The organism is Pseudomonas sp. PDM10 (genome assembly GCF_014852295.1).
In the GTDB taxonomy this organism is placed as follows: Bacteria; Pseudomonadota; Gammaproteobacteria; order Pseudomonadales; family Pseudomonadaceae; genus Aquipseudomonas.
On sequence record NZ_JACVBJ010000009.1, the window covers coordinates 1 to 55,334 of the forward strand.

General features: G+C 58.9%; 60 protein-coding genes (1 of these 60 running past the window's edge). 38 read left to right on the plus strand and 22 right to left on the minus strand.

What is annotated here, in order from left to right; genetic code table 11:
• Nucleotides 1-250: 250 nt before the first annotated feature.
• Both rhtA and IB252_RS27670 read left to right on the plus strand, forming a co-directional pair.
• Entirely contained in the window at nt 251-1,138 is an 888-nt protein-coding gene (rhtA, locus tag IB252_RS27665) for a threonine/homoserine exporter RhtA (protein ID WP_111452315.1), read from the plus strand.
• Nucleotides 1,139-1,306: 168 nt separating this feature from the next.
• The gene (locus IB252_RS27670) at nt 1,307-1,588 is read left to right on the plus strand and encodes a hypothetical protein (protein WP_192410910.1); all 282 of its coding nucleotides are present in this window, start codon (nt 1,307-1,309) and stop codon (nt 1,586-1,588) included.
• Between the two features lie 15 nt (nt 1,589-1,603).
• Here IB252_RS27670 and IB252_RS27675 read toward each other — a convergent pair whose 3' ends face one another.
• Nucleotides 1,604-2,164, minus strand: coding sequence for a TetR/AcrR family transcriptional regulator (locus tag IB252_RS27675; protein ID WP_192410911.1), 561 nt, complete (start codon nt 2,162-2,164; stop codon nt 1,604-1,606).
• 92 nt (nt 2,165-2,256) lie between these two features.
• Between IB252_RS27675 and IB252_RS27680 the strand changes: the two genes are divergently transcribed.
• Together IB252_RS27680 and IB252_RS27685 are read left to right on the plus strand one after the other, a co-directional pair.
• On the plus strand, nt 2,257-2,985 hold the full coding sequence (locus tag IB252_RS27680) for an SDR family oxidoreductase (protein WP_192410912.1): 729 nt from the start codon (nt 2,257-2,259) through the stop codon (nt 2,983-2,985).
• Nucleotides 2,986-3,020: 35 nt separating this feature from the next.
• Complete coding sequence (locus tag IB252_RS27685) at nt 3,021-3,611, plus strand: 2-hydroxychromene-2-carboxylate isomerase (protein WP_192410913.1); 591 nt, start codon at nt 3,021-3,023, stop codon at nt 3,609-3,611.
• Here IB252_RS27685 and IB252_RS27690 read toward each other — a convergent pair.
• A complete protein-coding gene (locus IB252_RS27690) occupies nt 3,608-4,606 on the minus strand; it encodes a zinc-dependent alcohol dehydrogenase family protein (RefSeq protein WP_192410914.1) in 999 nt (332 codons plus the stop codon). The genes IB252_RS27685 and IB252_RS27690 overlap by 4 nt on opposite strands.
• 104 nt (nt 4,607-4,710) lie before the next feature.
• On the opposite strand from IB252_RS27690, the gene IB252_RS27695 reads away from it, so the two are divergent.
• Complete coding sequence (locus IB252_RS27695) at nt 4,711-5,631, plus strand: LysR family transcriptional regulator (protein ID WP_192410915.1); 921 nt, start codon at nt 4,711-4,713, stop codon at nt 5,629-5,631.
• On the opposite strand, the gene IB252_RS27700 is transcribed toward IB252_RS27695, so the two are convergent.
• The 4 genes from IB252_RS27700 to IB252_RS27715 all read right to left on the minus strand — a co-directional run bounded on the left by IB252_RS27700 (nt 5,624) and on the right by IB252_RS27715 (nt 9,845).
• A complete protein-coding gene (locus IB252_RS27700; protein WP_192410916.1) occupies nt 5,624-7,432 on the minus strand; it encodes an aminopeptidase P family protein in 1,809 nt (602 codons plus the stop codon). The two genes, IB252_RS27695 and IB252_RS27700, sit on opposite strands and share 8 nt — an antisense overlap.
• A 65-nt stretch (nt 7,433-7,497) precedes the next feature.
• Nucleotides 7,498-8,655: an aminotransferase class V-fold PLP-dependent enzyme gene (locus IB252_RS27705; protein ID WP_192410917.1), complete on the minus strand. Its 1,158-nt coding sequence runs from the start codon at nt 8,653-8,655 to the stop codon at nt 7,498-7,500.
• 204 nt (nt 8,656-8,859) lie between these two features.
• Nucleotides 8,860-9,474 carry a LysE family translocator gene (locus IB252_RS27710; RefSeq protein WP_192410918.1) on the minus strand — a complete coding sequence of 205 codons (615 nt, stop codon included), beginning with the start codon at nt 9,472-9,474 and terminating at the stop codon, nt 8,860-8,862.
• A gap of 101 nt (nt 9,475-9,575) precedes the next feature.
• Entirely contained in the window at nt 9,576-9,845 is a 270-nt protein-coding gene (locus tag IB252_RS27715; protein WP_111452323.1) for a hypothetical protein, read from the minus strand.
• A 400-nt stretch (nt 9,846-10,245) separates the two neighbouring features.
• Between IB252_RS27715 and msuE the strand changes: the two genes are divergently transcribed.
• From msuE to IB252_RS27735, 4 genes are all read left to right on the plus strand, one after another.
• Complete coding sequence (gene msuE / locus IB252_RS27720; RefSeq protein ID WP_111452324.1) at nt 10,246-10,809, plus strand: FMN reductase; 564 nt, start codon at nt 10,246-10,248, stop codon at nt 10,807-10,809.
• 10 nt (nt 10,810-10,819) lie between these two features.
• Complete coding sequence (ssuD, locus tag IB252_RS27725; protein WP_192410919.1) at nt 10,820-11,965, plus strand: FMNH2-dependent alkanesulfonate monooxygenase; 1,146 nt, start codon at nt 10,820-10,822, stop codon at nt 11,963-11,965.
• 135 nt (nt 11,966-12,100) lie between these two features.
• Nucleotides 12,101-13,288: an acyl-CoA dehydrogenase family protein gene (locus IB252_RS27730; RefSeq protein ID WP_192410920.1), complete on the plus strand. Its 1,188-nt coding sequence runs from the start codon at nt 12,101-12,103 to the stop codon at nt 13,286-13,288.
• Nucleotides 13,289-13,311: 23 nt separating this feature from the next.
• Nucleotides 13,312-14,415 carry a sigma-54 interaction domain-containing protein gene (locus IB252_RS27735; protein ID WP_111452327.1) on the plus strand — a complete coding sequence of 368 codons (1,104 nt, stop codon included), beginning with the start codon at nt 13,312-13,314 and terminating at the stop codon, nt 14,413-14,415.
• Here IB252_RS27735 and IB252_RS27740 read toward each other — a convergent pair.
• Nucleotides 14,412-14,777: an antibiotic biosynthesis monooxygenase gene (locus tag IB252_RS27740; RefSeq protein ID WP_192410921.1), complete on the minus strand. Its 366-nt coding sequence runs from the start codon at nt 14,775-14,777 to the stop codon at nt 14,412-14,414. The two genes, IB252_RS27735 and IB252_RS27740, sit on opposite strands and share 4 nt — an antisense overlap.
• Nucleotides 14,778-14,872: 95 nt before the next feature.
• Between IB252_RS27740 and soxR the strand changes: the two genes are divergently transcribed.
• Both soxR and IB252_RS27750 read left to right on the plus strand, forming a co-directional pair.
• Nucleotides 14,873-15,319: a redox-sensitive transcriptional activator SoxR gene (gene soxR, locus IB252_RS27745; RefSeq protein WP_192410922.1), complete on the plus strand. Its 447-nt coding sequence runs from the start codon at nt 14,873-14,875 to the stop codon at nt 15,317-15,319.
• A gap of 182 nt (nt 15,320-15,501) precedes the next feature.
• Nucleotides 15,502-15,960, plus strand: coding sequence for a VOC family protein (locus tag IB252_RS27750; protein WP_192410923.1), 459 nt, complete (start codon nt 15,502-15,504; stop codon nt 15,958-15,960).
• Nucleotides 15,961-16,176: 216 nt separating this feature from the next.
• Here the strand turns inward: IB252_RS27750 and IB252_RS27755 are convergent, their stop codons facing one another.
• From IB252_RS27755 to IB252_RS27765, 3 genes are all read right to left on the minus strand, one after another.
• Nucleotides 16,177-16,662 (minus strand): GNAT family N-acetyltransferase, encoded by a 486-nt coding sequence (locus IB252_RS27755; protein WP_192410924.1) that lies wholly within the window; start codon nt 16,660-16,662, stop codon nt 16,177-16,179.
• A gap of 269 nt (nt 16,663-16,931) precedes the next feature.
• Nucleotides 16,932-18,257 carry an ATP-binding protein gene (locus IB252_RS27760; protein WP_192410925.1) on the minus strand — a complete coding sequence of 442 codons (1,326 nt, stop codon included), beginning with the start codon at nt 18,255-18,257 and terminating at the stop codon, nt 16,932-16,934.
• Entirely contained in the window at nt 18,254-18,937 is a 684-nt protein-coding gene (locus IB252_RS27765) for a response regulator (RefSeq protein ID WP_074878741.1), read from the minus strand. The genes IB252_RS27760 and IB252_RS27765 overlap by 4 nt, the downstream gene beginning before the upstream one ends.
• A 154-nt stretch (nt 18,938-19,091) precedes the next feature.
• Here IB252_RS27765 and dsbD point away from each other — a divergent pair, with 154 nt between their 5' ends.
• The 3 genes from dsbD to dsbG are packed head-to-tail and all read left to right on the plus strand — an operon-like array spanning nt 19,092 to nt 22,440.
• The gene (gene dsbD, locus IB252_RS27770; protein ID WP_192410926.1) at nt 19,092-20,828 is read left to right on the plus strand and encodes a protein-disulfide reductase DsbD; all 1,737 of its coding nucleotides are present in this window, start codon (nt 19,092-19,094) and stop codon (nt 20,826-20,828) included.
• Entirely contained in the window at nt 20,828-21,694 is an 867-nt protein-coding gene (locus tag IB252_RS27775) for a TlpA disulfide reductase family protein (protein WP_192410927.1), read from the plus strand. The genes dsbD and IB252_RS27775 overlap by 1 nt, the downstream gene beginning before the upstream one ends.
• Nucleotides 21,670-22,440, plus strand: a complete 771-nt coding sequence (gene dsbG, locus IB252_RS27780) for a thiol:disulfide interchange protein DsbG (RefSeq protein ID WP_192410928.1) — start codon at nt 21,670-21,672, stop codon at nt 22,438-22,440. Before IB252_RS27775 ends, dsbG begins: the two co-directional genes overlap by 25 nt.
• A 118-nt stretch (nt 22,441-22,558) precedes the next feature.
• Here dsbG and IB252_RS27785 read toward each other — a convergent pair whose 3' ends face one another.
• Complete coding sequence (locus IB252_RS27785) at nt 22,559-23,371, minus strand: alpha/beta fold hydrolase (RefSeq protein ID WP_192410929.1); 813 nt, start codon at nt 23,369-23,371, stop codon at nt 22,559-22,561.
• Nucleotides 23,372-23,640: 269 nt separating this feature from the next.
• Here IB252_RS27785 and IB252_RS27790 point away from each other — a divergent pair, with 269 nt between their 5' ends.
• Nucleotides 23,641-24,189 (plus strand): RNA polymerase factor sigma-70, encoded by a 549-nt coding sequence (locus IB252_RS27790; RefSeq protein ID WP_192410930.1) that lies wholly within the window; start codon nt 23,641-23,643, stop codon nt 24,187-24,189.
• A 155-nt stretch (nt 24,190-24,344) separates the two neighbouring features.
• On the opposite strand, the gene IB252_RS27795 is transcribed toward IB252_RS27790, so the two are convergent.
• Together IB252_RS27795 and IB252_RS27800 are read right to left on the minus strand one after the other, a co-directional pair.
• Nucleotides 24,345-25,139, minus strand: a complete 795-nt coding sequence (locus tag IB252_RS27795; RefSeq protein ID WP_111452343.1) for a substrate-binding periplasmic protein — start codon at nt 25,137-25,139, stop codon at nt 24,345-24,347.
• A gap of 91 nt (nt 25,140-25,230) precedes the next feature.
• Nucleotides 25,231-25,857, minus strand: a complete 627-nt coding sequence (locus IB252_RS27800; protein ID WP_008145910.1) for a TetR/AcrR family transcriptional regulator — start codon at nt 25,855-25,857, stop codon at nt 25,231-25,233.
• A gap of 190 nt (nt 25,858-26,047) precedes the next feature.
• Here IB252_RS27800 and IB252_RS27805 point away from each other — a divergent pair, with 190 nt between their 5' ends.
• From IB252_RS27805 to IB252_RS27840, 8 genes are all read left to right on the plus strand, one after another.
• Nucleotides 26,048-27,838 carry an acyclic terpene utilization AtuA family protein gene (locus tag IB252_RS27805; protein ID WP_192410931.1) on the plus strand — a complete coding sequence of 597 codons (1,791 nt, stop codon included), beginning with the start codon at nt 26,048-26,050 and terminating at the stop codon, nt 27,836-27,838.
• Between the two features lie 12 nt (nt 27,839-27,850).
• The gene (locus IB252_RS27810; protein ID WP_192410932.1) at nt 27,851-28,720 is read left to right on the plus strand and encodes an SDR family oxidoreductase; all 870 of its coding nucleotides are present in this window, start codon (nt 27,851-27,853) and stop codon (nt 28,718-28,720) included.
• A gap of 3 nt (nt 28,721-28,723) precedes the next feature.
• Nucleotides 28,724-30,340, plus strand: a complete 1,617-nt coding sequence (gene atuC, locus IB252_RS27815; protein ID WP_192410933.1) for a geranyl-CoA carboxylase subunit beta — start codon at nt 28,724-28,726, stop codon at nt 30,338-30,340.
• A gap of 126 nt (nt 30,341-30,466) precedes the next feature.
• Nucleotides 30,467-31,624: a citronellyl-CoA dehydrogenase gene (gene atuD, locus IB252_RS27820; protein WP_192410934.1), complete on the plus strand. Its 1,158-nt coding sequence runs from the start codon at nt 30,467-30,469 to the stop codon at nt 31,622-31,624.
• Nucleotides 31,621-32,418 carry an enoyl-CoA hydratase/isomerase family protein gene (locus IB252_RS27825; RefSeq protein WP_111452348.1) on the plus strand — a complete coding sequence of 266 codons (798 nt, stop codon included), beginning with the start codon at nt 31,621-31,623 and terminating at the stop codon, nt 32,416-32,418. Before atuD ends, IB252_RS27825 begins: the two co-directional genes overlap by 4 nt.
• Nucleotides 32,419-32,553: 135 nt before the next feature.
• Nucleotides 32,554-34,515, plus strand: a complete 1,962-nt coding sequence (locus IB252_RS27830) for an acetyl/propionyl/methylcrotonyl-CoA carboxylase subunit alpha (RefSeq protein WP_192410935.1) — start codon at nt 32,554-32,556, stop codon at nt 34,513-34,515.
• 71 nt (nt 34,516-34,586) lie between these two features.
• Nucleotides 34,587-35,129 carry an exonuclease domain-containing protein gene (locus IB252_RS27835; RefSeq protein ID WP_192410936.1) on the plus strand — a complete coding sequence of 181 codons (543 nt, stop codon included), beginning with the start codon at nt 34,587-34,589 and terminating at the stop codon, nt 35,127-35,129.
• Nucleotides 35,130-35,198: 69 nt separating this feature from the next.
• Entirely contained in the window at nt 35,199-35,483 is a 285-nt protein-coding gene (locus IB252_RS27840; RefSeq protein ID WP_007940055.1) for a pyrimidine/purine nucleoside phosphorylase, read from the plus strand.
• A 72-nt stretch (nt 35,484-35,555) separates the two neighbouring features.
• On the opposite strand, the gene IB252_RS27845 is transcribed toward IB252_RS27840, so the two are convergent.
• Both IB252_RS27845 and IB252_RS27850 read right to left on the minus strand, forming a co-directional pair.
• Nucleotides 35,556-36,362 (minus strand): MOSC domain-containing protein, encoded by an 807-nt coding sequence (locus IB252_RS27845; protein WP_192410937.1) that lies wholly within the window; start codon nt 36,360-36,362, stop codon nt 35,556-35,558.
• 173 nt (nt 36,363-36,535) lie between these two features.
• Entirely contained in the window at nt 36,536-37,471 is a 936-nt protein-coding gene (locus tag IB252_RS27850) for a chemotaxis protein CheV (RefSeq protein WP_008145901.1), read from the minus strand.
• Between the two features lie 462 nt (nt 37,472-37,933).
• Here IB252_RS27850 and IB252_RS27855 point away from each other — a divergent pair, with 462 nt between their 5' ends.
• From IB252_RS27855 to IB252_RS27865, 3 genes are all read left to right on the plus strand, one after another.
• Nucleotides 37,934-38,404, plus strand: a complete 471-nt coding sequence (locus IB252_RS27855; protein WP_111452352.1) for a hypothetical protein — start codon at nt 37,934-37,936, stop codon at nt 38,402-38,404.
• A gap of 341 nt (nt 38,405-38,745) precedes the next feature.
• Nucleotides 38,746-39,639: a sensor histidine kinase gene (locus tag IB252_RS27860; protein WP_192411071.1), complete on the plus strand. Its 894-nt coding sequence runs from the start codon at nt 38,746-38,748 to the stop codon at nt 39,637-39,639.
• A complete protein-coding gene (locus tag IB252_RS27865) occupies nt 39,636-40,295 on the plus strand; it encodes a response regulator transcription factor (protein ID WP_150656971.1) in 660 nt (219 codons plus the stop codon). The genes IB252_RS27860 and IB252_RS27865 overlap by 4 nt, the downstream gene beginning before the upstream one ends.
• On the opposite strand, the gene yegS is transcribed toward IB252_RS27865, so the two are convergent.
• Nucleotides 40,279-41,196: a lipid kinase YegS gene (gene yegS, locus IB252_RS27870; RefSeq protein WP_192410938.1), complete on the minus strand. Its 918-nt coding sequence runs from the start codon at nt 41,194-41,196 to the stop codon at nt 40,279-40,281. The genes IB252_RS27865 and yegS overlap by 17 nt on opposite strands.
• Before the next feature lie 229 nt (nt 41,197-41,425).
• Here yegS and IB252_RS27875 point away from each other — a divergent pair, with 229 nt between their 5' ends.
• Entirely contained in the window at nt 41,426-41,740 is a 315-nt protein-coding gene (locus IB252_RS27875; protein ID WP_192410939.1) for a hypothetical protein, read from the plus strand.
• A gap of 60 nt (nt 41,741-41,800) precedes the next feature.
• Here IB252_RS27875 and glp read toward each other — a convergent pair whose 3' ends face one another.
• Complete coding sequence (gene glp / locus IB252_RS27880) at nt 41,801-43,027, minus strand: gephyrin-like molybdotransferase Glp (protein WP_192410940.1); 1,227 nt, start codon at nt 43,025-43,027, stop codon at nt 41,801-41,803.
• Nucleotides 43,011-43,550, minus strand: a complete 540-nt coding sequence (moaB, locus tag IB252_RS27885) for a molybdenum cofactor biosynthesis protein B (RefSeq protein ID WP_008145887.1) — start codon at nt 43,548-43,550, stop codon at nt 43,011-43,013. The genes glp and moaB overlap by 17 nt, the downstream gene beginning before the upstream one ends.
• Before the next feature lie 81 nt (nt 43,551-43,631).
• Between moaB and mobA the strand changes: the two genes are divergently transcribed.
• Together mobA and IB252_RS27895 are read left to right on the plus strand one after the other, a co-directional pair.
• Nucleotides 43,632-44,234 (plus strand): molybdenum cofactor guanylyltransferase MobA, encoded by a 603-nt coding sequence (mobA, locus tag IB252_RS27890; protein WP_192410941.1) that lies wholly within the window; start codon nt 43,632-43,634, stop codon nt 44,232-44,234.
• 76 nt (nt 44,235-44,310) lie between these two features.
• Entirely contained in the window at nt 44,311-44,532 is a 222-nt protein-coding gene (locus IB252_RS27895; protein ID WP_033059146.1) for a YgdI/YgdR family lipoprotein, read from the plus strand.
• An 87-nt stretch (nt 44,533-44,619) separates the two neighbouring features.
• On the opposite strand, the gene IB252_RS27900 is transcribed toward IB252_RS27895, so the two are convergent.
• From IB252_RS27900 to IB252_RS27910, 3 genes are all read right to left on the minus strand, one after another.
• A complete protein-coding gene (locus IB252_RS27900) occupies nt 44,620-45,510 on the minus strand; it encodes a pseudouridine synthase (protein ID WP_192410942.1) in 891 nt (296 codons plus the stop codon).
• A 71-nt stretch (nt 45,511-45,581) separates the two neighbouring features.
• Nucleotides 45,582-45,899: a hypothetical protein gene (locus IB252_RS27905; protein ID WP_008145883.1), complete on the minus strand. Its 318-nt coding sequence runs from the start codon at nt 45,897-45,899 to the stop codon at nt 45,582-45,584.
• Nucleotides 45,900-46,068: 169 nt separating this feature from the next.
• On the minus strand, nt 46,069-46,305 hold the full coding sequence (locus IB252_RS27910) for a glutaredoxin family protein (protein ID WP_111452360.1): 237 nt from the start codon (nt 46,303-46,305) through the stop codon (nt 46,069-46,071).
• Between the two features lie 210 nt (nt 46,306-46,515).
• Between IB252_RS27910 and IB252_RS27915 the strand changes: the two genes are divergently transcribed.
• A complete protein-coding gene (locus IB252_RS27915; RefSeq protein ID WP_192410943.1) occupies nt 46,516-48,228 on the plus strand; it encodes a cation:proton antiporter in 1,713 nt (570 codons plus the stop codon).
• On the opposite strand, the gene IB252_RS27920 is transcribed toward IB252_RS27915, so the two are convergent.
• On the minus strand, nt 48,225-49,433 hold the full coding sequence (locus IB252_RS27920; protein WP_192410944.1) for an ammonium transporter: 1,209 nt from the start codon (nt 49,431-49,433) through the stop codon (nt 48,225-48,227). The two genes, IB252_RS27915 and IB252_RS27920, sit on opposite strands and share 4 nt — an antisense overlap.
• 308 nt (nt 49,434-49,741) lie before the next feature.
• Here IB252_RS27920 and IB252_RS27925 point away from each other — a divergent pair, with 308 nt between their 5' ends.
• From IB252_RS27925 to IB252_RS27960, 8 genes are all read left to right on the plus strand, one after another.
• Nucleotides 49,742-50,056 (plus strand): DUF883 family protein, encoded by a 315-nt coding sequence (locus IB252_RS27925; RefSeq protein ID WP_111452363.1) that lies wholly within the window; start codon nt 49,742-49,744, stop codon nt 50,054-50,056.
• 1 nt (nt 50,057) lies between these two features.
• Complete coding sequence (locus IB252_RS27930; protein ID WP_008145878.1) at nt 50,058-50,447, plus strand: phage holin family protein; 390 nt, start codon at nt 50,058-50,060, stop codon at nt 50,445-50,447.
• On the plus strand, nt 50,444-50,785 hold the full coding sequence (locus tag IB252_RS27935) for a hypothetical protein (RefSeq protein ID WP_111452364.1): 342 nt from the start codon (nt 50,444-50,446) through the stop codon (nt 50,783-50,785). The genes IB252_RS27930 and IB252_RS27935 overlap by 4 nt, the downstream gene beginning before the upstream one ends.
• 122 nt (nt 50,786-50,907) lie before the next feature.
• Nucleotides 50,908-52,071, plus strand: coding sequence for an EAL domain-containing protein (locus IB252_RS27940; RefSeq protein WP_192410945.1), 1,164 nt, complete (start codon nt 50,908-50,910; stop codon nt 52,069-52,071).
• A 169-nt stretch (nt 52,072-52,240) separates the two neighbouring features.
• Nucleotides 52,241-53,569 carry a deoxyguanosinetriphosphate triphosphohydrolase gene (locus IB252_RS27945; protein WP_074878806.1) on the plus strand — a complete coding sequence of 443 codons (1,329 nt, stop codon included), beginning with the start codon at nt 52,241-52,243 and terminating at the stop codon, nt 53,567-53,569.
• Nucleotides 53,570-53,752: 183 nt separating this feature from the next.
• Nucleotides 53,753-54,145 carry a response regulator gene (locus tag IB252_RS27950; protein ID WP_149629247.1) on the plus strand — a complete coding sequence of 131 codons (393 nt, stop codon included), beginning with the start codon at nt 53,753-53,755 and terminating at the stop codon, nt 54,143-54,145.
• Between the two features lie 255 nt (nt 54,146-54,400).
• Complete coding sequence (locus tag IB252_RS27955) at nt 54,401-55,027, plus strand: response regulator transcription factor (RefSeq protein WP_192410946.1); 627 nt, start codon at nt 54,401-54,403, stop codon at nt 55,025-55,027.
• A gap of 8 nt (nt 55,028-55,035) precedes the next feature.
• Nucleotides 55,036-55,334, plus strand: the 5' portion of a protein-coding gene (locus IB252_RS27960; protein ID WP_192410947.1) for a transporter substrate-binding domain-containing protein. The gene runs 3,346 nt beyond the window's last position; the window shows 299 of its 3,645 coding nt (coding positions 1-299); the start codon lies at nt 55,036-55,038; the stop codon falls past the right edge of the window.

The following is a 55,334-nucleotide window of genomic DNA, read 5'->3' on the forward strand; positions in this document are numbered from 1 at the left end:
TGGGCTTCGATGACCTGAAGCAACTCGCTGTCGAAAACTGCGTAACTCATTGTTTACCAAGGAGTTTTCCGTTTCGACTGCGCCGGAAGTGGGGCGAATTATAGACTTCCAGAATCTGCCGTCAACCGTTAATTACGCTTTTCTCTACGGACGCTCAAAATCGCTGCTTATATATATAGACGCGCCCGCCATGAGGCGCAGTATATTGCCCAATATCACTCTCGTTTCCTACTTCGGACGATGCCGCACCATGAATGACCAACCTCGCAGCCTTGCCTCGACCCTGTTTTCGGTTGGCCTGCTATTGATAGCCATGGCATCAATCCAGTCGGGGGCCTCCCTCGCTAAAAGCATGTTCCCCATTATCGGCGCGCAAGGGACTACCACCCTGCGGCTGATCTTCGCCAGCGTGATCATGATGTTGATACTGCGCCCCTGGCGAGCGAAGCTCACCGCAAAATCCCTGCGCACCGTCATCGTCTACGGAATGGCGTTGGGCGGTATGAACTTCCTCTTCTATATGTCCTTGCAAACCGTCCCCCTCGGTATCGCGGTTGCGCTGGAGTTCACCGGCCCACTGGCGGTAGCCATCTACGCCTCACGTCGCGCGATCGACTTTTTGTGGATCGCCCTGGCAGCCGTCGGCTTGCTGCTGTTAATACCTATGGGAGAAACGACCGCGGGGATCGATCTGGTAGGCGCCGGTTATGCATTGGGCGCAGGTGTCTGCTGGGCGCTTTACATTCTGTTCGGCCAAAAGGCCGGCGCCGACAATGGCGTGCAGACCGCGGCACTGGGGGTGATGATTGCCGCATTTTTTGTAGCCCCTATCGGCATCGTCCATGCTGGTACCGCGCTGCTCACTCCCTCACTGATCCCCGTGGCCATCGCTGTCGCCATACTGTCCACCGCCGTGCCCTACACGCTGGAGATGGTCGCACTCACCCGAATCCCGACCCGGACATTCGGCACGTTGATGAGCATTGAACCTGCGATCGGCGCACTGTCAGGCCTGTTGTTTCTCCATGAGTACCTTTCACTGTCTCAATGGATGGCCATCATGTGCATCATTCTGGCTTCCATAGGCGCGACCATGACGATGGGGAGCGCGGCCAAGCCCGCTGTCGCTGCAGATTGAAACAGGATTTGACAAGGGTCTGGTATTTGCCGCGCAATTAGGCCATGTTTAGGCCCGCAACCCAGTGTCAGACATGGATTTTTCAGATAGGGATATCAGAACGCTTCAAGCAAAAGCGAATGCAGCCAGACCCGGGCGCAAAGATCCGGGGACGCTATAAGGACAGTAATGAAACGAATTTTGATAATGATCGCCGTACTTGCGGTTGCGGGCTGCGCGGCGACATCGAAAACCCAGGTAAAACACGGCAAGAGAGGGCTGCATATCAACTGTTCCGGGCTCTCGTCATCCTGGGAAAAGTGCTACACCAGCGCTGCCAACTCGTGCGCTCCCAAAGGTTACAAGGTCATCGCCAAGTCAGGGGACGCCGTAGAAGAACCAGGCGATTACCCGTTCGGCCTCAACCCTGCCGGCTATACCAGCCGCAGCATGATCGTCATCTGCAAGTAGATTGATGCCGCCTTGTCAGGTTCGTGAACCTGCGATCTGGCGGCCAATCTCATCGTAACTGGACTTCAGTACCGCGCGCTGAATGTCCGGCGTGGCCAGCATTCGCGCAATGACCAACGCACCGATACATTGCGACAGAATCGCCCAGGCCAGGCTGTCGCTGTCCAGAACTTGCGCCCAACTCTTCTGAAGCCGACAAATCCAGTTCTCCGCCTGCTGACGAATCATCACGTCTGAACGTGCAATCTCAGCCCCCAATGCTGGCAAAGCACAGCCGGATTCCGGGTGCTCGACATGAGCCATGCTCAGGTAGTGTTTCAGGCAGCGCTGGAGCTTCTCGCGACTCCGGTCCGCCTCTAAACGCTCCAGACTTTGAGACAACTCACGCTCGACGATTGAAGCGAACAGCTCATCCTTCGATGAAAAATGACTGTAGAAAGCCCCGCCACTCAACCCGATTGCCTTCATCAAGCCGTCGACACCCACCGTTGAAAAACCAGACTTCTTGGCAGACACCGCACTGCTTTGAAGTAGTTTCTCTTTGGTTTCCAGTTTGTGATTGGCCGAGTAACGCATTGCCTTGCCCTCAGGATTGATCGCCTTGACGCTTTCCGAATCGTAGCATAACGTTCGTTTAGTTAACGATCGTTTAGCAAAGGGATCTACCCATGAATAACAAGAAGGTCGTACTGGTTGTAGGTGCTGGGGATGCCACCGGCGGCGCAATTGCAAAACGCTTTGCGCAGGAAGGATTTGTGGCATGCGTCACCCGCCGCAGCGCGGACAAACTCCAGCCGCTGGTGGATGCCATCAAGGCCGAAGGCTATGAAGCCCACGGGTTTGCATGCGATGCGCGCAAGGAAGATGACGTGATTGCGTTAGTTGAGCAGATCGAAAGCCAGATTGGCCCAATCGAAGCGTTCGTCTTCAACATCGGCGCCAATGTGCCTTGCAGCATTCTCGAAGAAAGCGCGCGCAAATATTTCAAGATCTGGGAAATGGCTTGCTTCTCAGGATTTCTCAACGCTCGTGAAGTGGCCAAGCGCATGGCCAAGCGTCAACGCGGGACTATCCTGTTCACCGGTGCTACCGCTGGCCTGCGTGGAGCCTCAGGATTTGCGGCGTTCGCCGGCGCCAAGCACGGGATTCGTGCCCTGGCGCAAAGCATGGCGCGTGAACTGGGGCCGATGAATATTCACGTCGCCCATGTTGTAGTCGACGGTGCCATCGATACCGATTTCATCCGCGAGAGTTTCCCCGAAAAGTATGCGACCAAGGATCAGGACGGAATTCTCAACCCAGAGCATATTGCCGAGAACTATTGGTACCTCCACAGCCAGCCCCGTGACGCATGGACCTTCGAGCTGGACCTTCGCCCCTGGAGCGAACGCTGGTAAGCCCTCCCCACAATAAAAAACAGAGCGCATCGACCATGAGCAAAACCGTGGAGTTCTACTTCGACCTCGGCAGCCCCGCCACCTACCTGGCCTATACCCAACTACCGAAGATCTGCGAGCAGACCGACAGCCAGTTGATCTTCATACCCATCTTGCTGGGTGGCGTCTTCAAAGCCACAGGTAACGCCTCCCCCGCGGCTATCCCCGCCAAGGGCCGCTACATGTTTCAAGATCTGGACCGCTATGCCAAGCGCTATGGCGTGCCACTGAAGTTCAATCCCCACTTCCCTATTAACACCCTGATGCTGATGCGCGCCGTCACTGGCATGCAGTTGCGTCATCCCGAACGCTTTCAGGCGTTCATCGATTGCCTGTTTCACGCCCTCTGGGTTGAAGGCCGCAGCCTTGATGACCTGGCGACCGTCGCGTCAGTACTGACACAGAACGGTTTCGATCCAAATGAGGTGCTGGCCTTGACCGCCGACGAGGAAGTCAAAGCCACTCTCAAGGACAACACAGAGAAAGCAGTGCAACGGGGTGTATTCGGTGCTCCAAGCATGTTTGTCGATCATCAGCTGTTCTTCGGCCAGGATCGCCTGGACTTCGTCCTTGAAGCCCTGAGTTAGATCTCGACAACCAACCGCCCCTGCGCAGCTCCCGAAACGAGCAGCTCATGGGCGGCCTCGGCGGTTTGTAGCGTGAACTGCCGAGGGTCGAGCAGCGGTTTCAACTGCCCCGCCTCGATCAACCGCGCAGCCTCCCGAAGTATCTCCCCATGGTGCTCGCGCCCCTTGCCAGTCAGCAACGGCAACAAGGTAAACACTCCAGAATAAGTCGCCCCACGAAACGAGAGCGGCGCAAGACTGTGCTGCCCCCATCCGAGACAACTCACGACATGCCCCTCGTAAACCCGAGCAGCCTTGAATGAAGCGTCCAGCGTCTCACCACCCACCGTATCGTAGACAATGTCGAAGCCCTCCCCCGCCGTGTGCTCAACCACGTACTCCTCAACCGAAGATTTACGATAATCAATAAACGTCGCACCGAACCCTTCGATGATCGCCCGCTTCCCGGCCGACCCGGTGGCAAACACGTCAGCACCGAAAGCCCGGGCAATTTGCACAGCCACATGCCCGACACCACCCGCACCGCCGTGAATCAGCACTTTCTGTCCCGCCCGCACCCGCGCACGATCCACCAATCCTTCCCACGCCGTGATCAGTATCAACGGCAACCCTGCCGCCTCGCGCATGCTCAGATTGCCTGGCTTGCGCGCCAGCAGTCGTGCATCGACGGCGGCGTATTCAGCCAGTGAACCCTGCGCACCGCCAATGCCGGTGGCCATCGCATAGACCTCATCACCCGGCAGCCATCCGCTCACACCCTCCCCCAATGCCTCCACTGTTCCTGCGAGATCAATACCCAATACCGCCGGCAATGGCTGGCGCGCATGAGCAGCCTGACCCGAGCGAATCTTTCCATCCAGAGGGTTCACCCCACTGGCCTTGATCCTGACCAATACCTGACCCGCACCGGGCGCGGGCTGTGGAATGGAAGCCAAGCGTAAAGGCCCGTTGGCCGAGTCAACAATCAGAGCGCGCATTTCAAGTAAGTCAGTCATTTCGCAATTTCCCGTCAGAGGTGGCTGTCGGATTAATCTTCCTCCCCCTCACTCATACCGATAAGACGCTATATAGCTATAGTGACCATGCCCATATGGCATCAATGAGAAACCCCGTGGACAAACTCAATGCAATGGCGATCTTCGTTCGCGTTGTCGAACGTGGCAGCTTTTCTGCCGTCGCCCGGGAATTGCAGACCAGCCAGCCGACCATCAGCAAAGTGCTGCGAGCACTGGAAACTGAACTGGGTGGAAAGCTGATTTCCCGCAGCACCCGACAACTGTCCCTGACCGACGAAGGTCAGCGGTACTACAGCGAATGTCGACAAATTCTGGCGGCCGTAGACGCCGCAGAACACAGTTTTCACTCCGGCCGCGAAGCTGTTGCCGGAAACCTGAAAATCGGATCGTCCGTGAGTTTCGGGCGCTTGCAGATTGCTCCGCGACTGCCGACATTCCTCAAAAAATATCCTCACGTACAGATTGATCTGCAACTGAGCGATCAAAATCAGGACCTGGTCAGTGAAGGATTGGACGTCACCTTCAGGATCGGCGAGTTGAACGACAGCGGGTTGATTGCCCGCCGCATCGGCACCACCCACCGAGTGACCGTCGCAGCCCCCAACTACCTTGCGCAACACGGCCACCCGCAAACGCCCGAAGAATTGAGCGGGCACAACTGCCTGCAGTTCAACCTGCTGAACAGTCAGAACCTATGGGTTTACGAGAGAGATGCCCAACGTCACACAGTGCGAATCAAGGGCAACGCACAAAGCAACAACTCCGAGGCCATCCGCGAGATGGTACTGGGGGGATTGGGGATTTCGCTGTCGCCGGTCTGGCTGTTCAGCGAGGACTTGAAGGCGGGGCGCGTGACCGCGATTTTGCTGGAATACAGCGCCCAGTCACTGCCGATTCATGCCGTGTCCCCGGCGAATCGTCGCCAATCCGCCAGGGTCAAAGCCTTTGTCGACTACATGAGCCAGGCGCTCGAAGAAGCGCCTGAACTCCAACCGATCAAATAGCCGCCGTCCGGGTGTTCAACCACTCAAGGGCTGCGCCATCGAGCAACGGGCTCAAGCGCTGGCGCACCTCGGCGTGGTAGGCGTTGAACCACTGCTTTTCGTCATCGGTCAGCAGCGACGGTTCCAGGCAGCGAGTGTCAATCGGGCACAAGGTCAGGGTTTCGAACTTCAGGAACTCACCGAATTCGCTTTTGCCCGCCTCGCGGTTCAACACCAGGTTCTCGATCCGCACACCCCAGCGGCCCGGACGGTAAGTGCCCGGTTCGATGGACGTGATCATGCCCGGCTGCATCGCGGTTTGCGGTGCCGCGGCGGCCTGATAGGCGATGACCTGCGGGCCTTCGTGCACATTGAGGAAGTAGCCGACGCCGTGACCGGTGCCGTGACCGTAATCAACGCTTTCAGCCCAGATCGGCGCGCGGGCAATCGAATCGAGCAACGGCGAGAGAATGCCACGAGGAAATTGCGCGCGGGACAACGCAATCACGCCTTTGAGCACCCGCGTGCAATCGCGCTTCTGCTCATCGGTTGGTGTACCGACCGGCACCATCCGCGTGATGTCAGTAGTACCGCCCAGGTACTGGCCACCGGAGTCGATCAACAACAGACCGTCACCCTCGATCACCGCGTGTTCTTCTTCGGTGGCGTGGTAGTGCGGCATTGCACCATTGGCGTTGAACGCGGCAATGGTGTTGAAGCTCAGCGATACATAGCCCGGGCGCCGGGTACGCGCCGCCGTCAGGTGTTCGTCGATGGTCAGTTCGGTGATGCGCTCACGACCCAACGCAGTGTCCAGCCAGGTGAAGAATTCGCACAGCGCCGCGCCGTCCTGCTCCATGGCCTGACGAATGTGCTCGGCATCGGCCAGGCTTTTCTGCGACTTGGCCAACGTCGTCGGATTCAGGCCTTCGATCAGCTTCACGCCGCTATCCAGGTTATCCAGCAAGCCGGCGGTGACGCGCGCCGGATCGACTTGCAGGCTCGCCCCGCTCGGCACAGCGCGCAAGGCGGCGGCCACTTCGCTGTAATCGCGCAGGGTCACGCCGTCCTGTTCGAGAATCGCGCGCAGCTTGGTGTCGACCTTGCTCAGCGCCACGAACAGGGTGGCCTGCTGCTGACTGATCAAGGCAAAGGAAACAAACACCGGGTTGAACGACACGTCACCGCCGCGCAAGTTGAACAGCCAGGCGATGTCATCAAGGGTGGCGATGAAATGCCAGTCGGCACCGCGATCTTTCAAAACCTCACGCAGCTTGGCCAGTTTCTCGCCACGGCTGACCGTCGCCTGAGGCGGCAGGTGTTGATAGATCGGTTCATTGGGCAGCGTCGGACGGTCGCTCCAGACTTCGCTCAACACATCGATGTCGGTGCGCAGACGTGCGCCGCGCTCTTCGAGCTTGCCACCCAACGTACGCGCCGAAGCCACGGCCATTACCGCACCATCTACCGCGACGACGCCGCCTTCAGGGGTTTGCTCGGCCAGCCAGTCCAGCGGGCCGGGCTGACCCGGTTGCAGCTTGACCAGTTCGATGCCGCTGCCCTTGAGTTCCTTGGTCGCTTGTTCCCAATAACGGCTGTCGGCCCAGACGCCGGCAAAGTCCGGCGTAACGATCAGCGTGCCGACCGAGCCATGGAAGCCCGATAACCATTGCCGCCCTTGCCAATAACCCGGCAGGTATTCCGAAAGATGCGGATCGGCCGACGGCACCAGCAGAGCGTGAATACCCTCCCGGCTCATCAGTTCGCGGGTTTGCGCCAGGCGTTGGGGCACCGATCCATTGATCGAAGGCTGCGTACTCATCGTGTCTCCTGCTAATCACTTCATCATTATTGTTGAGTGTCGATCAACGCCGACACTTTCAGACCTTATTGCCAAAATGCCGGGGCACTGGCGCAGGCCGCTTTGATCAGGTGTACCGCTTGGTCGATGTCCTGCTCGGTGGTGAACCGGCCGAGACTCAAGCGAATGGTGCGACTCGCCGAACGGGCGTCATGCCCCAGGGCCAGCAGCACATGGGAGGGCGCATTGCTCGCGGAATTGCAGGCCGAGGTCGCGGAAAACGCGATCGAGGTGCTCAACGCCGCTGAATTGAACTCGCCTTCGTTGAAGGTCAGGCTCAAGGTATGAGGGATGCGCTGGTTCGCACTGCCATTGAGGCGAACGCCGGGAATACTCAGCAATTGCTCAAGCAAGCGTTCACGCAACCGGACGATCGTGGCTTTCTCTTCATCGAATGAAGAGGCCGCCAAGGCGAACGCCACACCCATGCCAGCGATCTGGTGAGTCGCCAGGGTGCCGGAACGCAAACCGCCCTCGTGACCACCGCCATGGATCTGCGCCTGCAAACGCTGCTGCGCCCGCGGCCCGACGTATAGCGCGCCGATGCCTTTGGGGCCATAAATCTTGTGGGCGGAAAATGACATCAGATCCACTGGCAACCGGGCCAGGTCGATCACCACTTTGCCTGCACCTTGAGCCGCGTCGACATGGAACAACGCGTCGCGAGCACGCACGACTTCGCCGATGGCCGCGATGTCGTTGACCGTGCCCAGTTCGTTGTTGACCAGCATCAGCGACACCAGAAAGGTGTCTTCGCGCATTGCTTCGCTGACCGCTTGCGGGGTAATCAGCCCTTCGGCGTCAGGCACCAGATAAGTCACCGCGACGCCGGCATCCTGCAACTGCTTTGCCGTGTCGAGAATCGCTTTGTGTTCGATCTGGCTGGTGATGATGTGGCCGCCAGAAATGCCGCGAGCCTGGGCCACGCCCTTGAGGGCAAGGTTGTTCGATTCGGTGGCGCCGGAGGTCCAGACGATCTGGTCCGCCTGAGCGCCGACCAGTTCGGCGACCTGCTGCCGCGCCTGCTCGACCGATTGCCGGGCCTGTTGACCGAACGCATGGGAGCTGGACGCCGGATTGCCGAAGTTGCCGGTAAAACCCAGACACTCGACCATGACCTTGATGACTCGTTCATCCACCGGCGTGGTGGCGGCGTAGTCGAAATACAGAGGACGTTTATTCATAAAAGACTCGCAGAGCATGTTCCGGGATCAGGAGGCTCGTCACTGAAACGTCAAAGCGCAGCCTCGTGAGCTGCGCCGATCGTTCAGAGCGTTAGAAATACCTGATCGGAGGCCGTTAAAGAAGAACAACTTCATTTAAAAGTGCGTAGGAACGCTCCTGAAGTCGAGCTTAACAGGCATCAGGCAACCGGTTGAAGCAATGCGTCACTTAAAGCTTTCGAGCAACAACGGATACAGCGAAGCCACCAGCAGCAAGGCCATGCCCCAGTTGAACAGCCGCAACCAGCGGCGATCCTTCAGCACGTTGCGCAACAACGTGCCGCAGCCTGCCCAGACACTGACACTCGGCAGGTTGATCAAGGCGAACACCGCCGCAATCACGATCACGTTGGTGAAATAACCCTGCATCGGCGTGTAGGTGCTGATGGCACCGATGGCCATGATCCACGCCTTGGGATTGACCCACTGAAATGCGGCGGCGCCCAAATAACTGATCGGCTTGCTCCCGCCCTTTTCACGCTCGGAAACCGGTCCCGAATGGGCAATCTTCCACGCCAGATACAACAAATACGCCGCGCCGATGTAACGCAGCACACTGTAGAGCAAAGGATAGGTTTGAAACACCGCGCCCAAGCCAAAACCTACCGCCACCACAAGCACGAAGAAGCCGCAGGTAATACCAAGCATGTGGGGAATGGTGCGGTTAAAGCCGAAGTTCACACCCGATGCCAGCAACATCGTGTTGTTGGGGCCGGGCGTAATCGAAGTGACGAGGGCAAACAGGGCGAAGCCCAGCAGCAAATCGAGCGAGAGCGTCATGGGTGGCAGTCCATTGGGATCAGTCAGGTGTTGACCCTATCGCAGGCCTTCCGGGAAACCCATGGACAGTTGCGTGAAACTTCAAGCGGTACAATTTTCGATCAGCTAGGACGACCGTGAAGCTGTACAGCACGCTCGGCGTTCATCTCGCCTTTTTTGTCGAAACTGAACGATTTTTGCGGTTGGCCGAGCAATTCGGCTTTTTTCGCGTGGTATTCGTCGAAAGACAAACCGCGACGATTCAACGCCTCCAGTGCCAATTCTCTGGTTTCTTCTGCGGTGTACGGCCGTAATTCCGGGGAAACATGGCTGGCACATCCGGCGAGAACGGAGACCGCAAGCAGCAAGAAAGTAGCGATTAGAGGTTTCATTGTGAGCGTCCTGACATCTGGTTCGAGGCAATGAACACAGGCTACGCCGCGCATCCGATCTGCAGAAATCAACGCTCTCGATAGTGGCTATCGACTTTGACTAATGCCGCTCAGGTAGAACGCCTTATATCTCTAAACGATCTATAAATATTAACTTAATGTCTTTTACGGAATAACACCGAGCCTTTATAACAACGGTCATCGCTTCACGCACTGTTGCCCAAGCAACTGTTTGCCAGGCAACAGTCATTCAACAAACAGCTCTGCCATTCGCACAGTGTCTACCGGCCAACGCGCTGAAAGCCCCGTAAACAGGGGCTCCGAGGGATTGGTACAGCTCTTGCTCTCTGTCAGTGACTACTCACTGCTCCCTGAGCAACTGTTTAAAAAGGAACTGATCATGTCGCGTCCATTGAAAGTCGTTGCCCTCTCCGGCGGTACCTGGCGTCCGTCCCGCACGTTGGTGCTGACCCAGGCGCTGTTGGCGCAACTGGCCGAACAATTGCCGATTGAAAGCAAGCTGATTGAACTGGGTGACATCGCCCGACCCTTGGGTGCCGCGCTGTCCCGTCAGGAGTTGAGCGCCGAGATCGAAGCCGAGCTGCAAGCGATCGAGAATGCCGACCTGCTGATCGTCGCCGCGCCGGTTTATCGCGGTTCCTACCCTGGACTGCTCAAGCATCTATTCGACCTGATCGACCTCAATGCATTGATCGACACGCCGGTATTGCTGGCCGCCACCGGTGGCAGCGAACGCCATGCCCTGGTTCTCGATCACCAGTTGCGCCCGCTGTTCAGTTTCTTCCAGGCCTTGACCTTGCCGATTGGCGTCTACGCCACCGAAGCCGATTTCTCCCATTACCAAATAACCAGTGAGCCCTTGAAGGCCCGCATACGTCTTGCTGCAGAACGCGCCGCGCCGTTGTTTGGCGTGCACCCCAAAAATCTGCTGAAAATCGCTTAAGGATTTCTTCATGGATGTTTTCTGGTTTCTGCCGACTCACGGCGACGGCCATTACTTGGGCACCACTCACGGCGCTCGCCCGGTGACACTCAACTACCTGAAACAAGTGGCCCAGGCGGCCGACAGCCTCGGCTACCACGGTGTACTGATTCCCACCGGGCGCTCCTGCGAGGATTCGTGGGTGATTGCTTCGGCGCTGGTGCCGCTGACCGAACGCCTGCGTTATCTGGTAGCGATCCGGCCGGGGATCATCTCGCCGACGGTCTCGGCGCGCATGGCCGCCACGCTGGATCGACTGTCCAACGGCCGCTTGCTGATCAACGTGGTCACGGGCGGTGACCCGGATGAAAACCGTGGCGACGGCATCTTCCTCGATCACAGCGAACGCTACGAAGTGACCGACGAATTCCTGAAAATCTGGCGCCGGGTGCTGCAAGGCGAATCGGTGGATTTCGAAGGCAAACACCTGCAAGTGCAGAACGCCAAGGCGCTGTATCCGCCGGTGCAAAAACCTTATCCGCCGCTGTACTTCGGCGGTTCTTCCGAAGCCGCCCATGAACTGGCCGCCGAGCAGGTTGATGTCTACCTGACCTGGGGTGAACCACCGGCCGCCGTGGCAGAAAAACTGGCCGATGTGCGTGAGCGTGCCGCGCGAAACGGTCGCACGGTGAAGTTCGGGATTCGCTTGCACGTGATCGTTCGCGAGACCGCCGAAGAGGCCTGGAAAGCCGCAGACAAACTGATCGAGCACATCAGCGACGAGACCATCGCGGCCGCGCAGAAGTCGTTCTCGCGTTTCGATTCCGAAGGTCAGCGGCGCATGGCGGCGTTGCATGACGGGCGTCGTGACAACCTGGAAATATCCCCCAACCTTTGGGCGGGTGTCGGTCTGGTGCGTGGCGGTGCCGGGACGGCGTTGGTGGGCGATCCGCAGCAAGTGGCGGCGCGAATCAAGGAGTACGCGGACCTGGGGATCGAGAGTTTTATCTTCTCCGGCTATCCGCACCTCGAAGAGGCTTATCGTTTTGCCGAGTTGGTGTTCCCGCTGTTGCCTGAGCCGTACGCCAGCCTTGCGGGGCGCGGCGTCACTAATCTGACCGGGCCGTTTGGCGAAATGATTGCCAATGATGTGCTGCCCGCCAAAGCCACGGCCTGACTCAGCCCCCCTGTGGGAGCGAGCCTGCTCGCGAAGGCGTCCGTACAGTCGACACTGATGTTGACTGTTCCGGCCTCATCGCGAGCAGGCTCGCTCCCACAGGGAACTGCTTCGATTTTAAAAAGGAACCCCCGTGTGACGGCCAAACCACACAGCGCCCTGATATCCCCTTTGCAAACCGCCCGTCTGTTGGCGGCCGAGTTTGCCCTGACCGCTGTCGAGCGCGATGAACGAGGCGGTACGCCCAAAACCGAACGCGACGCCTTGCGCCACAGCGGTCTGCTCGCGTTAAGCATTCCTGTGCAGTACGGCGGCCTCGGCGCCAGCTGGAGTGACACCCTGACCATCGTGCGCGAGTTCGCCAAGGTCGACAGTTCGATTGCCCATGTCTTCGGCTTCCATCACTTGATGCTCGCCACCGTGCGCCTGTTCGCCCGGCCCGAGCAGTGGCAGCCATGGTTCGAACAGACCGCGCGCAAGAACTGGTTCTGGGGCAACGCCCTCAACCCGCTGGACACCCGTACTGTGGTGAAAAATCTCGGCGGCTGGCGTGAGTTTTCCGGCAAGAAAAGCTTCTGCTCCGGCGCCAGCGATTCGCAAATGCTGATCGCCTCGGCCGTCGACGAAAACGCTGGCGGCAAGCTGTTGATCGCCGCGATTCCCAGCGGTCGCAGCGGCATCACCTTGCATAACGACTGGAACAACATGGGCCAGCGCCAAACCGACAGCGGCAGCGCAACATTCGAACGGGTGCGGGTCGAAGAGTCGGAATTGCTGCTCGATCCGGGTCCGCTGAGTACGCCATTCGCCTGCCTGCGGCCGTTGATTGCCCAGTTGACCTTCACCCACATGTTCCTCGGCATTGCCGAAGGGGCCTTCGAAGAAGCGCGGCAATACACCCTCACCGAAAGCCGTCCGTGGCACAAATCCAGTGCTCAGGATGTGCGTCAGGACCCTTATGTACTCGGCCACTACGGCGAATTCTGGGTCGCCCTCGAAAGTGTTCGACTGCTGGTGGAGCGCGCTGCCGGATTGCTCGACAAGGCGTGGGCCAAAGGCCCGAACCTCAGTGCCGAAGAACGTGGGCATCTCGCTACCGCCATCGCCACGGCCAAGGTCGCTGCCACTCGCAACGGTCTGGAACTCTGTAGCCGGTTGTTCGAAGTGACCGGCGCCCGTTCAACTCATGCCTCACTGCGACTGGATCGCCACTGGCGCAACCTGCGCACGCAAACCCTGCACGACCCGGTGGATTACAAACTCCATGAGCTGGGTGACTGGGCGCTGAACCAGTCCCTGCCGATCCCGACTTTCTATTCATAGCCTTCTCTTCATGGAGCCTGCCCATGCAACTGCTGACTTTACCGCCCTCGCCCGCTCTGGCCACCTCGATCCGCGCCACGGCGCAAGTGTTCGAAGACCCGAAATCCCAGGCCTTGCTCGCCCACATTCAACAAGTCGCACCGAGTGAAGCCAGTGTGCTGATCATCGGCGAGACCGGCACCGGCAAAGAGCTGGTGGCGCGGCATATCCACAACCTCAGTGCCCGCCGTAACCGGCCTTTCGTGGCAGTGAACTGCGGCGCGTTCTCCGAATCTTTGGTGGAAGCCGAGTTGTTCGGCCATGAAAAAGGTGCCTTCACCGGTGCGTTGAGCGCCAAGGCCGGCTGGTTCGAGGAGGCCGATGGCGGCACCTTGTTCCTCGATGAAATCGGCGATTTGCCGATGGCGATTCAGGTCAAGTTGTTGCGGGTATTGCAGGAGCGCGAAGTGGTGCGACTGGGTTCGCGCAAGAGCATTCCCATCAATGTCCGTGTGCTGGCGGCGACCAACGTGCAATTGGAGAAAGCCATCAACGCCGGGCATTTCCGCGAGGATTTGTACTACCGCCTCGACGTCGTCAGCCTGGAATTGAGCCCGCTGCGCGACCGCCCCGGCGACATCCTGCCGCTGACCCGACATTTCGTCGAAGCCTACAGTCAGCGCCTCGGCTACGGCACCATCAGCATCAGCAAAGAGGCCGAACTGAAACTGCGCGGCTACAGCTGGCCGGGCAACATCCGCGAACTGGAAAACGTCATTCACCACACCCTGCTGATCTGCCGTAACGGCGTGATCGAACGCGACGACCTGCGCCTGTCGAACATGCGCATCGAGCGTCAGGACGATTACCACAGCACCGTCGACGATTCACCGGAAGCCCTGCTCAATCGGGCCTTTCAAAAGCTCTTCGAAGAACAGGCCGGAGCGCTGCACGAGAAAGTCGAAGACGCGTTGCTGCGAGCTGCCTATCGCTTCAGCCATTACAACCAGGTACACACCGCCGCACTGCTGGGCTTGAGCCGCAACGTAACGCGCACACGACTGATCAAGATCGGCGAACTGGCAGTGAACAAGCGCCGGCCCACGGAAAACCTTCAGGGCGAGCGTGTTATGCAGCTGTCGATCTAACCCACCAGATTGCAGTGCAGCGCGTTGTCGTGGCTGCGTTCCAGGCTATGCAGCACCTGAAACGAGCCGAAGGTCACGGTTTTCGCCTGATGGGCACGGATCAGCTGCCAGAAATCCTGCTCGCCGCTTTCAAAGCTTTGAAACGCGGCCTCTCCCGCCTCGCGTGTTTGCCATTGCAGGTAGTTGAGCACCCGCCGGCCATCGTCGCTGGCCTGGATGCTGGCACTCAGAAAACCGCTGTAACCCTGGGCGAGACGCTCGGTCTGCTTCGACAGAGCCGACACCAGTGCGGGCTGTTGATGGGGTTCGATCTCGAATTCGATCAATTGGGTGAAGCTGCGATTTTTCTCTGACGCTTGCATGAAAAGTCCCCACTGACGTGTAAGCCGGATCTTGCGATCCGAAGGCCTGCAGGGTAAAACCTCGAGTTAACTTGAGGTCAAGGGGCATTTTTTAAATGATCACCTCGGAAAATCTGCACAAGGAACTCACCGTCGGCCAAGTGGCTGCGCGCAGCGGTGTCGCGGTCACGGCGCTGCACTTTTACGAATCCAAGGGTTTGATCAAAAGTAATCGCAACCAGGGCAACCAACGGCGTTATCCACGGGAAGTGTTGCGACGGGTGGCCTTGATCAAAGTGGCTCAGCGATTGGGCATTCCGTTGTCGGAGATTGGCGAGGCACTCAAGTCCCTGCCGGATAACCGCGCCCCGACGGCGGCGGACTGGAAGGTGTTGTCGGCGCAGTGGAGTCGGGATCTGGATGAGCGGATCAATCAGCTGACCTTGCTGCGGGACAAGCTCAATGGCTGCATTGGCTGTGGGTGTCTGTCGATGGAGGCGTGTCCGTTGCGCAACTTTGGCGATGTGCTTGGGGAACAGGGACCGGGGCCGCAGCTGTTGTAATGATCGTTCCCACGCTCTGGTGGGAATGCAGCCGCGGGACGGTGATCTTTTTTGTGAACTTGGTGAATGCCGAGGATCAAAATCAAGACATCGCCATTTTTGGCAGCACCTACACTTATTGGTCCTGCTGAAAAGCGGCGAAGTGAAATCTTCCATCTACAAAAAAATCAGGGAGAACGATCATGAGCGTCAAACCTATTCCAGAGGGTTATCACAGCATCACCCCGTATCTGGGCATTCAAAAAGCGGCCGAAGCCATCGAGTTCTACAAGAAAGCCTTTGGCGCCACCGAAGTCATGCGCCTGTCCATGCCCGATGGCGGCATCGGCCACGCCGAACTGCGTATCGGCGATTGCCCGATCATGCTTGGCACGCCATGCGATCAGGGTCCGCTGAGCAATCCGGACAAGTCGCCGTCCGTAGGTCTGCATCTGTATGTGAACGATGTGGACAAGTCTTATAAACAGGCGATTGCGGCTGGCGGCACCGTGGTGTCCGAGGTCAAGGATCAGTTTTATGGCGACCGTTCGGGGACTTTGAAGGATCCCTATGGGCATCTGTGGTTTCTGGCCACGCGCAAGGAGGATCTGACTCAGCAACAGATCGAGCAGCGGGCGAAGGAGATGTTCAGCCAGGGTTGATCCAATGATAGTTTCCACAGGGGATTGGCTGTGTACACAGAATTAACGTTCAACACCGATCCACTGTGGGAACGGGCTTGCTCGCGAAGGCGGCCTCACAAACAACACACATTCCAGATATGAAAAAGCCCGCTGACCTTCTTGGTTCAGCGGGTTTCTTTTTGCGCGGTGACTCAGTGAGCAGGACGCCGAGGATTTAGACCCTCGATCAGCTTTCTATGAAGGTGGTGTCAGCGCTTTGTGCATGGGAATGGCGTGGAGCCCGGCTACGGCGAAGGTTTCAGCGCAAGGCTGGTAACCCAGATGACGGTAAAACGCTTCACTGGTGCGGGTGCTGTTGAGTCGTGCCTGGCGCAAACCCTGATCGGTCAACCAGCCTTCGAGGTCGCGCACCAGCGCTTGTCCGGCCCCACGACGAAACCATTCCGGTTGCACGTAACAAAACGCCACTTTGCCGCTGATCGCTGCCATCGCGACGCCGACCGGTTTGTCCTGCAACAGGGCGATGTTCAGGTACAACCGCTCGTCGGCCAGCCAGGGCTGCACGTGTTCAATGGTCTTGTTGTGGGTCCAGGTGGCGACGGTGAGCGGATCGTTGCGATGGTCGAGCGCGCAACCCACGCGGATGGATCGTTCGACGATCCGGCTGATGATGCCGGCGTCGGCGGGGGTTGCCTTGCAAATGTGTAGGGGAGCATCCATGGCGCTGTTACCTCAATCCATTGAGAGAAAGCTGCTGCCGGGGACGATAGCGCTGCGGGAAGCGGGTGGCTAATGGAGAGACGTTACATTTGGTGTGCTTGCGCAATCCCCCCTCACCCTAACCCTCTCCCGGAGGGAGAGGGGACTGACCGAGTTGTTCTTAGAGCTACATCGACCTGAAAGTCCGAGTCGAACTCAGTTTTTGAAAAGCATGAAAATCGGCTCCCTTTCCCCCTCTCCCCTGTGGGGAGAGGGGTGGATTTTGAAGTTCACACCGGTTGCAACGGCATAGTCAGTTCGACTCGCAATCCATCCGGCCGGCTGTCGAAATGCAACGTACAGCCGCAACGCTGGACGATTGCCTGAACAATCGCCAGCCCCAGACCGCAGCCGGTGCTCTGGCCGTTGCGCCAGAAGCGTTGGGTCAGGTGTTGCAGATCGTCTTCGGCAATGCCCGGCCCATGGTCGCGAACCACAAACTGCACGCGGTTGCCGGTGGTTTCCAGGCTCAACTCCACCGCGCCATCACCCGGGGTATGCCGCAGCGCGTTGTCCAGCAGGTTGCGCAGCGCGGCAATCGACAGCACCGCGGGCATTTGCACCGGGGCGTGGGAGATTTTCGGCGGCAGCTGAAATTTGATCCGCTGACGATCACCGCTGGCGGCGTCCTGAATCGCCAGTTTCGCCACCTGCTCGGCGCTGCATTGCACACCGTCATCGAACGACAGACTGCCCTCGACCCGCGCCAGCAACAGCAATTGCTCCAGGGTCCGGTGCAGGCGATCCGCGCCCTCTTCAGCCCGGGCCAGGGATTGATCCCGGGCCGCGCCGTCGGTCATGCGCGCCACTTGCAGGTGGGTCTTGATCGCTGTTAGTGGGCTGCGCAATTCATGGGCGGCGTCACCGGTCAGACGGCGTTCCCGTTCGATGGTCTTGCCGATGCGCTGGAACAGCTGATTCTGGGTATCCAGCAACGGTTGCAGTTCGCTGGGCAGCGGCTGGATTTGCAAGGGTTCGAGAGAATCGGCGCTGCGGCGCATCAAGGCATCGCGCATGCGATTCAGCGGCGCCAGCCCCTGGCCGATCCCCAGCCAGAGCAGGCACAGGCAACCGAGCAAGGCCACGCCCACCGGCACCGAAGCGGCCAGCAGGATTGACATGTTCAGCGCCTCACGCTCGATCTGCCGGTCGGCGGTGGTGATGCGCACGTCGCCGCGGGCCAGGGTGAAACTGCGCCACGGCGCACCGTCGATCATCTGGTCGTGGAAGCCCATTTTCTCGGCTTCCAGGGTTTGTTGCGGATCGGTGTGACTGCGGGCGAGGATTTCGCCACGTAGCGAACTGACCTGACAGGCCATGCCACCAGGGATATTCAGTTGTTCAGCACTGAAATGGGTGCCCTCGCCCTTGCTCGGCAATGGCGGCAATTGCTCCATCAGGCCGGCGACCATGCGTGCCGAGGCCACCAGGCGCTGGTCGAGGGAAAACATCATCTGATTGCGCAGGTCGCTGAGCATCCAGGCCGCCGCCAACGCCCAGATCAGGGCAAAAGCGGCGCCGAGTGTCAGGCTCAGGCGCAAACGCAGGCTCATCACTTTTTCAGTTCCTCTGCGCCATCGGCCGGCCCCAGGCGATAGCCCAGGCCGCGCACCGTCTCGACAATGCCATTGCCGAGTTTGCGCCGCAGGTGATGGATATGCACATTGAGAGCGTTGCTTTCCAGCTCATCGTTAAAACCATAAACGCTGTCTTTCAGTTGCTCGGTCGACAGCACGCGGCCCCGGTTATGCAACAAAGCCTGCAACAGCGACTGCTCACGACGGGAAAGGTCCACCGGCTGGCCGCCAAGCATGGTTTCGCGGCTGCTTGGGTCGTAGGTCAGACGACCGTGCTCGATCAGGTTGACGCTACGCCCCGCCACCCGTCGCAGCAGGGTGTGCAGGCGCGCGGCGAGTTCGCGCAGGTCGAAAGGCTTGAGCAAGTAATCGTCGGCACCGGCTTGCAAGCCGTCAACGCGGTCGGTGACTGAATCCCGGGCGGTGAGGATCAGCACCGGGATTTCCAGACCGCTGTGACGCAATTGCTGCAACAGCTTCAAACCGTCTTCATCGGGCAGACCGAGGTCGAGCACCATCACATCGAACTCGGCGACCTTGAGCATCGCCCGGGCAGACGATGCGGTGGCGACATGCTCTACCGTCAGGCCTTGAGCGGTGAGGCCGGCGACAATGCCGCTGGCGATCAACTCGTCGTCTTCGCAAACCAGTACGTGCATGGTGAGACCTGTTGAAAAAAAGGTGATTAGGCCGGGGGCCGATTAAGCGGACATTATGCCGCAAGCGCCATTGCCACAAGGCCACTGTGGTTAATCATCGGTTAATCGCCGCCTCCCATTGTGCACCTCACTTGCACAGGGATAAGGCTTACCCATGCGTCGACTGTTTTTGTTTTTTGTTCTCTTGATCTCGGGTGTGGCCCAGGCAGGGACCAATCCGTTCGAGACCAAACCTGAATTTTTGCCGGTGGAAAAAGCGTTCGTCTTCACGTCCGAGCGACTTGAGTCGGGCGAAACCCAGCTCTATTGGCAGATCGCCGACGGCTATTACCTGTATCAGAAACGCCTGAAATTCGATGGCTTGCCCGCTGAGCACCATCCCGTATTACCTCAAGGCGAAGCGCACAGCGATGAGTTCTTCGGCGAACAGCAGGTCTATCGTCAGGGCCTGGAACTGAAGGTTGCGGCCGGTGCCACCGGGCAAATCAAAGTGGGCTTCCAGGGCTGTGCCGACGCCGGTTTGTGTTATCCGCCGCACACTCAGGTCGTGGATCTGGGAGGCACATCCGCTATCACTGCGACAAACGAAGCACCGGACCAAGCCCTGGCCAGCGGCCTGCAACAACGGGCGCTGGGCTGGAGTTTGCTGGTGTTCTTCGGTCTGGGACTGTTGCTGGCCTTCACGCCTTGCTCGTTGCCGATGCTGCCGATTCTGGCCGGTTTGATCGTCGGCAGTGGCGCCACACCCAAGCGCGGTTTCGCCTTGGCCACCAGCTACGTCGTGAGCATGGCGCTGGTGTATGCGGTGATGGGCGTGCTGGCTGCAATGCTCGGGGCAAATTTGCAGGCGTTGTTGCAAAACCCTTGGTTGCTGGGCAGTTTCGCGGCTGTATTTGTGTTGCTGGCGTTGCCGATGTTCGGCTTCTTCGAGTTACAACTGCCGGTGGCCGTGCGTGATCGATTGGAAAATGTCTCGCGCAATCAACGCGGCGGCAGCCTGTTCGGTGCCGGTGTGTTGGGGGCCTTGTCCGGTTTGCTGGTGGGTCCGTGCATGACCGCCCCGCTGGCGGGCGCCTTGCTCTACATCGCGCAAAGCGGCAATGCGCTGCATGGCGGGCTGATTCTGTTCACCATGGGTATCGGCATCGGTGTACCGCTGCTGTTGTTGGTCACCGTCGGCAATCGCTTCCTGCCCAAACCCGGCGCGTGGATGAACCTGCTCAAGGGCGTATTCGGCTTCCTGTTCCTCGCCACCGCGTTGCTGATGCTGCGCCCGGTGCTGGACGAATCACTGTGGATTGGTTTGTGCGGTGCGTTGCTGCTGATTGCCGCGTACAGCGCCTGGAAGCAGTCGGAAGGTTTCGGTCGCGTCGCCCATGTGTTCGGCGCCAGCTCACTCTTGCTGGGTGTGTGGGGCAGCCTGCTGATGATCGGTGCCGCCGGCGGCAGCGACGACTTGGTGAAGCCATTGCAGGTCTACAGCGCTTCAAACTCGAGCAGCGCCGCCAACCCGGTCGGCCACGACGCATTCACCACGATCAAGGACCCGGCAGCTCTGCAACGGGAGCTCGATGCGGCACAGGCTCAAGGCCAATGGGTGCTGCTGGACTACTACGCCGACTGGTGCGTGTCGTGCAAGGTCATGGAAAAACAGGTGTTCGGCAAAGCCCACGTACTGGAGGCCTTGAGCGATGTGCGCTTGCTACGGCTGGACGTCACCGCCGACAATGCCGCCAGCCGCGAACTGCTCGGCCGTTATAAAGTGCCGGGGCCACCGAGCCTGCTGTGGATCGGCGCCGACGGCATCGAGCGTCGCAGCCAGCGCATCACCGGTGAGGTCGATGCCGGCACCTTCCTGCAACGCTGGACCACTACCCGAGACGCCCGTTAATGCTGACCTTTACCCTCGGCACTTTTGCCATCGCGCTTAATCACCTGCTGCTGATCAGTGCCCTGGCGCTGGCGACCTTCGTCGGCTGGCGGGTGGCCAAGCGCGGCGGCGAGAATCCGGAGTCGGTGCTGTTCAGCCTGTTCCTGCTGGGCTTGCTGGCTGCCCGGGTCGGTTTCGTGGCCGTTTACTGGGCCCATTATCGCGATGACCCCTGGCAGATCATCGACCTGCGCGACGGCGGTTTCCTCGCCTGGCCCGGTGTGATCGTGCTGGTGCTTGCGGCGTTGTATCGAGGCTGGCGTCGCTCGGGGTTGCGCCGGCCGTTGGGCTTTGGCGTGGCCTGCGGCCTGGCGTTCTGGTTGCTGGCGACCTTCTCCCTGACCCTTTACGAACAAGGCACACGCCTGCCGGAAATAACCCTGCGCAATGCCGCCGGTGAAACCGTGCAACTGGCGGACTACAAGGGCGGCCCGTTGGTGATCAATCTCTGGGCCACCTGGTGTCCGCCGTGCCGTCGGGAAATGCCGGTGCTGGAAAACGCCCAGCAACACCGCCCGGACCTGACGTTCCTGTTCGTCAATCAGGCTGAAAGCATGCAAAGCGTCAGTACTTTTCTGGAAACCCAGGGCCTGAGCCTGTCCAACGTGCTGTTCGACGGCAGTGGCCGATTGAGCCAGGCCGTCGGCTCCATGGCGTTGCCGACTACGCTGTTCTATAGCCCAGACGGTCGCCTGCTGGGCAGCCATCTGGGCGAGCTTTCGGAAGCCAGCCTGGCCCGCGCCCTGGAAAACTTCGACACCCCGAATCCTGCCGTACCGGCCACCTCTTCAAGGAAACTGCCATGCCCCGCCTCCGCCACCTGCTGACGTTGACCCTGGGCGCCGCCCTGCTGCATTTACCATCAGTGCAGGCCGCCGAAGAATTGCCCGAAGCGATCAAGAAAATCGAGGCCAAGGGCGCGAAAATCGTCGGCCAATTCGATGCACCCGACGGCTTGCGTGGTTATGCGGCGCAGTACCAGAACCGGGGCATGGCGTTGTACCTGACCCCGGATGGCAAGCACGTGCTGCTCGGCAATCTGTACGACGCCGACGGCAACGACCTGAGCAGCGCGCCGTTGCAGAAGCTGGTTTACGCGCCGCTGGCCAAGGAAATCTGGGGCAAGATGGAAGCCAGCAACTGGATCGGCGACGGGAAGAAAGATGCCCCACGGGTCGTCTACCTGTTCAGCGATCCGAACTGCCCTTATTGCAATATGTTCTGGGAACAGGCGCGGCCATGGGTCGAGGCGGGCAAGGTGCAGTTGCGGCACATCATGGTCGGCATCATTCGCGAAGACAGTCCGGGGAAATCGGCTGCACTGCTGGCCGCCAAGGATCCGCAGAAAGCGCTGGAAGACCATGAGAAATCAGGCAAGGACAGCTCGCTAAAAGCCCTGAAAAACGTGCCCCCGGCGATTCAGGCGAAGCTGGCGGCCAACATGCAGTTGATGGAAGACCTGGAGCTGCAGGCTACCCCGGCGATTTTCTACATGGACGGCAAGGGCGAGCTGCAACAACAGCAAGGCGCGCCGTCGCCGGACAAGTTGGTGCAAATTCTCGGGCCTAAGTAGCTCTTTCTGATAGGGCGTTGGTGGATTCACTGACGTCTTCGCGAGCAAGCCCGCTCCCACAGGGGAATGCATTCCAATGTGGGAGCGAGCCTGCTCGCGATTGCGTCTATGTGACCAACTAATTTCTCTGCGCTAGAAACTCAAGCAGCGTCTCGGTGACAAACTGCGGATTCTCCAGATTGGAGATATGCCCCGCTTCCGGCACCAGCAAAAATGGGCAACCGATCAACCCGGCCATCTCCCTTGTCTCCGATGGCGGTCGCGGTTTGTCCTGATCGCCGCACATCAGCAGCGTGGTATCAGGATTCAACTCGCCCAGTCGCGGCAACAGATCATCGCGCCCAAACGTAATTCGCCCCATCGGCACGATGCTCTCACGCAGACGCTCTGGCGGCAGCGCGGCCAGTTTGGCGCGGAAGTCCTGATACAGCGCCGACTGCGGATCGATGCCCGGACGGAAGAAGATCGGCACGACGATATCGAGTAACTGTGGCGCGATCACGCCGGTGTCTTCGATCTGTTTGAACAGCGAGAAATAGTATTGGCGAGTCGGTTCCGGCTCGACGCCGACGTAGGTGTCCATCAGCACCAGGCCGTTGATCCGTTGCGGGGCCGACAGCGCCAGACGCACGCCCCACATGCCACCGACTGAAAGACCGACCAGCGTGACACGGTCGATGTCCAGGTGATCGAGCAACGCCAGTGCCTGGCGCGCAATGTCATCCAGCGATTGCGTACCTTGGGGTAGCGGCCCGGATTCACCGTGGCCCCAAAGGTCCAGAGCAATTACCCGGTATTGCTGCGACAGAGCGGCGATCTGCGGCACCCACATGGCCTGGTCCCACAGATAACTGCCGGCCAGCAGAACGGCAGGGCCGGTGCCTTGATCAATGTAGTGAAGGGGTTGTCCGTCTATTGTTGCGAAGGGCATCAGCTGTCTCCTCACCAAAAATGGAGCAGGCAGACTGGGCTGCGGTGGCTCTACAGTCAACCTTGTGGCGTTTGTGCCAGGGCTTGATCGCCCACGCGCAGGTGGCCAATGCTCTGACTACGAGGGCTGCCGGCCACGAACAGCGTCGTATTAGTTCAATTTCTCATTTGACAATAATTATCATTAAGAATAATTTGTCGCTCGATGTGTTGGACGGCCCAGCCCCCGCTTGCCGTCCTGCCAACCTATTTGCAGCAAGGTGATTTCCAATGACGGAACAAGTGTCCACAAGCACGTGCGATTCACCGCTACTTCAGGCATTCGTCGACAATCGACTGATTCTGGTCACGATCGCAGCCCGCATTACCGGCTGCCGGTCGCGTGCAGAAGACGTGGTGCAGGATGCGTTCTTCCGGCTGCAATCAGCGCCGCAGATCACGTCCTCGTTCAAGGCTCAGCTCAGCTACCTGTTTCAGATCGTGCGCAATCTGGCGATCGATCACTACCGCAAACAGGCGCTGGAGCAGAAGTACTCGGGCCCTGAAGAGGAAGGCCTGAACGTGGTGATTCAAGGTGCTTCGCCGGAAACCTCGCACATCAACTTCTCGACGCTGCAACACATCGCCGACGCGCTGACCGAGCTGCCCAGCCGCACCCGCTACGCTTTCGAGATGTATCGCCTGCACGGCGTGCCGCAAAAGGACATCGCCAAGGAGCTTGGCGTCTCGCCGACCCTGGTGAACTTCATGATTCGCGATGCGCTGGTTCATTGCCGCAAGGTGTCGGGGAGTCGTGTGGATGCTTTTGCCCGTCGTTGAAATTTGCGTCGCCCCCCTTCGCGAGCAGGCTCGCTCCCACATGGGATCTGTTGTGAACACACAGTGTGTGAACACCAGAGATTAACTGTGGGAGATTCTATGTTGCAGGGCAACCCTGCAACTTCAGGTCATCTAGTATTCACTCTGATTTTTCATCAGGGCTTACCCACCGGTACCAGGGCAATTTTGTAGGGATCGAAAATCTTCAGCATTTGGCCGTTATCCCTCAACCCCTGCAGCAATTTGGCAAACGTCTCGCCGCTGATCGGTGCCATCGGGCGGAGGATGGCGTAGTGGTGATAGACCTGATCGATGCGTTGCGACACCAGCAACTGCTCGCCGACTTTCTCGTTACGCAGCAGATAATCGCTCAGATAGGAGCGAGTCACCAAGGCAATATCCGCTCGTCCACGCAGCACCATCAGCAAGTTGCTGTCGTGGGAATAGGTCAGCGTGGCGTTGTAGGAGTCGGCCAGATACTTGGGATCGGCATTGAAATTGGCAAACTCGTAGTGATAGCCGCTGTACAGCGCCAAGCGCTTGCCCGCCAGGTCCTTGAAGTAATTCTCGTCGCGATCGGGTTTCTTCTGCGCGACAAAGATTTCTGCATCTTCCAGGCCCATGTCGACGTCGGTATGCGGAATATCCTTCCAGCCCCAGTCCGGGTTCTCGAAAATCGCCATATCGACCCGGCCTTCCTTGAAGTCGTTGAAACGTCGAGGAATGGAGGTGGGCACCAATACAAACTGATAATCGGTTTGCAACTGATTCAGCGCTTCCACCAGTTGCGGCAACAGACCGGTGTCGGCACCGGACTCCGGGCGCACGGTATAGGGTGGAAAATGCGCGGCACCGACCCGCACCTGTTGTGCAGCCTGAGACGGCAACACGAAGCACACCGCAAGCGTCGCTAGCAAAAGCCGCGAAGCCGTCCGAATTGGCGAAGACATCAAAACAATCCACTCCCCAAAAAAATACGCTTCAATGCATTCAAGCTAGGCGGTTTCCGCGACTTAGCCAGTTTCCTTTGACCTGAACAAACTATTGCTTCTCTTCCAGCACCAGAATCAACGCCTCATCGGCCAATTGATCGAGGCTCATGCTGCCGCCTGCGCGAAACCAGGTGGTGGTCCAGGACAATGCACCGGTCAGAAAACGGCGGGTGATGAACACATCCCCGCGGATAAAACCGGCCTCCTTGGCCTCACCCAGCACCTGAAGCCAGAGTTCTTCATAAATGTCGCGCAGCGCCAGCACCTGCGCCTGCCCGTCTGCGGACAGCGAACGCCATTCATAGACCAACACCGCCATGGCCTCGCCGCTGCCGCCCATGATCGACTGCAATTCACAACGAATCAGCGCCAGTACCCGCTCGCGCACACTGCCGGCTTCGGCCAGGGCTGCACGCATCAACGCAGTGTTATAGCGAATGGTTTCTTCCATCACCGCCCGCAGGATCTCGTCCTTGCTCTTGAAGTGATGAAAAATGCTGCCGGACTGAATCCCCACGGCGCCGGCCAGATCGCGCACGGTGGTGCGTTCGTAACCTTTGTTGCGGAACAGGTGAGCCGCCACTTGCAGCAGTTTGCCGCGGGCGCTGTCCGGGTCGGTCAATTGGCCGCTGTCGACCAATTCGCGCATCACCCTCAGGGCTTTTTGCTCGTCCACCCGTTCTCTCCTACAGTCGATCAATCAAGTACGCCGCTCGCCGCTAAACCTGCGGGGTTGCGCGGGCAATTTAAGCTGGCCGGCGCGACCAAGCAAGCGCTCGGGCAGAAGATATTTATGCCGTTTACAAACCAAGCGCTTGCTTGGTAGTCTCGATGCACTTCTATCGCAGGTGAGTATGGAGTTGACTGTGCCCAAAACAATCCGCATCGGTTGCGCCAGCGCCTTTTGGGGCGACACCTCGACCGCCGCCGCGCAATTGGTAGAAGGTGGGCGTCTGGATTATCTGGTCTTCGATTATCTGGCCGAGGTTACGATGTCGATCATGGCCGGTGCGCGGATGAAAGACCCTCTGGCCGGTTACGCCAGCGACTTCATCGAAGTCCTCAGCCCGCTGTTGGCTCAACTGGCCGAACAGAAAATCCGCGTCATCAGCAACGCCGGTGGGGTCAATCCGCAAGCCTGCGCCGCCGCCCTCCAAGCGGCCTGCGACAAGGCCGGAGTGGCGCTGAAAATCGCCGTGCTGCTGGGCGATGACTTGCAGCCGCAACTCAAACAGCTGAGCAGCCGCGGTATCCATGAAATGTTCAGCGGCGCCCCTCTGCCGCCGATGTGTGTCTCGACCAACGCCTACCTCGGCGCACCGGGCATCGTCGAAGCCCTGCGGCTGGGCGCCGACATCGTCATCACCGGACGGGTGGTCGACAGCGCCGTGGTCAGCGCCGCGCTGGTGCATGAATTCGGCTGGTCCTGGCACGACTACGACAAGCTCGCCCAGGCCGCATTGGCCGGGCACCTGATCGAATGCGGCGCCCAGTGCACCGGCGGCAACTTCACCGATTGGCGCGAGGTGCCCGACTACGAACACATCGGCTTCCCCATCGTCGAAGTCAACGCCGACAGCCAGTTCATCGTCAGCAAACCCGAAGGCTCCGGCGGACTGGTCACACCCCTGACGGTCGGCGAGCAGATGCTGTATGAAATCGGTAACCCGCAGGCGTATCTGCTGCCGGACGTGGTCTGCGATTTCACTGAAGTCAAACTCGTGCATCAAGGCAAAAACGCAGTCCAGGTGCACGGCGCAAAAGGCTTGCCACCGACCGATCAGTACAAGGTCAGCGCGACGTACCCGGACGGTTTCCGCTGCACCGCCAGTTGCCTGATCGCCGGGATCGATGCGGTCGACAAGGCGCGTCGAGTCAGCGAAGCCATCATCAACAAGACCTCGGAAATCTTCAGTCAGCGCGGTTGGCCACCCTACAGCGAAGTGAACATCGAACTGCTCGGCAGCGAGGCCACTTACGGCCCCCACGGTCAGCGTCAGGACAGCCGTGAAGTGGTGATCAAACTCGCGGTGCGCCATCCGGGGAAACAGGCGTTGATTGTGTTCTCCCGGGAGATCGCCCAGGCCGCCACCGGCATGGCGCCGGGGCTGACCGGGATTGTCGGTGGACGGCCGACGGTGTATCCGCTGATCCGGCTGTTCTCGTTCCTTATCGACAAAACCGCCTGCACGCTGGACATTGATCTCAAGGGCCAGCGCCACCCCTGCGCCTTGCCCGCCGTTGATGTGCTCGACACCGCCGACCTGCCCGTGGCGTGCGCCCCACCGAAACCCTCAGGCCGGGCCGATGCCAGCGTGGCCCTGGTCAAACTCGCCGTGGCGCGCTCCGGTGACAAGGGTAACCACAGCAACATCGGCGTCATGGCCCGCGAGCCGGAGTACCTGCCGTGGATTGCCGAAGCCTTGACGCCGGCAGTGATCGTCGACTGGATGAGTCATGTCCTCGACCCGATCCACGGACGTGTCGAACGCTGGTACCTGCCGGGCACCCACAGCCTTAATTTTCTGCTGGAAAACGCCCTGGGAGGCGGTGGCGTGGCCAGCCTGCGGATCGATCCGCAAGGCAAAGCCTTCGCCCAGCAACTGCTGGAAATCCAGATCCCGGTGCCTCAGCGCATCGCCGACCAGGTCAACTAGAGGACTGTCGCCATGGCTTACGATTCGATTTTCAAAGCCGGTTTGTTTGCAGGCCAAAACATCATCGTCACCGGTGGCGGCAGCGGCATCGGCCGTTGCACCGCTCACGAACTGGCGGCCCTCGGCGCCCATGTGCTGCTGCTCGGGCGCAAGGCTGACAAGCTGAAAAACGTCACGGCCGAGATTACCGAAGATGGCGGCAAGGCTGACTGGATGGTCTGCGATATTCGTGAGGAAGAAACGGTCAAGCATGTGATCAGCGAGTTGATCCGCAAGCACGGACCGATTCACGGCCTGGTCAACAATGCCGGCGGGCAGTACCCGTCGCCGTTGGCGTCGATCAATCAAAAAGGCTTCGATACGGTGTTGCGCACCAACCTGATGGGCGGCTTCCTGATGGCCAGGGAAGTGTTCAACCAGTCCATGAGCAAACACGGCGGCGCCATCGTCAACATGCTCGCCGACATGTGGGGCGGCATGCCCGGCATGGGCCACTCGGGCGCGGCGCGTTCGGGCATGGACAACCTCACCAAGACCGCCGCGTTCGAATGGGGTTATGCCGGGGTGCGGGTCAACGCCGTGGCGCCGGGCTGGATCGCGTCCAGTGGCATGGACACCTACGAAGGCGCGTTCAAAGCGGTGATCCCGACCTTGCGCGAGCACGTGCCACTGAAACGCATCGGCACCGAATCGGAAGTCAGCGCGGCGATCGTTTTCCTGCTCAGCCCGGCCGCGGCGTTTATCAGCGGCAGCACCTTGCGCATCGACGGCGCCGCCAGCCTGGGTGGGCGCGCCTGGCCGATACACAAGGCGCAGATCAGCGAGTCGTATAACGGTTTCCACCGTGCCTACCTGCCTGACGTGCTCAAGGACAAGGAATAATTCATGCCGGTGATTCAGTCGCAAGTGGACCCGTTCAGCGAACAGTTCGCCCGCAATCGCGCGGCGATGCTGGTCGGCATCGAGCACGTCCGCCAGCTCGAACAGAACTTGCTGAACAAGGCGGCCGAAGCCAAACCCAGGTTCGACAAACGCGGCCAATTGTTGCCCCGCGAACGCCTCAATCTGCTGCTGGACCCTGGCGCACCGTTCCTCGAACTGGCGAGCCTGGCGGGCTACAAGCTGCATGACGACAAGGACGGCAGTTCGGCTGGCGGCGGGTTGATCGCCGGGATCGGCTACGTGTCCGGCGTGCGCGTGTTGGTGGTGGCAAACAACAGCGCAATCAAGGGCGGGACCATTTCCCCCAGCGGTTTGAAAAAATCCCTGCGCCTGCAACAGATCGCCATGGAGAACAAACTGCCGGTCATTACCCTGGCCGAAAGCGGTGGCGCCAATCTCAATTACGCCGCGGAAATTTTCGTCGAAGGCGCCCGCAGCTTTGCCAATCAGGCGCGGATGTCGGCCATGGGCCTGCCGCAAATCACCGTGGTCCATGGCTCGGCCACGGCGGGTGGCGCCTATCAGCCAGGGTTGTCGGATTACGTGGTGGTGGTGCGTGGCAAGGCCAAGCTGTTTCTGGCCGGCCCGCCGCTGCTCAAGGCTGCCACCGGCGAAGTCGCCACCGATGAAGCACTGGGGGGCGCCGAGATGCATGCGCAAATCGCCGGCACCGCTGAATACCTGGCCGAGAACGATGCCGACGGCGTGCGCCTGGTGCGCGAGATTGTCGGCCTGCTGCGGTGGAACGATCAGCTGCAATGGCTACCCGAACGTCACTGGGAAGAACCGCTCTACCCCATCGATGAGCTGCTCGGGCTGATTCCCGACGATGCGAAAAGACCTTACGACGTGCGCGAAATCATCGCCCGGATAGCCGACGGCTCGAACTTTCTCGAATTCAAGGGCGAGTTCGATCAGCAAACCGTCTGCGGCCATTTGCAGATTCAAGGCCGCGCCTGCGGGTTCATTGGCAACAATGGGCCGATCACGCCCAAGGGTGCGAGCAAGGCGGCGCAGTTCATTCAGCTCTGTGACCAGAGCAGGACCCCGTTGTTGTTCTTCCACAACACCACCGGGTTCATGGTCGGCACCGAGTCGGAGCAGCAAGGCGTGATCAAACACGGCGCGAAAATGATTCAAGCGGTGGCCAACGCCCGGGTGCCTAAACTGACCATCGTCGTCGGTGGTTCCTACGGCGCCGGCAACTACGCGATGTGCGGCCGCGGCCTCGACCCGCGCTTCATTTTCGCCTGGCCCAACAGCCGCACGGCGGTGATGGGCGGCGCCCAGGCCGGCAAAGTGCTGAGGATCGTCACCGAGGCCAAGCAGGCCAAGGACGGTCTGGTGCCCGACCCGAAAATGCTCGACATGCTGGAACAGGTCACCGCGCAGAAACTCGACAGCCAGTCCACCGCACTGTACGGCAGCGCCAGCCTGTGGGACGACGGGTTGATCGATCCGCGGGATACCCGGACCTTGCTCGGGTACTTGCTGGATATTTGTCATGAGGCTGAAGTGCGGCCGCTGCAATCCAACAGTTTTGGTGTAGCCCGCTTTTGATTAGATCGTTCCCACGCTCTGTGTGGGAATGCAGCCAGGGACGCTCCGCGTCCCAAGAGCGGACGCAGAGCGTGGGAACGATCGGGAAGACACGGCAACGATCCGTTATTCAGGAGAACAATAAGAATGATCTTCACCCAGGAACACGAAGCACTGCGCCGCACTGTCCGCCAATTCGTCGATCACGAAATCAATCCTCACGTCGAGGAGTGGGAAAAGGCCGGGCGCTTTCCGATCCACGAGCTCTTCCGCAAGGCCGGCGACCTCGGCCTGCTGGGGATTTCCAAACCGGAAAAGTTTGGCGGCATGGGGCTCGATTACAGCTATTCGATTGTCGCGGCTGAAGAGTTCGGCACCATCCACTGCGGCGGCATTCCGATGTCCATCGGCGTGCAGACCGACATGTGCACCCCGGCCCTCGCCCGCTTCGGCTCCGATGAACTGTGTGAAGAGTTCCTGCGGCCGGCGATCACTGGCGAGCAGGTCGGCTGCATCGGTGTTTCCGAAGTCGGTGCCGGTTCCGACGTGGCCGGCTTGAAAACCACCGCCCGTAAAGACGGCGACGACTACGTGATCAACGGCAGCAAGATGTGGATTACCAACTCGCCGAGCGCGGACTTCATCTGCCTGCTGGCCAACACCTCAGACGACAAACCGCACATCAACAAGTCGCTGATCATGGTGCCGATGAACACCCCCGGCATCAGCCTCAGTTCGCACCTGGACAAGCTCGGCATGCGCAGCTCGGAAACCGCTCAGGTGTTTTTCGACAACGTGCGCGTGCCGCAACGCAACCGCATCGGCCATGAAGGCGCGGGGTTCATGATGCAGATGCTGCAGTTCCAGGAGGAACGGCTGTTCGGCGCGGCGAACATGATCAAGGGCCTGGAGTACTGCGTCGACAGCACCATCGAGTACTGCAAGGAACGTAAAACCTTCGGCAGTGCGCTGATCGACAATCAGGTTATCCATTTCCGCCTGGCCGAACTGCAAACCGAAATCGAATGCCTGCGGGCATTGGTCTATCAGGCCACCGAGCAGTACATCAAAGGCCAGGACGTTACCCGTCTGGCGTCGATGGCCAAACTCAAGGCCGGGCGTCTGGGCCGGGAAGTCAGCGACAGCTGCCTGCAATATTGGGGCGGCATGGGCTTCATGTGGGACAACCCGGTGGCCCGCGCTTACCGTGACGTGCGGCTGGTGTCGATTGGCGGCGGTGCCGACGAAATCATGCTGGGGATCATCTGCAAACTCATGGGCATCCTGCCGGGGAAAAACAAATGAGCGCCCTGCCGGTTTGCCAGACCTTGCTGCTGGAATCGCATAACGGCGTCCTGCACATCACCCTCAACCGCCCCGAAAGCCGCAATGCCATGAGCCTGTTGATGGTCGCGGAACTGCGTGCCGTGCTGTTGGCCGTGCGCGATGACCGTGAGATTCGGGCCTTGGTGATCGGTGGCGCGGGCGGGCATTTTTGCGCCGGTGGCGACATCAAGGACATGGCCAACGCACGCGCTCAAGGCCCGAGTGCCTATCGCGATTTGAATCGCGCGTTCGGTGCGCTGCTGCAAGAGGTGCAACACGCGCCGCAAGTGGTGATCACGGTGCTGCAAGGCGCGGTGCTCGGCGGTGGTTTGGGTCTGGCCTGCGTCAGCGACGTCGCCTTGGCCGATCACCAGGCGCAATTTGGTCTGCCGGAAACCAGCCTCGGTCTGCTACCCGCGCAAATCGCGCCGTTCGTGGTGCAGCGCATCGGTCTGACCCAGACTCGCCGACTGGCACTGACCGCGGCACGTTTCGATGGCACACACGCACGGCGCATGGGGTTGGTGCATTTTGTCGAGCATGACGCGCAAGCGTTGGCCGAGCGTCTCGATGAAATTCTGGCCCATGTGTTGTGCTGCGCGCCGGAGGCCAATGCAATGACCAAAAAGCTGTTGCTCGCGAGTGCCGGACAGCCATCGAATGCGTTGCTGGATGAAGCGGCCGACTGGTTCAGCGAGGCGGTGACCGGGGCTGAAGGTATTGAGGGGACCATGGCCTTCGTGCAAAAGCGCAAACCGGGTTGGGCACCTTAAAAGCATCGCGGGCAAGCCTTGCTCCTACAAGTTCACGGTCGATCCCTCCACGGTGACTCAACCCAAAACCTGTAGGAGCAAGGCTTGCCCGCGATGAGGCCATCACTTTCACCGCAAAACACAAGGGAATACCCCATGCCCGGACTCAGAAAAATCCTGATCGCCAACCGCGGTGAAATCGCCTGCCGCATCCAGCGCACCGCCCAGGCCCTGGGCTATCGCACGGTCGCGGTGTTCAGCGATGCCGACGCCGATGCCCTGCACGTGCAACTGGCTGACGAAGCCGTGAACATCGGCCCGGCCCCGGTGCAGCAGTCCTATCTGAATATCCCGGCCATTCTCGACGCCGCCCGGCGCACGGGCGCTGACGCCATCCATCCGGGCTACGGCTTCCTCTCGGAAAACGCCGGGTTCGCCCGCGCCTGCCAGGATGCCGGCATCACCTTCATCGGCCCCAGTCCCGACGCCATCGAACTGATGGGCAGCAAACGCCTGTCGAAACTCGCCATGCTCGATGCCGGTGTGCCGTGCATCAAGGGTTATCAGGGCGAAGAACAGGACGACGCCACCCTGAGCCGCGAAGCCGCACGCATCGGCTATCCGCTGATGATCAAGGCCAGTGCCGGCGGTGGCGGGCGTGGCATGCGCCTGGTGCACCAGGCCAATGATTTGCTCGAACAATTGCGCACCGCCCGCTCCGAAGCGCTGCATGGGTTTGGCAGTGACGAACTGATTCTCGAGCAAGCGCTGATCGACCCGCGTCACGTCGAAGTTCAACTGTTCGGCGACCAGCACGGCAACCTGATCTACCTTGGCGAGCGCGACTGCTCGATCCAGCGTCGCCATCAAAAAGTCATCGAAGAAGCGCCCTGCCCGGTGATGAACGCCGAGTTGCGTCAGGCCATGGGTGAAGCGGCGCTAAAGGCAGGTCGCGCAGTGAATTACGTCGGCGCTGGCACCGTCGAGTTCCTGCTGGATGCGCGCGGGCAGTTTTACTTTCTGGAGATGAACACCCGACTCCAGGTGGAGCACCCGGTGACTGAATTGATCACCGGCCTCGATCTGGTGGCCTGGCAGTTCCACGTCGCCGAAGGACTGCCGCTGCCCTTGCGACAGGAGCAGGTCCAGCTCAGCGGCCATGCCATGGAAGCCCGTTTGTACGCCGAAGATCCAGCACACGGTTTTCTGCCACAGACCGGTCGCATCACCGCTTGGGAGCCAGCGTTGCAGAGCGGCGTGCGGATCGATCATGGCTTGATCGAAGGCCAGACAGTCAGCCCGTTTTATGACCCGATGCTGGGCAAGATCATCGCCCACGGCGCCACCCGCGAAGAAGCCCGGCGTAAATTGCTGCGGGCGGTGCAGGACAGCGTGCTGCTCGGCGTGCAGAGCAATCAGCGTTTGCTCGCCAGCCTGCTCGAACACCCGCAGTTCATCAGTGGTGAGTTCAGTACCGGGTTCATCCAGACTCACTTTGCCGAGCATCCTTGCCTGCATGCGCATGTGCCGAGCGCCGAAGAACTGGCCATCGCTGCTGCATTGTTCTATCAGGCCTCGGCGCAGGTTCATCACGCGCCACTGGCCGGTTGGCGCAACAACGCCAGTGTGCCGCTGCTCTATCGAATCGGCCTTGAGGATCAGGATTGGCCGGTGGAACTGAACGCTGTGCCGGGTGAACCGTATCGGCTTCAAGTCGCCACAACGCCTTTTGAATTGAAGATCATCCAGTGCGACGGACGCTGGGCCAGCCTGGACATCAACGGTATCCGGCAACGCCATGCTTACCGTCTTGAGGCCGGGCAACTCTGGCTGTTCACCCGCCCCGGCAGTGTGCGACTGGTGGACCGGACGCAGGCCTTGGTCAGCAGCCAGGCCAGCGTCAGCTCCGGCACCCTCAAGGCCCCGATGGATGGGGCGATCGTCGACGTGCTGGTGACTGAGGGCAGCCCGGTCAGTAAAGGCCAGTTATTGGTGGTGCTGGAGGCCATGAAAATGGAGCATCCGCTCAAGTCGGGCATCGACGGCGTGCTCAAACGCTTGCAGGTCAGGGTCGGTGACCAGGTGAAAAATCGTCAGATTTTGTTGGAGGTCGAATAAGCCGCTAGGCGGATCCGCCGGGTTTGGCTACGCTCAAGCCCTATCAGGACGCGGATACCAGGAACCCTGCGATGCCTCACTGGCTGGTCATTGATCTGGAAGCCACCACCGATGAGGGTGGTTGGCCAGTAACAGAAATGGAAATCATCGAAATCGGCGCCACCCTGGTGGACCGAAAAGGCCGAGAACTGGATAGCTTTCAGTGCTTCGTGCGCCCGACACGTCGGCCTTTGCTGACGCCGTTTTGCCGGCAACTGACCCACATCACCCAGGCCAATATCGACGCCGCGCAGCCTCTGAGCGAGGTTTGGGCGTCGTTCGAACACTGGCTCGGCCAGCATCACTCGCGCCTCGAAGGCTGGGTCAGTTGGGGGGATTACGATCGCAAACAGTTGGTTCAGGAGTGGGAGCGCCTGCAACTCGACAGCGCCCTGAGCCGGGTGCCGCACATGAACCTCAAACAGCGCTTTGCCAAGGCTCGTCGGCTGGAGCGCCCGCTGGGACTTAACGGTGCGCTACAACTGGTGGGCATGCAGTTCAGTGGCCAACAACATCGGGCGCTGGAAGATGCGCGCAATACCGCACGATTATTACCACTGGTTCTTCCGTCTTAGAGAGGTGACGCCGGCAAGGGCCTTGTGCATACTGGCCGGCCCTTTTCAGCCCTTTTCGAGGAATCGCCCATGTTTAAAGTCAACGAGTACTTCGACGGCACCGTCAAGTCGATCGCCTTTGGCACCGCTGAAGGTCCTGCGACCATCGGCGTCATGGCACCGGGCGAATACGAATTCGGCACCAGCCAGCGTGAAATCATGCACGTGGTGTCCGGCGCCCTGACCGTCAAACTGCCGGACAGCAGCGACTGGGAAACCTTCGCCGCCGGCAGCCAGTTCAACGTGCCCGCCAACAGCAAGTTCCAACTGAAAGTGGCCGTCGACACCGCTTACCTGTGCGAATACCGCGGCTAAAACCCTGGGTTTCACAGCGACAAAAAAAATGCCCGCGTCCTTGGACTCGGGCATTTTTTTATTCAGCTTGTCTTATTCCAGAACTGTCACCGGCATACCGACTTCAAGTTGGCCATTGCTGTCGTTGACCAGGTTCTGTCCGAACATCGCGCCGTCGGCTTCGGCACGGTATTTCTGCAACGTCGCCAGCGGTTCGCGATCTTCGCTGCGCTCGCCGGTTTGCGGATCGAGGGTGGTCAGAATGCAGCGTGAACACGACTTGACCACGCGGAACTCGACGTCGCCGATGCGAATGCGCTTCCAGCCATCTTCGGCATACGCCTCGCTGCCCTCGATCACCAGGTTGGGCCGAAAGCGCAGCATTTCCAGTGGGCGGCCGACTTTTTGCGACAAGTCCTCCAGTGAGGCCTGTCCGATCAGCAACAGCGGAAAGCCATCGGCGAAGGCCACCTGATCATCGTCCTTGCCGTAGCCGGCCTGGGTGGTCCGTGCGCGATCAAGAGGGACTTGTACCAGGCGAGTCGGTTTACCAATGAATTCACTGACCCAGGCACCCGCCTCGTCACCGGCATCCGGCACACGCAATGTATCGCGCCAAATGGTCACGCCACGCAGTTCCGCATCGCTGGCAGGCAAGGCGATATCGATCGGAGAGCGGCCTGGCGCACTGAGGGTCAAGCCACCGTCGGCATTCCACAACGCCGACAGCTGACTCATCTGCGCCACTGCACGTTGAGTCAGAAAGCGCCCGCTGGCCTCGTCCACCAGCATCCAGCGTCGATCACCGTCCAGGCCCAGCTTGTCGAGGCTGACCTGCTGCAGGATCTCGCCCTTGCCGGATTTCAACGGATAACGATACAGCGCGCTCAGACGCAACATGGCCAGCTCCCTGGTGGATAAAAACGCCACCCTATACGAGCTTGATCGCCGAATCAAAGGCCAAAAACTGTGGGAGCGGGCTTGCTCGCGAAGGGGCCATAACATTCAACATCTTCGTTGACTGTTACACCGCCTTCGCGAGCAAGCCCGCTCCCACATGGACCGTGTTTTGGTCAGGCAGGCACTTCGTCGAGCATCAGACGCTGGCGCACCACATCGACGAGTTTGTCCGGCTGGAATTTGGAGAGGAAGTTGTCGCAGCCGACCTTCTTCACCATCGAGTCGTTGAAGCTGCCGGACAATGAGGTATGCAGAACCACATAAAGGCCACGCAGGCGCGGGTCGTTGCGGATTTCCGTGGTCAGGCGATAGCCGTCCATTTCCGGCATTTCCGCGTCGGTGAAGACCATCAGCAGTTTGTCGGTCATGTTCACACCGGTATCGGCCCAGGCCTTGAGCATGTTCAGAGCCTTCAGGCCGTCGCTGGCGATGTGCATCTTCACGCCCAATTGACCCAGGGTGTCGCGCAATTGCGACAGGGCCACGTTCGAGTCGTCCACCAGCAGCACTTCACGGCCACGGGCACGTTCCAGAACCGGATCGTCGAGTTTGTCGCGCGATACCTTGGCGTTGTACGGGACGATTTCCGCGAGGACTTTTTCGACGTCGATGATTTCCACCAACTGATCGTCGACCTTGCTGATAGCCGTCAAATAATGCTGACGGCCGGCGCTGGCCGGCGGCGGCAGAATGGCTTCCCAGTTCATGTTGACGATACGGTCCACACCACCGACCAGGAACGCCTGCACCGAACGGTTGTACTCAGTAACGATGATCGTACTGGTCGGACTTGGCACCAGCGGACGCATACCGATGGCCTGGGACAGGTCGATCACTGGCAGGGTCTGGCCACGCAGATTCACCACGCCGCAGACAAACGGATGACGCTGGGGCATCAGGGTCAGCTTCGGCAATTGCAGCACTTCCTGCACTTTGAAGACGTTGATCGCGAACAATTGACGTCCGGCCAGCCGGAACATGAGAATTTCCAGGCGATTCTCACCCACCAGTTGCGTGCGTTGGTCTACCGTGTCGAGAATGCCGGCCATCAATGACTCCTGGGCTTGTTCTGATGAATTCACTAAAGGGGGTTATCGGCTGTTTCTGCTAGACCTTGACCCCCGTGTAAAATGCCACGACCAAACGTTGATGTCACATTAACATCATGCTTTACTGGCCAGGCAATTTCATCTGCCCCACTGCCTGCCGCGAGACCTCGTTTCGTTCGGTTGGTTCCCCCGTGTAAGGGATTCCCCTAGTAACAATCAGGCCCAACCTGATATTCGCAATATCCAATAGCCATTAATGTGACGCCATTCTCATTGCATGAACGGAGTCAGGCTTTTGTGTGCGATCGCAGGTAAGTGGCCATCCACCCTATCGAGTTCCCCAGCCTGCAGCCAGACAGGCTGGCGCGCGATCTCACGCCGGCATGGCAATACGGGGACGCTGATCGTCCCCGTCGACACACACGACATTCCCGCATTTGACATGACGTTGTGGAGATAAACATGCCGAACGATCGTAAAGAATGGGCGCACCGGCTCCCTGAGTTTCTCGTCGAAGCTGAGACACTCCTGGTTAAAACCGAGGAATGCCTGAGTCATTTGCAACTGATCAGCAATGACAAGGACGCCATCGACTGCCTGCTGAGCACCCTGCTCAAATTGGCCAACAAGGCTGATGCCCTCGCTCTGGCAGCCGTTTCGGAGTTTTCGCTGCACATTCATGGTTTGCTGAGCCATGCCCAGAATCACATGGATTTACACGACCAGGCCCTGAGTGCGCTGAAAGACTGCCTGACGTTGATCGCCTGGCAACTCGAGCTAATCGATCAGAAGACCGGCCAACTCAGCCTTGATGACAGTGAACAGACATCCCTGATCGAAGCCTTCGCCTTTCAGGTCGGACACAGTCAGTTTCAGCCCCCCGCTAATTCCAAACCGTTCACACTCGTTTCCTTTGCAGGTCGGCAAGCCTGAATTATCGGGCCCTATGCCGTGTTGTGAATTTTTATTGCCATGACTGCCCTTCCAACTTTGGCGGGATCATGTCGCATTTGAATATTCTCTACCTGCTTACGACAACTCGAAACAAATAAACCACTCTTGCCAGCCAACTTTTTCCATTATGGAACTGTTGTCCATAAATGCTTGTTTCCTGACTCTGCGGACATATATACCAAACGCGACCAACGGTATCTTAAGTGGTACTATGCCGCCCATTAGTTGACGTCAATTAATGGCAGAGTGACTCCAGACAGAGACCCGTCATCCACGATGCCCGGTCTTCCCGCAGCGAACATCCATTGGCTCCATCCGCTATGTACGCCAGCCTCAAGTCGATCACCCTAAGGCTACCCTCCCCAAAAAACGCGCGCCTGGTCACGCTTGTGTTGTGTACCGGCTCGGCACTTGGCAGCCTGTTGATTTATAGCCTGTCCACTCGCCTGCCGCTGAGTCTGCTGGTACTCAATATCGCCGCATTGGCCTGCGTCTGGGTACAGCATTGTCTTTCGCGCAAGTCGATAAAGTTTCAACCCCAGGAGTTGGCTGACCGGCTGTTGGAGGTTCAGGAAAACGAACGTCACAGGCTCAGTCGGGAATTGCATGACGACATCGGCCAATTGCTGACCGCGGCAAAACTTCAAAGCGATTGGCTCAAACGCCGAATGCCCGAAGAACTTCAGGGCCAGTGTTCGGTGCTCTGCGACACGCTGGAAGAAACCCTGGCCAAAGTGCAAGACGTATCGGCCATTCTCAATCCGAGGCAGCTGACCAGTCTCGGGCTGGAAGCCAGTCTGCGGGCGCATTTACTCAAGACGCTGGCCAACACGCCGGTGCACTGGAGCCTGGAATGCCATCAGCGTTTGGCCGGTATACCGGAGGAAATGACGCTGGCCGCCTTTCGAATCACCCAGGAAGCGGTGACCAATATATTGCGCCATGCCGAAGCGAAAAACCTGTTGGTCCGCCTGCAACGTCTGCCTCAGGGCCTGACACTGTTGATCAGTGACGATGGCCTGGGATTCGCACCCGCGACCGATCCAGGTCGTGAGGGGCAACGTGGAATGGCAGGGATGTCGGAACGGATCAATCAGCTGGGAGGCACACTGAGCGTGACCAGCGAGCCGGGCAAAGGCACTCAAATCGAAGCCCTCTTTCCCTGGGCGCCTCGTGCGCTCGAACGGGCCAGTACGAATAAGGTTATGCGTTGACTTGTAACTTACTTCTGGTGGATGACCACTCGCTTATCAGGGCAGGCGTGCGCGCTCTGGTGCTGGATATTCCCGGCTACGCGGTAATCGGTGAGGCCAATGATGGCTCGCAGTTGCTCGAGATGGTCGAGCAGTTGTCCCCCGACATTATCCTGCTGGATATTTCCATGAAGGAAACCAGTGGCCTTGACGCATTGCAGCGACTCAAGCGAGTACGCCCGCAGAGCAAGGTGCTGATCCTGTCGATGCACACCGATCCCGCACTCATCATGCAGGCACTGGAATCCGGTGCACATGGCTACCTGCTCAAGGACACCACGGCTACCGAGCTCGAACATGCCCTGGATGCCTTGCGGAACAACGAACGCTACCTGAGCCCGGCCATCGCCCACACCGTCATCAACCAGGCGCTGACTCGAACTCAGAAAAACCAGCCGGAACTTGCCGACTCGCACAACCTGACGGCGCGTCAGCTGGAAATCCTTCGGCTGATCGTTCGCGGAAAATCCACCCGGGAAATTGCCAATGGCCTGGGCCTCAGCATCAAGACCGTTGAAACCCACCGCTCGCAGATCATGAAGCGTTTGCAGATCTACGATGTGGCGGGCCTGGTGCTGTTCGCCGTGCGCGAGCAGATCATCAGCCTGGATGATTGATCAATTGCGATGACCCCAGCAGCGGCGAGTTTTCAGGTAAATGCACGCGCAGTGCCGCTGGACGTGTCGAGAAACGCAAGTTGTCACCTTCCAGAGGTTCGCCATCGAGGTTGATGTAGAGGCCTTCCGAGACCTTGATTTCGACCCATGGCAACCGGACTCGCACAAACATGTTGTCGATGCCGAAGCCATCGGCGAGCAGGGTTTTCAAGGTGCCGACGACTTCCTGCGGCGCAGGCAGAATACTGATGTCCAGCAGACCGTCGTCGGCCAGCGCTTCCGGACACAACACATGCCCACCGCCGGCCTGCCGGCCATTGCCGATGCCCAATGCCAACAGCTCGCCACTCCACTGAAAATCAGGCCCCTGCAACTCGCCATAGGCTGCGTGCAACTCACTGAAGCGCGATAAACCGGTGAACAGGTAAGCCGCGCCCCCGAGGATTTTTTTCAAGTCCTCCGAGGTGTTTGCCGTGACCTGACTGCCAAAACCGCCCGTGGCCATATTCAGGAACACCTGCCCGCCGACCTCACCCAGATCAATGGCGCTCGGCGCAATGTCGAGAAGTTCCAGCGCCTGCGCGGGCTCCAGAGAAACGCCGGCGGCACGCGCAAAATCATTGGCGGTCCCCAACGGCATCAGGACCAGACTGGCCTTTGTCGAATGCGCCGCCAAGGCTTCGGCAATATCACGCAAGGTACCGTCACCGCCGCCGGCAATGATTTGCGTGTAGCCTGCCGCCAGTGCTTCATCTACCAGGCGCTGCGCGTCGCCCGCTTCCCAGGTCACTCGAACGGCCAGCTCCCAACCCTGCTCGCGCTTGTCCGCAACGGCAGAACGAACCGCCTCGTTGAGTGCTTGCTTGCCATGCAGAATCAACAGCGCCTTGCGTTCGCTCATCAGTTGTCACTCCCATGATTGAATTCCGTATGGGAGATGTTGACCTCGTCTCGCCACATAAAAGTCGCAAGAATTTGAATTATTTGAAGTCGAGCCGTATGGCGTCCTACAAGGCGGTACTTTTTCTTACAAGACGTGAGGAATTGGCTCAATTGACCGCCCCAAGCGATTGGTACACCTTGGCGCCTGCCGTTATCAAACATCAGCAGGAACTACACAGGGACGTGCCATGCAAAGCCAAGAGATCAGGTCACCGGTTATTCCGGTTGCACCGTTCGCAGAAAAACGCGCCAATCATCAAGCTGAATTCAAAAACAGCGCAAAGCCCATTGGAGAAGCTGCTATGGAATCTCGCGTCGTTGAATTGGAGACCCACCTCAAATACATCCGACGAGACATGGATGAAGTCCGTAGTGACGTCAAATCCATAAAACACAGGCTCGCCTATTCGGCTATTGGAACAGCCGTCGTCATCGGGGTTCTGGCCTGGATCGCCAATAGCCGTTTCGACCAGCTCGTGACACTCCTGGCTCACCAAGGGTAAGCCATGAACGCAAAACCCGGTTCGATCAACCGGGTTTGCGCAGTCAGCCAGCGGCAGGAGTCAGCTCAGGACTTCGCTCAGCGGGATGAAGCTCACGTAGTCACCTTCGATCAGCGTGCGATCCTCCAGCACCTCAACCAGACCATCAGCCCAGGCAGCGCTACGTAGTACACCAGAGCTTTGATTCCTGTAGATAATCGCCCGGCCATTCTCCAGACGTCCGCGCAAGTACTCGCGTCGATTGCCTGCTTTTGGCCATGTAAACCCTGCAGGCACCTGAAACTTCAGGGGCTCAACCTCTTTTACACCCTGTCGGCGCAAGAGATAGGGCCTTGCCAACAAAGCAAAGGTCACCAGCGTTGAAGCCGGATTGCCAGGCAAACCAATCACAGGTACGCCGCGAAAATGCCCGAATGTCAGCGGTTTGCCGGGTTTGATGGCGAGTTTCCACAACGTCAACTCGCCCTCTTCACGCAAGGCAATGCCCAGAAAGTCAGCCTCTCCCACCGAGACACCACCGGTGGAAAGGATCAGATCGACATCTTTCAATTCACCGAGGCGAGTGCGGGTGGTCGCTAAATCATCCGGAAGAATTCCGGCATCGATCACCTCACAGCCCAGGCGCTGCAACCAACTACACAGCAACACTCGATTGCTGTTGTAGATCTGCCCCGGCCCTAGAGCCTGGCCCGGTTCAATCAGTTCATCGCCGGTGGATAGAACGGCAACTCGAACCTTGCGAATCACGTCCAGCTCCGCGCATCCCATCGATGCAGCCAACCCCTGTTCGATCGGCCCGAGGCGCGTGCCGGCTGGCAGAATCAATTCACCAACAGTAGCTTCCTGGCCTTGAGGACGAATGTTTTGTCCTGGGGCCATGGTTTCGGTGAAACGTACTCGCTCATCCGCCTGAACCTCGGTGTTTTCCTGCATCTCGACGCAATCTGCACCCGCGGGCACTGGCGCACCGGTGAAGATTCGTGCACAGGTGCCAGGCTTCAAGGGCTCCGGAGCCTGACCGGCAAAAATCTTCTGGCTGACCACCAGTGGCTCTCCAGCCCAGTCGGCCACGCGCAAGGCATAGCCGTCCATGGCACTGTTGGGCCACGGTGGCAGATCCAGCGTCGAGACCAGGTCATCGGCCAGCACCCGGCCCTCAACCTGCGCCAATGGCAAGCGTTCACGCTCACGAATCGGTGAGGCCTCGGCCATTGCCAGCAAGCGTGCCAGTGCCACCTCGACAGCCATCAGACTGCCAGTCTTGCCTGGCTTACCCGCGGGATTCACAGGGTGCCGCCTGTTTGAGATGAGCGACGAAGTTGCACGGGCGGTGCCGCGAATCCAGCTGCTCGGCAAGAATGCCATCCCAACCGGTGCGCACGGCATTGGTCGAACCCGGCAAACAGCAGACCAGCGTGCTATTGGCCAAGCCGGCCAGGGCGCGGGACTGAACAGTAGAGGTGCCAATATCCGCCACCGATATCTGCCTGAACAGCTCACCAAAACCGTCGACCTGTTTATCCAGCAGGCAACTCACCGCTTCCGGAGTGCTGTCGCGTCCCGTGAAACCGGTACCGCCAGTGATCAGTACCACCTGCACGACATCGTCGGCAATCCAGTTGGCGACTTGCGCGCGAATTTTGTAGAGATCATCTTTGAGTAGAACCCGGGCCGCCAGGTTATGGCCGGCAGCGCTCAAACGATCGACGAAGAGCTGGCCAGAAGTATCGGTTTCCAGGGTGCGGGTATCGCTGACCGTCAGCACCGCGATGTTGAGCGGTGCGAAAGGTACATCAGCCTTGGCTTTCATAGGCTCATCCAGTTGTAGGAGAAACAGCCCGGTGTTATATCACAGCGCCTCATTTTTTCGCCGCCCCCATGGAGACCTGCCATGACCTCGAATACACATTTGCCACCCTGCTCCATTCTGCTCCTGGCAGGTGGTCGTGGCCAACGCATGGGCGGTCAGGACAAAGGGCTGCTGGAATGGCACGGCGAGCCATTGATTGCCCACTTGCACCGCAAGACCCGTTCACTGAGCGATGACCTGATCATCTCCTGCAACAGAAACCTGGAAAAGTACGCGCCGTACGCCGACCAACTGGTCCATGACGATGAAGGCGACTTTCCTGGCCCCCTGGCCGGTATTCGCGCAGGCCTGAAGGCCGCCCGCCATGCGCATCTGCTGGTGCTGCCGTGTGACGTACCGCGCATCGATGCCGCGCTGCTCAATAGCATGCGCGACGCCGCCAGCCAGCACCCGGACCAACCGCTGATGCTGCGCCACGGCGAACACTGGGAACCTCTGCTGTGCATCATCCCCGTGGCGCTCTCAGCCGATTTCGACAGTGCCTGGAACGACGGCGAACGCAGCCCGGGTCGCCTCATGCGCAAACTGGGCGCTACCGCCCTGCAATGCCCCGACAATGATCCACGCCTGGCCAACCTCAACACACCAGAACTGTTAAGTGCCAACTACACTGTGTCAGACTGACAGGAGAAGGAACTTGCGCGCGTTGTACACGTCTCAAGCTCAGCAACCAAAAGAATTCATATTCGGAGACACACCCATGACTCAACGGACCCTCGCCACTTTCATGCTCGCACTGGGCCTCGCTACCCTTGCCGGTTGCGCATCGCCTACAGTGATCACCTTGAATGACGGTCGAGAAATCCAGGCTGTCGACGCGCCAAAGTTCGATAAGGATTCGGGTTTCTACGAATTCGAACAACTGGATGGCAAGCAGACCCGCATCAACAAGGATCAGGTTCGTACCGTTAAAGAGCTGTAATTTTTGCGGTGACACCGGATATGAAAAAGCCCGCTATATGCGGGCTTTTTCGTGGCTGAAAATCAGCAGACTCACTGAACTTCGTGATCACCACTGCAGGGTGATGGTGCTTTCGAATGCTCTTTCCTGACCGGTGACCGGGTCCACAAACCGTAATCCCTGAGCGAGCAGTTTCAAAGGATTGGCATAGTCATCCTCAACATCCTTGAGTACCTGTGGATAAAACGGGTCGTTGCAGATGCTGGCGCCCAAGGCTGTCATGTGCACCCGCAACTGATGCTTCTTGCCCGTCACTGGGTAAAGCGCATAACGCCAGAGGTCACCATTCTTCTCCCTGACGTCGACAGCCGTTTCGGTATTGCTGACGCCCGGACCTTCCTTCATGCGGAAGAAAGGCTCGCCATCGATGAGGCGACTCTTATGGACCAATGGAAAAGAGAGTTCAGGCAACGCTCGGGCAATGGCCTCGTAGCGCTTTTCGATCTGCCGCGCAGGAAACAACGACTGATAGGCAGAACGGCTCTGAGGGTTGGCGGAAAACAGCACCAGCCCCGCGGTGTGCCGGTCAATGCGATGCAAAGGCACCAGATGCGGGTTGTCGAGTCGACGGATCAGCCGTCGCAACAGGGTCTGTTCCACGTATTCACCCGCCGGCGTCACCGGCAGAAAATGCGGCTTGTCCGCCACGACCAGATGCTCATCCGCGTACAGAATCGACTCAACCACCGGGATCGGCTTTTCGTCCGGCACCTCACGGAAATAATGAATCCGCAAGCCTTCCTTGTAAGGCAGATCAAGGGCGATCGGCATGCCGTGACCGTCGAGGACACGACCGCGAGCGATTCTGTCCAGCCATTGTTCACGACCGATGGCGCTGAAATGTTCGCACAGACAATCGAGTACGGTCTGCCACGGACCAGGCGGCAAGTAGAGCGTGCTGGCCTGGTTGTGTGCAGCAGAAAAAGATGAAGTGGACATACGAAAGTTCTAACCCTCAATACAGGGCGGCATTATCCAACAGCGGCCGGAACGAACCTAGAAGAGAATCCTCATGCCGGTATCTGCGTGCGCGCTGCCGCTTCGGTGAACTCCTTGAGCCAGCGCAGCACATCGACTGCCTCCCAGCGACCAGGGTCATAAAGCGCATACAACAAGCCCTGATAACCCACGACATCCAGCTGCCGGTGATAGCCCGCGCGCTGGAACAAGGCTTCGATTTCGGCGAAACAGGTATTGAAATGCAGTTTATTGAAGGGCGTTTTTCCTTCTGTGACCAGGCCATCCAGACGCAATTCGAGGACAGCCTCGCGCACCACGTCCGCCGACATCCGGTTCACGCTGTTCTTCAATTGTTCGACATTGACCACGATTCATCCCTCTCACGCCCGGACCGCCTGCTTAAACCCAAACACCGAAAACGGCAAGGCAGGCTTTACGAATTACTGTATGCGCATACAGTATCCGATCAGTACCGGTAAAGCCAAGGGATCCATCGCAAAGTTCGACAGACGGGAACACCACCACCGCAACAACCGCTTAACGCAGGAACGCCACCACCTGATCGGCACTGAACGGCCAGCCCAGCTCCGCGCCCGTATCGACCCGTCGTAATACCGGAATACGCAGGCTGTAAGCTTCGAACCATGTTTCGTCGTCGGCGATATCCACCAGTTCCACCAGCAGACCGCGCTCGACAAATTCCATCAGCATGGCTTCGGCGACTTCACAGAGATGACACCCAAGGGTGCCGAACAGCTGACATTCAGGAAGCATGAGCGCTCAACCGAAAAATTTAAGTCATCATTCTAGGCCGGCCCCGAAAAGCCGTCGAGCCATTGAATGCTCTACCCTTGAGCCATAACGACAACGGATCGCGGCAATACGCTGACGCACATCAGTCGTCTTCAATATCCTTTGCGCGATGCTCTCGGATTAATTGCCTCTACGCTTGAATGGCCAGCGTCCCGTCACCGGAGTTTTTTTGTGTTCGCCAACCTGTTGATCATCCTCGCCTCCTCTCTGGTGGTGATTGCACTGTTCCAGCGCCTGCGATTACCACCGGTGCTGGGTTACCTGTGCGTGGGACTGATGATCGGGCCGAGCGCATTCAACTGGGTGAATGAAAGCGAAGAGCTGCCGGACCTCGCCGAGTTGGGCGTGGTGTTTCTGCTGTTCTCCCTTGGGCTGGAGTTTTCCCTGTCGAAAATGCTCGCGTTGCGCCGAGTGGTATTCGGGCTTGGCAGTCTGCAGGTGCTGTGCTCCGGGATGCTGTTAGGGGGGTTGCTGATGCTGCTCGGCATGCCGGTCACGCCTGCGCTGTTACTCGGCGCCGGCCTGTCGCTGTCTTCCACGGCCATTGTCAGTAAAGAGCTGAGCAGTCTCGGCGAGATTTTCAGCAGTCACGGCCAGAATGCCATCGCCGTGTTGTTGTTCCAGGACGTCGTCGCGGTATTGCTGCTGACCCTGGTGCCGGTGTTCGCTGGCAGCAGTGATCAGGCCTGGTATTGGGCGCTGCCACTGACGCTGGGTAAAACCGTCGTACTGTTCGTCGGCCTGCTGCTGGTCAGTCGCTGGTTGCTGCCGCGGCTGTTCCATGAAGTGGCAGCTGCCCGTTCCCCGGAACTGTTCGTACTACTGGCGCTAGTCATTGTTCTGCTGACGGCGTGGTTGACGCACCTGCTCGGTCTCTCCCCTGCCCTGGGCGCGTTTCTCGCCGGCATGCTGCTGGGGGAAAGCCATTACCGGCACCAGATCGAGGCCGACATCCGCCCGTTCCGCGACATCCTGCTCGGGCTCTTCTTCGTCAGTATCGGCATGCTGATCGACTTGCAGTTGTTCGCCAGCCACGGCCTGCTGATTTTCGGCCTGACCCTCGGACTGTTGCTGCTCAAGGGCTGCGTCGTTGCGCTGCTGGTCAAATGGCGTGGCAGCGATGGCGAAACCGCCTGGCGCAGCGGCCTGGCATTGGCCCAAGGCGGCGAGTTCTGCTTTGCGCTGATGGCACAGATGCAGCAGAACAAACTGATGCCCGCGGATTTTGGCGGCCTGCTGCTGGCGGCGACCTTTTGTTCGATGCTCGTCACGCCGTTGTTGCTGCGCGCCGCCCCCCACATCGCCACACGCCTGCACCGCAAACCCAACGAAGAAGCAAAACTTGAACAAATCAACGCGCTCAATGCCGGGTTACACAACCATGTCGTTATATGTGGCTATGGTCGTGTAGGTCAGTCAATCGGACGCGCACTACGCAACGCGCAGCAACGCTACATCGCACTGGATTCTGATCCAGTGCGTGTCCACGAAGCCGCCGTGGGTGAGACCTGCGTGCATTATGGCGACTCACGTCGCGCTGAACTGCTGGTCGCGATAGGGCTGGAGCGCGCCAGGCTGTTGGTGATCGCCGTGGATCAGGCCGACATCGCGTTGCTGATCCTCAAGGAAGCGCGGCGACTCAACACGACCGTGCCGATTCTGGTGCGCACGCGCGATGACAGCCAACTGGCCGAGTTGAAAGCAGCCGGCGCCAGCGAAGTCGTGCCTGAACTGCTGGAGTCGAGCCTGATGCTCGCCTCCCACGCGCTGATCATGCTGGGATTGCCCGCGTATCAGGTACAGGAGCGGGCCGACCAGATACGGCACGACCGCTATCGTCTGCTGCACGGTTTCTATCCTGGCGCTGACGACGAAGAGACCTAGTCCTGGCTCACAGCGCCAATCTTGTGCACCGACAAGTCAGCGCCGTAATACTCTTCTTCCTGACTCAGACGCAGACCATGGAACGCCTTGATCGTGCCATACACGGCAAAGCCACCCGCCAGCGCCACAACCACCCCCAACGCAGTGCCGATCAACTGGCTGACCAGACTCACGCCGCCCAGCCCACCCAACGCGCTCTGGCCGAAAATGCCGCAGGCGATTCCGCCCCAGACGCCACACAAACCATGCAATGGCCAAACCCCCAGCACATCGTCGATGCGCCATTTGACTTGAGCCGCAGTGAAGCACCAGACAAACAATGCGCCGGCGATGACACCCGTGATCAGCGCGCCCACCGGGTGCATCAGATCGGAACCGGCACAAATCGCCACCAGCCCGGCCAGCGGGCCGTTATGCAGAAAGCCCGGGTCATTGCGCCCGACGATCAGCGCCGCCACGGTACCGCCGACCATGGCCATCAGCGAGTTCACCGCCACCAGTCCGCTGACACCTTGCAGGGTTTGCGCGCTCATCACGTTGAAACCGAACCAGCCGACGATCAGGATCCACGACCCCAGCGCCAAAAAGGGAATGCTCGAGGGCGCGAACGCCACCAGTCGCCCTTCGCGATAACGACCATTGCGCGGCCCGAGCAACAACACTGCCGCCAGCGCCAGCCAACCGCCCATGGCATGGACCACCACCGAGCCCGCGAAATCATGGAAACTGGCGCCAAAGTGCTCCAGCAACCAGGCTTGCAGGCCAAAGTTGCCGTTCCAGATCATGCCCTCGAAGAACGGATAGATGAACGCCACGATCAGTGCCGTCGCGCACAACTGCGGGACAAACCGGGCACGCTCGGCGATGCCTCCGGAAATGATCGCGGGTATCGCCGCAGCAAAGGTCAGCAGGAAGAAAAACTTCACCAGCCCATAGCCATGATCCGCATTGATCACCGCCGCCGGTTGCATGAAGGTCACCCCATAAGAAATCCAATAGCCTATAAAGAAGTAGGCCAGGGTCGAAATGGCGAAATCGCTGAGGATCTTCGACAAGGCATTGACCTGGTTCTTTTGTCGAACCGTGCCGACTTCAAGAAAGGCGAAACCGGCGTGCATCGCCAGCACCATGACCGCGCCGATCAGAATGAACAACGTATTGGAGCTATGGACCAGACTGTCCACAGCGCTTTGCAGATTTTCCATGGGGTTGGCAGACCTGAAGGCTAAAAAAAAGCACCAAAGCAGTTCGCGCAGACAATTCATGCACCAAGTTGCACCTTGTCGGGATCAGCAGATTGATCCCGATGAGCCACTTTGGCGCACAAGGTTGGAACCTTTGCGCGAGTTTTGATTATTTGAGATAAGGTTTTGCTCGAATCCTGCCCAGCAACAGCGCAACGGCGCAGGCAGACGCACCACGACGTAGCAAAAGTTGTACCAGTCATTTGTACTGAACCTTCGCGCAAGGCTCATACTCGAACGATTCAGAAGCCACTTACGGAGATCCACCCATGGCCAGTATCAAGGCAAAGACTGCTCAAGAAATCCTGATGACCGATTTTCAGACTCTGGTCAGCGACACCGAACGCTTGCTGGAACACACCGCAACCTTGGCCGGCGATCAGGCTGATGAGCTGCGCGAGCAAATCCACGACAGTCTGCTGCGTGCCCGCGAAACCTTGAAAATGACCGAAGACTCCCTGCGTGAACGCAGCAAGGCCGCCGTTACCGCCACCGAAGACTATGTCCAGGCCAACCCATGGCAATCGGTCGGGATCGCGGCCGGCGTGGGTTTCCTGCTTGGCTTGCTGGCCACTCGGCGCTGATATGGCGATCGGCGAATCCGGCTCGTCCGCGACGGGCCCAAGCTCCTCACCGCGGCGCCTGGGTGCTGCGTTCCTTGGACTATTGCACAGCCATGTCGAACTGTTCGGCATCGAATTGCAGGAACAAAAAGCCCGCACGGTAAGCCTGTTGCTGTTCGCAGGCCTGGCGCTGGTTTTTGCCTTGTTGTTGTTGGTGGGCTTGTCGACGCTGGTGTTGATCCTGTTTTGGGACACCTATCGCCTGGCGGCCATCATCGGGCTTTGCGTTTTCTATACCCTCGCGGCCATTTTCTGTGCGATGCGCTTGAGAGCGGCGATTTTCGATGAGTCCTCGCCCTTCCACGGCACCCTGGAAGAGTTGGCCAACGATCGGGAGCGTCTGCTGCCATGAGCCTGCCTGAACTGCCTCACAACAGCTCGCGCACCGAAATGCGCAAGGCGCTGATTCGCCTGCGCATGGAAATGCATCGTCAGGAAATCCGCCATGAATCCGCGCAACTGCTGCAACCCTTGCAGCGCGTGCGCGGGATAACGCAAAACCTGCAGGATGGCTTCGGCATCAAGCACGCTCCACTCTGGGGCATGGCAGCCGTCACCTTGCTGGGTTTTCTGACGGGCAAGGGCGCCAAGAGCGGTGGCGTCAGCAGCCTCACTCGACTGGTTCGTCTGGGCGCCACGCTGGGGCCATTGATCAAGCTGGTCATGCAAGGCTCTTCGCGTCACCACTAGGCCACTATCTGGCTGCATTCTTGCAACACTGGGATTGAACCTCTTTATCGAGGGGTTCAATCCTGCGTGCCTACCCGGTGAACAGGTTTTATCCAATAACAAGACCTGACCAAGGAGGCCTCGTGATCGACGGGCAACCGCTCGCCTGCTTTCAACCCTTCATCGATACCGCCACCGGCCGTATCGCTGGCGTCGAGGCCCTGGGTCGATTGCGCCAGGCTGACGGTCAACTGGCCTCGGTGGGGCCGCTGTTCGCCGACCCGCGAACGCCCGCCATCGCGCTGCGTCGTCTGGATCGCCAGATCCGCGATAACGCGCTGAGCCGTCTGCATGAAGCGCCCTCGGACTGGTTTCTGAGCCTGAACATATCGCCACGCTGGATCAACCGCTTGCGACAGGACCAGGCGCTACCGAGCCTCACGCAACTGAGCAGGCACAACGTCGACCCGCAACGCATTGTCTTCGAGATCACCGAACTGGGGGGCGATATTCAGCGCCTGGCCGACGTCGTGGCACGCTACCGACAGGCCGGCGCGCGGATCGCCATCGATGATTTTGGTGCCGGCTACTCTCAGCTTGATCGCGTACTCGCGCTGCAACCGGACATTCTCAAACTCGACATGCGCCTGTTCCAGGCTGCTGCGTTGGGTGGACCGAGCAGCGACGTGGTCAAGGCTCTGGCGCAAATGGCGGAGAAAACCGGTTGCTGGATCATCGCCGAAGGGGTGGAAACCGAGGCTCAACTGAGTTTTGCCCTGGAGTGCGGTTCGCGCTACGTCCAGGGTTTTCTGTTTGCCCGGGCGCAAGCTGGTTTCTTTGCCACGCACGCCTTTGTCGAGCGCTTCGCGCAACTGCGTCTGCGCTATGTTCAGCAGAAGCTGGCTGAGCGCGGTCGCCTGATGATCATGCGCCAGCAACTCAGCGAGCTGATGACTATCCTGCAAGCATGGGCTCAGGCCGAGGCGCCGCTCAGCGCCTTGCCACAACTGGATGCATTTCCCTGGCTGCTGCGCTTCTACCAATGCGACCGCCACGGCACGCAGCTGACGCCCAACCTTGAATGGCGCAACAACGGCTGGGAGGCCGACAATCGCTACGTGGGCCACAACTGGTCATGGCGCCCCTACTTCTATCACCTGCTGGCAGAGGGTTGGGATGAGCGAAGACTGACGCTCTCCAATACTTACCGCGATGCCACCAGCAATCAGTATTGCCTCACCGCCGGGCAATTTTTCGACCACGGCGAACGACTGCTGCTCATCGATATCGACGCCGCCGGGCTGTAAGAGCCGAGCTTGCTCGCGATGACGGCAGTTCACTCAATATTGCAGCGCCTGATACACCGCCATCGCCGGCAAGCCGTGCTCCTACAGGTGTGTGCTTGTTTTTCGCTTGCAGGTCCGGACGCGAACCCGGAAGCTTAAGCAATCAAACACCTGACGGAGAGAACCCGCCTTGGATTGGCAAACCCTGCTTACTCGCGAACGCCTCGGAAAGCCTCTGCACAGCCCGGAAGAACTCGGCCGCAGCCCTTTCCATAAAGACCACGACCGGATCATTTTCTCGGGCGCGTTTCGCCGCCTCGGGCGCAAGACCCAGGTCCACCCGGTCAGCAGCAACGATCATATCCACACGCGCCTGACCCACTCGCTGGAAGTCAGCTGCGTCGGTCGTTCGCTGGGCATGCGCGTTGGCGAAACCATCCGCAGCGCCCTGCCCGACTGGTGCGAGCCCAGCGACCTGGGCATGGTGGTGCAATCGGCCTGTCTGGCCCATGACATCGGCAATCCGCCCTTCGGCCACTCCGGCGAAGACGCTATTCGCCACTGGTTCCAGCAAGCCGCCGGCCGTGGCTGGCTGGATGCGATGAGCGAAGTCGAACGCAATGACTTCCTCAATTTCGAAGGCAATGCCCAAGGCTTCCGGGTACTCACCCAGCTGGAATATCACCAGTTCGACGGCGGCACCCGACTGACCTACGCCACGCTGGGCACTTATCTGAAGTACCCATGGACGGCAAAACACGCGGATTCACTGGGCTACAAGAAACACAAGTTCGGTTGCTATCAGAGCGAGTTGCCACTGCTGGAACAAATCGCCCATAAGCTCGGCCTGCCGCAACTCGAGGAACAGCGTTGGGCGCGCCATCCGCTCGTGTATCTGATGGAAGCGGCCGATGACATCTGCTACGCGCTGATCGATCTGGAAGACGGTCTGGAAATGGAGTTGCTGGAATACGCCGAAGTCGAGTCCCTGTTGCTGGACCTTGTGGGTGACGATCTGCCGGAAACCTATCGCCAGCTTGGCCCACTGGATTCGCGCCGGCGCAAACTGGCGATCCTGCGAGGCAAAGCCATTGAACACCTGACCAACGCCGCAGCACGGGCCTTTGTCGAGCAACAGGACGCGTTGCTGGCCGGCACGTTGCCCGGTGATCTGGTGGAGCACATGCACGGCCCTGCCAAGCGTTGCGTCTTGAATGCGAAGGACATGGCGCGGAAAAAAATCTTCCAGGACAAGCGCAAGACCCTGCATGAAATCGGCGCCTACACCACGCTGGAAATCCTGCTCAATGCCTTCTGCGGCGCGGCACTGGAACAGCATAACGGTCGAACGCCCTCCTTCAAGAGTCGCCGAGTCCTCGACTTGTTGGGTAACAATGCGCCCGATCCTCACGGCCCATTGCACGCCTCGTTTCTACGGATGATTGACTTCATCGCCGGCATGACCGACAGCTATGCCAGCGAAATGGCGCTGGAGATGACCGGTCGTTCGAGCCACTGAAGAGACCCGGGTGATCAGCCATTACGCCGCCTGCAATGGTTGATTTGCCTCTCAAACCCCAAGTGCACTCAACGTTCGCCGAATCCCCCTACAACATACGCTGAGCTAACTGATCGATTATTCGGTAACTTCGCGAAATAATCTCGCGTCTTTCAGTTCGACAGAAGAAGCGTGAATACTCCTATGTTCAAAGACGATCTACGCATCTTGCTGGTAGAAGATCACCCCTTCCAACTCCGGGCAACTCAATACCTGCTTGAGAGTTATGGTTTCACGCAACTGACCACCACCGACAGTGCCGATGGTGCCTTGAAACAAATGCTCAAGGCTGTGCAACCGTTTGATATTCTTTTGTGCGATCAATGTCTGCCCGATCTCTGCGGGCTTGATCTGGTCGAATTCGCCAGCCACCGGGGGATGATCAGACAGGCCATACTGTTAAGTAGCCTGACATCCGCCGAACTGGATGAACTTGAAAAAAAGGCCAACGAACACGGACTGCCATTGTTGGGATACTTGATAAAACCGCTGAAACAATCCGAATTTAGAAACCTGTTGACCTTGGCCTCATTGTAAAAAACCGCATAACAAACACACTAAAAACCCAGCCAAAACACAACTCAAAACTTGCAATTAAAGACTTCCAACCTCTCGACTAACTATCAACAACCTTTACCCTTCTTCATAAAAAACCTAGTTGATACGTAGTCCTATTCTTCTTCAGTTGTAGGATTGTTCCTATATTGCCGCTGCAGGTCCGTCAGCTCATGCGTCGTCTCAACTATCTGAGCTAAGGTGCGCGCTTTATTAGAGCTCGTATGGGATTTGATTATGAACTCCGTTTTTATTGTCGACGATCACCCTGTCATCCGCCTAACCGTCAGAATGTTGCTTGAACATGAAGGTTACAAAGTCGTCGGCGAAACTGATAATGGGGTCGACGCCATGCAAATGGTTCGCGAATGCATGCCTGATCTGGTCATTCTCGACATCAGCATTCCCAAACTGGACGGGCTGGAAGTTCTCGCCCGATTCAACGCAATGAGTACCCGCCTGAAAACATTGGTATTAACAGCACAGTGCCCAACACTTTTCGGCATTCGCTGCATGCAGTCCGGTGCATCGGGATATGTGTGCAAACAGGAAGACCTGAGTGAATTGGTCAGTGCTATAAAGGCCGTATTGTCAGGTTACAACTATTTCCCAAGCCAGGCCTTGAATCCTGTTCGCAGCGATGATGCACGTTTCGCCGACCTGGAACTGTTCAAGTCAGTCAATGACCGGGAACTGATGGTCTTGCAACTCTTTGCCCAAGGACGCACCAACAAGGAAATTGCCAAAGGCATGTTTCTGAGCAACAAGACTGTCAGCACTTATAAAAAACGCCTCATGCAAAAACTCAAAGCCAAATCCCTGGTTGAACTCATCGATATGGCAAAACGTAACGCGTTAGTGTGAGAGACAGGATGCCCAGTCGTATAAAGGATTATCTGACACTCATGGCCGCAGGTTTATGCCTGAACACCGCAGTGGCCGCTGCGCAGACCGTCAGCGAGAACTACACCCTGATGAGTCGCTCGATGGCCGGGCACCAGGAACTCCAACTGGATACATCACAACGACAATGGATTGAGCATAAACGGGAACTGATCCTTGGCACGTCAGCCCCGGACTACCCCCCTTTCGACCTGACCATCAGTGGTCACGACTACGAAGGTTTTACCGCCGATTACGCAGGTATCCTTGGTAAAACAACCGGTTTGCC

Excerpts from the sequence above, each read along its gene's own strand:
- rhtA (WP_111452315.1), top strand. The coding sequence starts at position 251 with ATGAATGACCAACCTCGCAGCCTTGCCTCGACCCTGTTTTCGGTTGGC.
- IB252_RS27670 (WP_192410910.1), top strand. The coding sequence starts at position 1,307 with ATGAAACGAATTTTGATAATGATCGCCGTACTTGCGGTTGCGGGCTGC.
- IB252_RS27675 (WP_192410911.1), bottom strand. The coding sequence starts at position 2,164 with ATGCGTTACTCGGCCAATCACAAACTGGAAACCAAAGAGAAACTACTT.
- IB252_RS27680 (WP_192410912.1), top strand. The coding sequence starts at position 2,257 with ATGAATAACAAGAAGGTCGTACTGGTTGTAGGTGCTGGGGATGCCACC.
- IB252_RS27685 (WP_192410913.1), top strand. The coding sequence starts at position 3,021 with ATGAGCAAAACCGTGGAGTTCTACTTCGACCTCGGCAGCCCCGCCACC.
- IB252_RS27690 (WP_192410914.1), bottom strand. The coding sequence starts at position 4,606 with ATGACTGACTTACTTGAAATGCGCGCTCTGATTGTTGACTCGGCCAAC.
- IB252_RS27695 (WP_192410915.1), top strand. The coding sequence starts at position 4,711 with ATGAGAAACCCCGTGGACAAACTCAATGCAATGGCGATCTTCGTTCGC.
- IB252_RS27700 (WP_192410916.1), bottom strand. The coding sequence starts at position 7,432 with ATGAGTACGCAGCCTTCGATCAATGGATCGGTGCCCCAACGCCTGGCG.
- IB252_RS27705 (WP_192410917.1), bottom strand. The coding sequence starts at position 8,655 with ATGAATAAACGTCCTCTGTATTTCGACTACGCCGCCACCACGCCGGTG.
- IB252_RS27710 (WP_192410918.1), bottom strand. The coding sequence starts at position 9,474 with ATGACGCTCTCGCTCGATTTGCTGCTGGGCTTCGCCCTGTTTGCCCTC.
- IB252_RS27715 (WP_111452323.1), bottom strand. The coding sequence starts at position 9,845 with ATGAAACCTCTAATCGCTACTTTCTTGCTGCTTGCGGTCTCCGTTCTC.
- msuE (WP_111452324.1), top strand. The coding sequence starts at position 10,246 with ATGTCGCGTCCATTGAAAGTCGTTGCCCTCTCCGGCGGTACCTGGCGT.
- ssuD (WP_192410919.1), top strand. The coding sequence starts at position 10,820 with ATGGATGTTTTCTGGTTTCTGCCGACTCACGGCGACGGCCATTACTTG.
- IB252_RS27735 (WP_111452327.1), top strand. The coding sequence starts at position 13,312 with ATGCAACTGCTGACTTTACCGCCCTCGCCCGCTCTGGCCACCTCGATC.
- IB252_RS27740 (WP_192410921.1), bottom strand. The coding sequence starts at position 14,777 with ATGCAAGCGTCAGAGAAAAATCGCAGCTTCACCCAATTGATCGAATTC.
- soxR (WP_192410922.1), top strand. The coding sequence starts at position 14,873 with ATGATCACCTCGGAAAATCTGCACAAGGAACTCACCGTCGGCCAAGTG.
- IB252_RS27750 (WP_192410923.1), top strand. The coding sequence starts at position 15,502 with ATGAGCGTCAAACCTATTCCAGAGGGTTATCACAGCATCACCCCGTAT.
- IB252_RS27755 (WP_192410924.1), bottom strand. The coding sequence starts at position 16,662 with ATGGATGCTCCCCTACACATTTGCAAGGCAACCCCCGCCGACGCCGGC.
- IB252_RS27765 (WP_074878741.1), bottom strand. The coding sequence starts at position 18,937 with ATGCACGTACTGGTTTGCGAAGACGACGAGTTGATCGCCAGCGGCATT.
- dsbD (WP_192410926.1), top strand. The coding sequence starts at position 19,092 with ATGCGTCGACTGTTTTTGTTTTTTGTTCTCTTGATCTCGGGTGTGGCC.
- IB252_RS27775 (WP_192410927.1), top strand. The coding sequence starts at position 20,828 with ATGCTGACCTTTACCCTCGGCACTTTTGCCATCGCGCTTAATCACCTG.
- dsbG (WP_192410928.1), top strand. The coding sequence starts at position 21,670 with ATGCCCCGCCTCCGCCACCTGCTGACGTTGACCCTGGGCGCCGCCCTG.
- IB252_RS27785 (WP_192410929.1), bottom strand. The coding sequence starts at position 23,371 with ATGCCCTTCGCAACAATAGACGGACAACCCCTTCACTACATTGATCAA.
- IB252_RS27790 (WP_192410930.1), top strand. The coding sequence starts at position 23,641 with ATGACGGAACAAGTGTCCACAAGCACGTGCGATTCACCGCTACTTCAG.
- IB252_RS27795 (WP_111452343.1), bottom strand. The coding sequence starts at position 25,139 with ATGTCTTCGCCAATTCGGACGGCTTCGCGGCTTTTGCTAGCGACGCTT.
- IB252_RS27810 (WP_192410932.1), top strand. The coding sequence starts at position 27,851 with ATGGCTTACGATTCGATTTTCAAAGCCGGTTTGTTTGCAGGCCAAAAC.
- atuC (WP_192410933.1), top strand. The coding sequence starts at position 28,724 with ATGCCGGTGATTCAGTCGCAAGTGGACCCGTTCAGCGAACAGTTCGCC.
- atuD (WP_192410934.1), top strand. The coding sequence starts at position 30,467 with ATGATCTTCACCCAGGAACACGAAGCACTGCGCCGCACTGTCCGCCAA.
- IB252_RS27825 (WP_111452348.1), top strand. The coding sequence starts at position 31,621 with ATGAGCGCCCTGCCGGTTTGCCAGACCTTGCTGCTGGAATCGCATAAC.
- IB252_RS27830 (WP_192410935.1), top strand. The coding sequence starts at position 32,554 with ATGCCCGGACTCAGAAAAATCCTGATCGCCAACCGCGGTGAAATCGCC.
- IB252_RS27835 (WP_192410936.1), top strand. The coding sequence starts at position 34,587 with ATGCCTCACTGGCTGGTCATTGATCTGGAAGCCACCACCGATGAGGGT.
- IB252_RS27840 (WP_007940055.1), top strand. The coding sequence starts at position 35,199 with ATGTTTAAAGTCAACGAGTACTTCGACGGCACCGTCAAGTCGATCGCC.
- IB252_RS27845 (WP_192410937.1), bottom strand. The coding sequence starts at position 36,362 with ATGTTGCGTCTGAGCGCGCTGTATCGTTATCCGTTGAAATCCGGCAAG.
- IB252_RS27850 (WP_008145901.1), bottom strand. The coding sequence starts at position 37,471 with ATGGCCGGCATTCTCGACACGGTAGACCAACGCACGCAACTGGTGGGT.
- IB252_RS27855 (WP_111452352.1), top strand. The coding sequence starts at position 37,934 with ATGCCGAACGATCGTAAAGAATGGGCGCACCGGCTCCCTGAGTTTCTC.
- IB252_RS27860 (WP_192411071.1), top strand. The coding sequence starts at position 38,746 with ATGTACGCCAGCCTCAAGTCGATCACCCTAAGGCTACCCTCCCCAAAA.
- yegS (WP_192410938.1), bottom strand. The coding sequence starts at position 41,196 with ATGAGCGAACGCAAGGCGCTGTTGATTCTGCATGGCAAGCAAGCACTC.
- IB252_RS27875 (WP_192410939.1), top strand. The coding sequence starts at position 41,426 with ATGCAAAGCCAAGAGATCAGGTCACCGGTTATTCCGGTTGCACCGTTC.
- moaB (WP_008145887.1), bottom strand. The coding sequence starts at position 43,550 with ATGAAAGCCAAGGCTGATGTACCTTTCGCACCGCTCAACATCGCGGTG.
- mobA (WP_192410941.1), top strand. The coding sequence starts at position 43,632 with ATGACCTCGAATACACATTTGCCACCCTGCTCCATTCTGCTCCTGGCA.
- IB252_RS27895 (WP_033059146.1), top strand. The coding sequence starts at position 44,311 with ATGACTCAACGGACCCTCGCCACTTTCATGCTCGCACTGGGCCTCGCT.
- IB252_RS27900 (WP_192410942.1), bottom strand. The coding sequence starts at position 45,510 with ATGTCCACTTCATCTTTTTCTGCTGCACACAACCAGGCCAGCACGCTC.
- IB252_RS27910 (WP_111452360.1), bottom strand. The coding sequence starts at position 46,305 with ATGCTTCCTGAATGTCAGCTGTTCGGCACCCTTGGGTGTCATCTCTGT.
- IB252_RS27920 (WP_192410944.1), bottom strand. The coding sequence starts at position 49,433 with ATGGAAAATCTGCAAAGCGCTGTGGACAGTCTGGTCCATAGCTCCAAT.
- IB252_RS27925 (WP_111452363.1), top strand. The coding sequence starts at position 49,742 with ATGGCCAGTATCAAGGCAAAGACTGCTCAAGAAATCCTGATGACCGAT.
- IB252_RS27930 (WP_008145878.1), top strand. The coding sequence starts at position 50,058 with ATGGCGATCGGCGAATCCGGCTCGTCCGCGACGGGCCCAAGCTCCTCA.
- IB252_RS27935 (WP_111452364.1), top strand. The coding sequence starts at position 50,444 with ATGAGCCTGCCTGAACTGCCTCACAACAGCTCGCGCACCGAAATGCGC.
- IB252_RS27950 (WP_149629247.1), top strand. The coding sequence starts at position 53,753 with ATGTTCAAAGACGATCTACGCATCTTGCTGGTAGAAGATCACCCCTTC.
- IB252_RS27955 (WP_192410946.1), top strand. The coding sequence starts at position 54,401 with ATGAACTCCGTTTTTATTGTCGACGATCACCCTGTCATCCGCCTAACC.